The sequence below is a fragment of the Kitasatospora sp. Ki12 genome (assembly GCF_054601375.1).
The window spans coordinates 2719329-2773536 of the sequence record NZ_BAAIHT010000002.1 but is presented as its reverse complement, the minus strand read 5'-3'; the positions used below and the strand labels follow the sequence as shown (position 1 = coordinate 2773536).

The window sequence follows — 54208 nt, the reverse complement described above, 5'->3', positions numbered from 1 at the left end:
AGAGGTGCGTCGCCATCACCGCGAGCGAGCCCGGGGCGAACAGGGCGGCCCCGACCGCCCGGCCGCCGCCCCCGGTGGCCCAGCAAAGTGCCCAGAGCGCGACCGGCCCCAGCGGCACCGCGAGGAAGAACGGACCGCCGGGCCCGAACGGCCCGGCATCCTCCGGGCCGAACAGCGCGGCGGCCAGCAGCAGCGGCCCGGCCAGCAGCGAGATCAGGCCCGTCACGGCCAGCGTCACCGCGTACCAGGCGCGCACGCCGTCCACACAGGCCCGGCCCACCCGCCAGGCGACCCCGCCCACCACTCCCGTCATCGCCTCCGCCCGCTCCTCCATCTGTGCTCCCACCCGCGCTTCCGCCTGTACGTCCGCACCCATGAGGCGCCCCCTCGCCGTCCCGGAGCCCCCGCAGGGAGGCCCGAAGCCCGTGGCCCCGAGGCCCTCGCGGGCCCCGGTTCCGATCTTTCGCGGGCTCAGTCTGCCCGGCAGCGACGGCCGATGCTCTAGGCCTGGACGCCCAGTTCGGGGTGTATCTGGATACACCCCGCAGACGCCGTCCAGACGGCTGTCCGCACCCCCGCGCCGGTTCGTAGCGTCGTGTCCCGTCAGCCGGCCCGGGTCCCTCCGGGCCGGATCCCGAACCGTGGAGGGCCCGTGAACGCGCCGATCATCCGGATCCGCGGCGTCAGCAAGACGTACGACCGATCCGCCGCCGCCCGCCCCGCGCTGGCCGGGCTCGACCTGGAGGTACGGGCCGGCGAGGCGCTGGCCGTGCTCGGCCGCTCGGGCAGCGGCAAGTCCACCCTGTTGAACCTGATCGCCGGCCTCGACCGCCCGAGCGAGGGAGCGGTGGAGGTGGACGGCGTGGCCGTCCACGAGCTGGGCGAGGCCGCGCTGGCCGAGTACCGGCGGCGCCGGATCGGCATGGTGTTCCAGTTCTTCAACCTGCTGGACGACCTGGACGTCGAGGACAACGTGCTGCTCCCGGCCCAGCTCGCCGGGATGCGGCGGGAGCCGGCCCGCGCCCGGGCCGGGGAGCTGCTGGAGCGACTGGGCGTGGCCCGGCACGCCAAGGCCTTCCCCGGCCGGCTCTCCGGCGGCGAGCGCCAACGGGTGGCGGTGGCGCGGGCCTTGATGAACCGCCCGCCGGTGCTGCTGGCCGACGAGCCCACCGGGGCGCTGGACACCGCCTCGGCCGCCGACGTCCGCGATCTGCTGCGCGGGCTCAACGAGGAGGGTCAGACGGTGGTGCTGGTCACCCACGACACCGCGCTCGCCGAGGCCTGCGCCCGCCGGACGATCGAGCTGCTCGACGGCCGGCTGGTCCGGGACACCGCGGCCGCGGCGGCCCCCGGGGGTGCGCGGTGAGCGGGCGGGGCGGGTGGTCCGGAGCAGGGCGGGTGCGGGCGGTCCGCGCCCGGCGGAACGGGGTGCGCGGATGAGCGCCCTCGGCAAGGTGGTCCGGGCCGGGGTGGGCCGCAAGCGGGTGCAGACCCTGGTCATGGTGCTCACCACGATGGCGTCCGTGACGGCATGCGTCCTCGCGGTCGGGCTGCTGGTCGCCGCCCGGGGGCCGTACCAGCGGTCCTTCGCCGACCAGCACGGCGCGCACCTCAACGTGCTGTACGACCCGGCCGCGGCGAGCCCCGCCCAGCTGGCCGCAGCCGCCCACGCGCCCGGCGTGACGGCCTCGGCGGGCCCGTACGCAGCCGTCACCGTCCAGCCGCGCGCGGGGGAGGACAGCAGCATCCCGCCGCCCGGCAGCCCGCTCCCGGCGATGACACTGGTCGGCCGGGCCCAGGACGGACCGCTGGACGGCCTGCGGATCACCATGGGCCGGTGGGTCGCGGGCCCCGGCGAGGTGGTGTTCCCGGACGGCCGCTCCCCGCTGGCCGTCGGAGAGAGCCTCCGGTTCCCGGACCTGCCCGGGCAGCCGACGCTCAAGGTGGTCGGCCTCGCCTCCTCCGTCTCCTGGAGCGCGGACGGCTGGGTCGCCCCCGAGCAGCTCGCCGGGCTCACCGCGCCCGGCACGACGCCCGCCGCCCAGTACCTCTACCGCTTCGCCCACGCCGGCACCGACGCCGAGCTGGAGGCCGACCACGCCGCGCTCGCCGCCGCGGTGCCGGCCGGCGCGCTCACCAGGGCGACCTCCTACCGGCCCGCCCAGCAGGAGGCCGACCGGACGGCCTCGACCTTCGTCCCGTTCGTCACGGCCTTCGGGGTGCTCGGCCTCGCCATGTCTGTGCTGATCATCGGCGTCGTGGTCAGCGGTGCCGTCACCGCCGCCACCCGGCGGATCGGCATCCTCAAGTCGCTGGGCTTCACCCCGGCCCAGGTGGCGCGCGCCTACGTCGGCCAGGCCCTGATCCCCGCCGGGATCGGCACGGCGCTCGGCGTGCTCGGCGGGAACCTGCTCGCCGTGCCGGTCCTCGGCATCGCCCGGAAGGCGCTGCGCGGCGGCCTGCTCGGCATTCCGCTCTGGGTGGACCTCGCCGTCCCGGCGGCGGCGCTGGCCGCCGTGGCGGGCACCGCGCTGGTGCCCGCGCTACGGGCCGGGCGGCTGCGCACGGTGGAGGCGCTCGCGGTCGGCCGGACGGCGCCGGGCGGCAAGCAGGCCGCGGCCCGGCGCGCCCCCGGCAGGGCCCCGGGCCGGGCCGGAGCGGCGGGCCTCCTGGCGGGAGTGCGGAACGCGATCGGCCGGCTGCCGGTGCCGCGCTCGCTGAGCCTCGGGCTGGCGAGCCCGCTCAACCGGCCGGGCCGCTCGGCGACCACCGGGGCCGCGGTGGTGCTCGGCACGGCCGGGGTCACGCTCTGCGTCGGGCTGACGCTCTCGCTCGGCCTGCTCCAGGACGGCCTGGAGGCCGGGCGCGCGGGCGAGGTCGTGGTCCAGGCCCCGATCGAGGGCACCACCAAGCCCCCCGAGCGGGTGGACGAGGCGGCCGTGGCCAGGGCGATCGCCGCCCGACCGGGCACCCGCGCCTGGTACAGCAGCGTCCCCACCCCGGTGGCCGTGGCCGGGAACACCGGCCGCTCGGAGGTGGTCGCGTTCAGCGGCGACGTCTCGTGGAGCGGCTACCAGCTGGTCTCCGGCCGCTGGTTCCGGGGCGCCGGCGAGGTCGTGGTCGGAGCGGCCTACCTCCGTGCCAACCAGGCGAAGGTCGGCGACACCGTGACTCTCACCGACCACGGCCGCACCACCCCCGCGACGATCACCGGCGAGGTCCTGACCACGGGCGACTTCGTCTACGTGGACCGGGCCACCCTCGCCCCGCTCGGCGGCACCGTCGCCGCCGAGGCGATCTCCTTCCGCATCGACCTGGAGCCCGGCACCGACGCGAAGGCGTACGTCGACGCGCTCGACGGCGCGGTCCGCCCGTTGGGGCTGGGTGCCGAGCCGGGGGAGCGGCACATCAACATCGTGGTGCTGGCGATGAACACCTTGGCCGGGACGCTCACGCTGCTGCTCTCCGTGGTCGCGGGGCTCGGGGTGCTCAACACAGTGCTGCTGGACACCCGGGAGCGGGTGCACGACCTCGGGGTGCTCAAGGCGCTCGGGATGTCGCCCCGGCAGACCGTCGGCATGGTGCTCACCTCGGTCTGCAGCAGCGGGCTGGTGGCCGGGCTGATCGGGGTACCGATCGGGATCGCCGTGCACCACGAGGTGATGCCCGCGATGGCCCGCGCCGCCGGGGTCGGGGTGCCCGACGGGGACCTCGGCGTGTTCGAGCCGGCGGTGGTGGGGCCGCTGATACTCGGCGGCCTGGTCCTGGCCCTGCTCGGCGCCGTCCTCCCGGCCACCTGGGCGGCCCGCACCAGGACGGTCACGGCCTTGCGGACGGAGTGACGGCAGCGGAGCGACGGTGACCGAGTGACGGCCCTGCGGACAGAGTGAGGTGGTGCGGGTGCGGGTGCGGGTGCGGGTGCGGGTGCGGGTGCGGGTGCGGGTGCGGTGACGGCGAGGGCGAGTCGGCCGTCGGTCGGCCGGTGGCCGAGGGCCGCTCCTCCCCCCGCAGGAGCGGCCCGTTCCGGAGAACCCCGACCAGGGGCCCCGGGCGGCCGTCAGACCGTCAGACCGTCAGGCCATCGGACCGTCAGGCCAGCCGTGCCGCCGCGTACGCCTCCATGGCGGCGCGCTGGTACGCGGCCAGGCCCGGGGCGATGGCCTCGTACGCGGCGCTCCACTGCTCGTGGTCGGTGCAGGAGCGGGCGATCGCGAGGTACTCCTCCGTCGGGACGGATCGGACCGCACCGAGCAGCCGGTACTCCTCGTCGATCATGGTCTGCACGGGCTCGGCGTCGGCCGGGTGGCCGGCCGCCATCTGCTCGGCCAGGCGGATCATGCGCGCGGTCCGCTCGCGCTGCCCGGCCTCGACCTCCTCCGGGCTCATCGCGGCGGTCGCGCGCCGGGCCGCCTCGGCGTGCTCGGGGAAGTCGCGCAGGCTCGCGTCGACGTCGGCGGGCTGGATGCCCTCGAACAGGTTCTCGGGTCGGTTGATGGTCATGGGTGTGCCGTCCTTCCGGGAGCGTTCCAGGTCGGCGATCGTGCGGGAAACGGTGGCGGCCAGGGCCTCCAGCCGGTCGCGCTCGGCGACCAGCTGCCGGTGGTGGCCCCGCAGGGCGTCCAGCTCGTCCACCTGCTCGCCCAGGATCCGGGCGATCTCGGTCAGCCCCACGCCCAGCGCCCGCAGCACGAGGATCTGCTGCAGCTGCAGCAACTGCCGTTCCTCGTAGTAGCGGTGGCCGTTGGAGCCGATCCGGGCCGGTGGCAGCAGTCCGATCTCGTCGTAGTGCCGCAGCGTCCGGGCGGTCACCCCGGACATCCGGGCGACCTCCGCAATCGGCCAGGCCATGGCTGCCTCCCTCGTTCCGGGTCCCCACGTTCGTCGTGACCGGGGCCGGTTCCTCCGGCCCTGGTCACGACCGTAGAAGCTGCCGCTGCGGCAGCTTCAAGCCCGGACTCCAACGGCCCCGCAGCCGGACGCGAGCCGCCGGTCCGGCTGCGCCCGTCCGGCTACGCCTCGTCGAACCAGTCCAGGGACTGCCCGTGCGGCCCGGTGAAGGCCACCGGCCGCTCGTCCAGGGCGAGCGCGAACAGCCCGGATCCGGTCGGGGCCGGGCGGGGCAGCCGACGGGCCACGGCCGGCAGGACGGAGACCGCCTCGTTGGAGATCCAGTGCCCGGGCAGCTGGCGCACGGTCGCCGCGAACTCCTCGCGGGCCGCCGGTGACAGGTAGGCGAGGACGGCGCTGTGGAACACCACCGGAGTCGCTCCGGCCGGCACCCGCGCCACCAACTCCCGTACCGTGGCGTTGAGATCGCCGCGCACAAGCAGCGGCGGTTCGGCCCGGGCGACCCGGACGGCGCCGCGCAGCCGGTCCAGACGGTGGGTCTGCTCCGGCCAGACCAGCGACTCCAGCCAGCGGATGTCGTCCTCGGACCGGACGTCCAGCGGGTTGAGGTCGATCCCCGCCCGCCAGACCACCTCCGGCAGCCGCTCCCGCAGGGCCGGGGTGATCGGCGCCGGGCCGCTCACCGTGCAGTCCAGCGTCACCGGGCTCTCCGCCGCGCCGAACTCTGCCACCGTGGTGTCGCCACCGCCGTTGCCGTCGCCACCGCCGTCCGCGCGCAGATACCGGTAGCGGTACCGGTCCGGGTACAGGCAGAGCCCGGCCGATGCCCCCACCTCGATCAGCGCGAGCGGCTGCGGCAGCGTGGCCAGCAACGGCAGCAGGGTGGCGCAGCGGCCCGACTCATTGGTCTGCGTCAGGCGTTCCAGCATGGTCGCCGAGGTCCCGTCCCAGTGGGCGGTCACCCAGTCCCGGAAGGCCGGCCAGCCCTCCGTGACCGGTCCGCCCAGGTGGCGGACGGCGCCGAACAGCAGGTTCGGCTGCCGCTTCGGGGCCGGCAGCCCGTCCAGCAGCGCGCACAACCGCGCGTCCCCGGCGACGTGCTCGGCGAGGTCCTGGTAGATCGCCGAGTTGCCGCGGGCCTCCCGCTCCGCGAATGCGCGGTAGGCGTTCCCCGTGTCACTGTGCATCCCGCTGGGGTCCTTTCGGATGATCGAAACCGACCCAGCCTACGCCTGGCCCGCTCCGCTCCCGACTGCCCCTCAGCTGCCGTCCAGACAGGCCCCGACAGGCCCCCGACAAATCCTCGGCAGGCCCTCGACGGCTCCCCGACGGGTTCCCCCGACGGCCGCGGCGTCACCCCAGCATGCCGCCCATGTGCCCGTCCTCGGCGAGCAGCCGCCAGGAGCAGCCGGGCGAGCCGAAGGCCTCCGGGTCGACGGCCTCCACCAGCCGGTCCACCACGGTGCTCAGCAGCGACTGCGGGTCGAACACCGCCCAGGTGTCGTGGCTCCGGCCGTAGTCCCAGCGTTCCCACTCGGCGCGCAGCCGCTCGTACGTCCACAGGGCGTAGAGCAGGGCGGACAGGTCGCGGTTCAGGTAGGCCTCGGGCTGGCCGTCGTCGTACCAGTCCGGCAGCTCCAGCCGGCCGGTGGCGCCGTCCAGGGCGATGGTGAGGTCCGTCGGCCAGTCGCCGAGGGCGATGAAGTCCCGCTGGTACGGGCGTTCCTCCTCGCCGTCGAAGTACTCCGGGTACGCCTCGCCCATGGTGACCAGCGGCTCCTCGCACACCCCGAACATCGCCCCGCCCAGCGGCAGCCCGACCTCGGTCAGCAGCCGCCTGGTCGGCTCGTGCACCAGGGCGGCGGGCAGGTGCTCGCGCCGGAAGCGGTGCACCTGGCCGGGGCCGTCGGCCTCGTCGGTCAGCGCGGCGAGTTCCGCCACCAGCTCGGGGCCGACCTCGTACGCGGGCCCGTCCGGACCGCCCGGCAGCGCGCCCCAGCCCAGCGCGTGGACCAGCAGCGCGGTGTCCCAGTGCGCGGGTGGCGTGGCGTCGCCCGCGAACAGGGCCGGGTCGACCTCCCGCATCCGCCGCTCGGCCCGGGCCATGACCTCGGCCACCACCGCCGGGCCGCGCCTCCCGTCCAGGGCCTCCGGCCGTCGGGCGGCCTCGGCGACCGCCTCGACCTCCCGCACCAGCCCGGCCAGCGCGGTCAGGTCGGAGGCCAGCGGATCCCGCCGCGGGCCGCCGTTGTCCAGGAACACCTCGCCGGTCACGCCGTCCAGCAGTACCAGGTTGCCGACGGCCGCGAACGGCGTGCAGTAGTCCGTCTCCCCGAGGACGAACAGCCGCTCCGCGTCCGCCGGGAACGGCCGTACCGCCCCGAACTCCAGGAACGCCCCCGCGGCCGGCAGACCTCCGCCCGCCAGGAACTCCCGGCTCCCCGCGTGCACCACCCCGCCCGGCGAACCCGCCACCTGCTCACACCCCACGTATCCCCACCCTTCCCCCCACCTTTCCCCGGCCCTGACCCCCAGACCCTAGCGGCCCGGCCGGACATCGCCGTGCGGGTTTCCGGTCCGGGGCAGCGTCGGCCTTGGGGGCGGCGGGGCGGTTTCGCCACGGAGGGGTTCGCCGGGCCGCCCCGTACCGGCACCGCCGCGCCTCCGCCGTCGGGCCGCCGCACCTCAGCCGCGGGGCGCCTACACCTCCGCCGTCGGGTCGACGTTCCAGCGTGCGGGCACGTCGGCGTCGCAGGACGCGCAGACGTAGTGCTCCTCGCGGACCAGGTTGGTCGTGCCGCACCCGGGGCAGCGGCGGAAGACCGCCGCGTAGGTGAAGGCACCGGGGTGCGGCAGGCCGAGGCGGGTGAGGGCGGCGGTCACGGCGGGCCAGGAGGTGGGCTCGGGGCAGTAGCCGGTGGAGTGGTTGCTGACCGTCTCGACCTCCCAGCCGCCGCCCGACCGCCGGAACCCGACCTCCCCGGCGCTCAGCACCGGCTCCCCGCCCGCGCACGCCACGTGCTCGCTGCGGCGCGGGGCGAGCCGCAGCGCGCCGCCGAGGTCGATCACGAAGGTGAACGGTTCGGTCAGCTCCTCCGCGGTCCGGGCGTCCGCCCAGGCGGCGAACTCGTCAGCCGTCCGCACGGGTAGGCCGGCCGGTCCGCCGGCTTCCCGCAGCTCCGGCGGCCCCACGTACCGGTACGCCCGGCCGAAGCCGACCGTCACCTCCGCCGTGACGCCCCGTTCGGCCAGCCGCGCCCGCCAGTACGCCATCTCGACGGCCGTCCCGCTCAGCCCGAAGCCGGTCAGCTCGGCGAGGAGTTCACGGGCCCGCGACAGCGAGGCCTCCGAACCCTCCCGGATCGCCCGCAGCGCCGCAACGGGGGAGGCGGGCGGACCGGTGAGCCGGAGCCGAGCCGGCCCATGGGCGGTCAGCAGCGCCTCGCGGACGTCCTGCGGCACCGGGCCCGGCCCGAACTGCTCGCACAGGTGGACGCCACACTGCGGGCAGCAGCGTTCGGCGTCCCACCACAACTCCCGCCCGTCCACCAGGAACTGCCCGGCGCTCCGAACGGTGCTGCCCCCGCAGTCCCAGCACCGGACGGCCATCCGCACGCCCTGCTCCGTACCGGTCATGCCCGACACCCTACGGCGGCAGCCCGGCAGCCCGGCAGCCCAGGGGGAGGGGGCGAGGCGTTACCTGCTGATCGGGACCCCGGGACCGGAGTCCGGGACCGAGGCTGGGGCCGGGAACACCGCGATCCTGCGGTGGCCGGAGCACGAGGGCTACCCGGTGGCCGAGGAGGCCGCCAGGACGTCATCGCCCTGCGGCAGGCCATGGGCGAACCGGAGCCCCGGCGGGACCCGTCGTTTCGTGGAGGCCGCGGTCGACGTCCGGGGGCGCGGCCCGCCTCCCCTCCTCACGCCTCCCGCCGGCCGGGGTCCTCGTCCGCCGCCTCCAGCCGGACGAGGACGAGCATGGTCTCCTCGTCCGGTTCCACGTGGGCGGCGCGGACGCGGTGGCGGCCGGCGGGCAGGTCGAGGCGGAGCCGGTGTTCGGCGGCGGACTCCTCGCCCGTCCACCCGGCGTCGAACAGGTACACCGGCCCGTCCGGTACCTCCCAGGCCGACTCCGGCTCCCAGGAGGCGAGTCGAAGCGCCTGCGGTACGGCGGCGAGGACCGCCTCCTCCGATTCCGCCGCCATCCACCGCAGCAGCAGGCCCTGTTCGGGCAGGTAGGCGGTCGACATCGGCTCCTCGCCCAGGACCAGGGCCTGGGCCCCGCCGACGTCCAGCGGCCCGGTGAAGCCGTCGACCCGGCAGGCCCGGTCGTAGTCCGCGCCCGCGCAGCCGGTCCAGGCGGCCAGCGCCGTCCCGGGGACGAGCACCAGCGGCCCGCCCTCGGAATCGATCCACTCCAGCAGGTCCATCCACTCCATCCGGTCCATTCGGTCCATCCGGGCAAGGTATCCGGCCGGAGGGACAACCCCGGGGGGCCGGGCGAGCCCGAGGGGCCCGGGCGGACCCGAGAGGGGTCAGGCGAGCCCGCCGGCCTTCCGGGCCGCCTGTTCCACGCGGTCGTGGTGGGCCTTCCACCAGTCCGCGTCGCCCTCGGCGGTGTTGACGCCGTCGGGGCGCTGGCCGGTGGCGCCGTCCACGAGCTCGCGGACCAGGTCGGCGTGGCCGGCGTGCCGGTGGCTCTCGGCGATCATGTGGACGAGTACCCGGTGCAGGGTCTGCTCGGGGCGGTCGCCGAACGGGAGCCGGCCGGTCGCGTCCAGCGGCAGGGCCTCGACGGTGGCGTCCGAGTGGGCCCAGACGCGCCGGTAGCGTCCGACGATCTCCTCGGTGCTCTCGTCGGCCCGCGCCCACAGGTCGCCGTTCGGCTCGGTGTCGCCGAGGAACCACAGGGGGGTCGGCTCGGGGAAGGGCCGTCCGAAGGTGTCGCCGAAGTACAGCGCCTCGGCCCCGGTGAGGTGCTTGACCAGTCCGAGCAGGTTGGTCCCGGTGGGGGTGAGCGGGCGGCGCAGGTCGTATTCGGAGAGGCCTTCGAGCTTCCACAGCAGGACGTCGCGGGCGTCCTGGAGGTAGACCCGAAGATCGGTCTTGTCATCCGTCGCAGTCATGGGATCAGTCTGTTGATCACGGCAGGCCTGTCCATCGATTTCCGGCGCCGGCCGGTCGCCAACCCGTGCCATGATCAAGGAGGTTGACCTGGTCACCGCAGCGGAGGGGCTGACATGGCCGACGGCTGGACCTGGGACGAGACGCTGTTCGCCGGAACGGCCGCCCACTACACGCGCGGCAGGCTCCCGTACGCCCCCGGGCTGGCGGAGGCGCTGGCCGACGCACTCTCGCCGGACGGGCACGGCCGGCTGCTCGACGTGGGGTGCGGGCCGGGGACGCTGGCACTGGGACTGGCCCACCTGTTCGGCGAGGTCGTGGGGCTGGACCCGGACGCCGGGATGATCGCCGAGGCACGGCGGGCGGGCGCCGGGGAGGCCAGGGCCACCTGGGTGCGGGCCCGGGCCGAGGAACTGCCGCTGGGCCTCGGCACCTTCACGGTGGTGACCTTCGGCCAGTCCTTCCACTGGATGGACCGCGACCTGGTGGCGGCGACCGTACGGCGGATGCTGCGCCCCGGCGGCGCGCTGGTGCACGTCTCGGACCTGAAGCCGGACCCAGCCTCGGATTCGGACCGGAAGCCGGCGCCGGACCTGAAACCGGATCCGGACCCGAAGCCGGCGCCGGACCTGAAGCCGGCGTCGGACCTGAAGCCGGACCGGAATCCGGGCCCCGGCGCGGTTCTGCCGCACCCGTCCGTGCCGTTCGCCGAGATCGGCGAGCTGGTCCGGCGCTACCTCGGCCCGGTCCGCCGGGCCGGCCAGAGCCTGCTGCCGTACGGCACGCCGGGCGGTGAGGCCGCCGTCCTCGCCCGGGCGGGATTCACCGGCCCGCAGCGGATCGTCGTACCGGGCGGGCAGCCGTTGGAGCGTACGGCCGACGACGCGGTCGCGGGCGTGTTCTCGCTCTCCTTCTCGGCCCCGCACCTCTTCGCCGGCCGCCGTCCGGCCTTCGAGGCGGACCTGCGCGGTCTGCTCGCGCGGGCCTCCCCGTCGGGCCTGTTCTCGGAGCGGCAGCCGGGGCACCGAGGTGCACATCTGGCGTCTCCCGCAGGAGGGCTGACGATCGGTCAAGTAGTCTGCGGGACAGGCGCATTCAGCGGAGGACGTCGAGGACCTGCTTCTGCAGGCCGTTGCTGTAGACCTCGTGCTCGACCAGCTTCAGCTTCTGGGCGTCCTTGTCCGTGGTGCTGAAGAGTCGCTTGCCGGCGCCGAGGAGCAGGGGGAAGACGAGCAGGTGGTAGCGGTCGACCAGGCCGGCGTCGGAGAGGGCCTGGTTGAGGGCGGCGCTGCCGTGGACGATGATCGGGCCGCCTTCGGTCTCCTTCAGTGCGGCGACCTCGTCGAGCGAGCGCAGGATGGTGGTCTCGCCCCAGTTCGACACCAGGTCGTCGTCGGTGAGGGTGGTGGAGACGACGTACTTGGGCAGGGTCTTGTAGCGGGCGAAGTCCGCCATGTCCGGCCACACCTGGCTGAAGGCCTGGTAGCTGGTGCGGCCCAGCAGCATCGCGCCGGCCTCCTCCTGCTCGCGGCCCTTGATCTCGAACGCCTCGGGGACGAACTCGATGTCCTTGAAGGTCCAGCCGGAGTTCCGGTAGCCGGGCTCACCGCCGGGGGAGTCGACGACGCCGTCGAGGGAGATGAAAGCGGAGCTGATCAGGGTGCGCATCTGCGGGTCCTCTGTCCTTGTTCTCGTACGTGTTCGGAAGTTCGGAGGTTCGGGGCTCAGGAGGCTCGGGGGCTCAGCCGAGCAGCCCGGTCAGCCACCGCTGCCAGGCGGCCTCGGCTCCGGCTCCGGCCCCAGCCTCGGCCCCGGCCCCGTCCCCGGTCGGCATCGGGCCGAAGAGGTGGTGGAACATCAGGACCACGCCGGAGCCGTGGTGGAAGGTGTAGAGCCCGTCGGCGGTGCGGACCTCGAAGCGTTCGTCGTCGGCCCAGACCACCTCGCCGTCCAGCGGCGGCAGCCCGGCCGGTTCGCCGTACGCCCGTGCGCCCGGGGTGACCGGCAGGGGCAGTGACAGGGCGTCGGCGAGGGCCGTCCGGATCTCCGGCTGGGTCCGCCCGGGGGCCGGGGCCACGGCGAAGACGGGGACGGCGGTGCGCCCGGGGAAGTGGGCGAGGTACTCGCGGAGCGTGTGGAGGTGGAAGGGCCAGCCGCGGCGCAGCGCGTCGTACTCGTCCTGCCAGTCGTCGCCGAGCAGGCCGCTGTGGACGACGCGGAGCACGGTGGAGCCGCCGTCCCGACCCTCGATCAGGTACTCGAAGGCCATGAACCGGCCGTCCTCGGCGGTGGCCGTACGGGTGGCCAGGCGCTTGCCGGGCTCGTAGGCGGTGATCACCGCCTCCTCGCGGTGGCCGCCGGTCTCCATGACGGCGGTGCCGCCCTCGCGCGGGTCCAGCTCGTTGCGGCCCATGAACCAGGAGTCGATCCCGGGGCCGGTGGCGATCGCCTCCCAGACCTCCTCCGGGCTCGCGGGCAGGGAGGTCTCCAGCTCGATCTCGAACGGGTGGGTCATCGTGGGTTCTCCTGGTTCGCTCCGGCCTCGGCCTGTTCCGCCCCGGCTCCGGCCTGTTCCGCCCCGGCGCCGGGTTCTTCCGCCCCGGCCTCGGCCTGTTCCGCCCCGGCTGCGGGCTGGGCCGCGCCGGGGGTCTGGGGGATCTGGTGGAGTCCGACGACCACCCGGTGGCTGCGGCCCCCGGGGGCGGACTCGTCGTGGTAGCGGCTGACGAGGGTGGCCACGGCCTGGGCCAGTTCCTCGGCGAAGGCCGTCCGGTCGGCCGCGGAGGCGAACCGCACCTGGGCGTCGATGCCGAAGGTGGCGACCCGTCGGCGGGCCTTCGCGGCGCCGGTGAGCAGGCTCCCGACCTCCTGCACCAGCCGGGAGCCCAGGGCGAGCAGCCAGCGGGCGGAGAGCTGGTCGGGCGAGCGGGCCGGGTCGGGGCTGACGGCGGCCAGGACGCTGGGGGAGATCACGTAGGAGGCTGCGGTGGCGCGGTAGACCCGTTCGGTGACGTTGCCCTTGCGCCGCTCCTCGGCGAGTTCGACGAGTCCGTGCCGTTCCAGTTCCTTCAGGTGGTAGTTGACCTTCTGTCGGGGCAGGTCCAGGCGGCCGGCCAGCATGGCGGCCGAGCCGGGCTCGGCCAGGGCGGCGAGGATGCGGGCCCGGATCGGATCCAGGGACGCCTCGGCCGCCGCGGGGTCTTCGATCACAGCGACGTCCAGCACTCCTCCAGGATCCAGCCGACAAGAAAATTTGTCAAGGAAAAAAGACTTGTCGGTAGTCCGTTCGGCCGAGCGCGGCCACCCACTCGGTCGACCGCCGTCACCCGTCCGGTCGGGCACTCCGTGCCCGTGCGTCGGCCGCACCTGCCGTGACCTGGCACGGAGAGTGACGGGTGGGGCTACAGGGTCGGACTTGAATCTTTGCGAACAGATGTTCGATCCTGGGGCTGTGCCCGTTTTCGAATCTGTTTTCGAATCCACCGTCGAGCAGCCCCCGCGCCCCCTGCTCCGACCGGTGGCGCTCCCGGCTGCCGTGCCGGAGGAGCCGGGCGACGGACGGACGGAGCCCCGGGGCCTGCTGCCGGTGCCGAACGCGCTGCGGGAGGTCCTGCCGGACGGCGGGCTGCGGCGCGGGAGCGCGGTGTCGGTGGCGGGCGGGGACACCGGACTGCTGCTGGCGCTCGCCGCCGGGGTGCGGGAGACCGAGGGCGGCTGGGCGGCGGCGGTCGGGCTGCCGGACCTGGGGCTGGCCGCCGCCGAGGGGTACGGACTGGACCTGCGCCGGCTGCTGGTCGCCGACGACCCGGGGCCGCACTGGGCCGAGGTGGTGTCGGTGCTGGCCGGCGCGGTCGAACTGGTCATGCTGCGCCCGGACGGCCCGGTGCCGCCGAAGCTGGCCGCCCGACTGGCGGCGGTGCTGCGGCGCAGCGGCTGCGTCCTGCTGGTGGCCGGGCCCTGGCCGGGCGCGGCGCTGCGGCTGGGGGTGCGGTCCGGGCGCTGGTTCGGGCTGGGCGACGGCCACGGGCAGCTCACCGGCCGGCAGGTGGAGGTGGTGGCCGAAGGGCGCGGCTCGGCGGTGCGCGGCCGGACGGCCCGCCTCTGGCTGCCGGACGAGCGCGGCGAGGTGCGCCCGCTCCAGGAACGCCCGCTCCAGGAACGCCCGGACCGGGCGGGCCCGCCCCAGGAGCAGCCGCGACCCGCGACGGAACCGGTGGCACCACGCATCGCGGCGGTGGTCTGAGATGGCCGGCAGCGGCACGCCCCGGAACGGCACATCCGAGCCCGGCACGCCCCGGAACGGCACATCCGAGCCCGGCACGCCCGGCACCGCCGAGGACCGCACCCCCCGGGTGCTGGTGGTCTGGTGCCCGGACTGGCCGGTGGTGGCCGTCACCGGCGACGACCCGGTGGCGGTGACCGAGGGCGGGCGGATCCTCGCCTGTTCGGTGGGTGCCCGGGCGGCCGGGGTGCGGCAGGGGCAGCGGCTCAAGCTGGCCCAGCGGCTCTGTCCGGAGCTGGAACTGCGCGACCGCGACCCGGAGGCGGAGACCCGCCGCTTCGAGCCGGTGGTCGCCGCGGTGGAGGCGTTCACACCCCGGGTGGAGGTGATCCGACCCGGCCTGTGCGCGATCCCGGTGAAGGGCCCAGGCCGTTACTTCGGCGGCGAGGAGGCGCTGGCCGCCAAGGTCCGTACGGCGGTGGCGGAGGCCCTCGGGCGACCGCCCGTCCCGGACGCCGTCCCAGGCGCGGTGAACCCCGAAACTCCCGCCACGCCCGAAAACCCCGAAAGCCCCGAGGCCCCCAGAGCGCCCGCCACCCCCGACACCCCCAACACCCCCGCCACCCCCCACGCCCAGGTCGGCGTCGCCGACGGCCTGTTCGCCGCCGTGCTGGCCGCCCGCGCCGGGGTGCTGGTCCCGGCCGGGCGGACGGGGGAGTTCCTCGCCCCCTACCCGGTGAGCGCGCTGGGCGACGAGGGGCTGGCCGAGCTGCTCGGGCGGCTCGGCCTGCCGACCGTCGGGGCGTTCGCCGCGCTGCCGGCGGAGGCGGTCGCGGACCGCTTCGGCCCGTCCGGGACGGTCGCGCACCGGCTGGCCCGGGGGCTGCAGCCGCGTCCGCTGGTGCCGCGTGACCAGGAGCCGGACCTCGCCGTCGAGCAGCGTTTCGATCCGCCGGAGCCGCTGGCCGAGCCGCTGGTGTTCGTCGCCCGCACGCTGGCCGAGGCGCTGCACCGGCGGCTGGCCGGGGCCGGGCTGACCTGCCGACGGGTGGCCGTCGAGGTGGCCTGCGCGGACGGCCGGACGGTCTCCCGGCTGTGGCGGCACGAGGGCCGGCTGTCGGCGACGGCGTTGGCCGAGCGGGTGCGCTGGCAGTTGCAGGCCTGGCAGGGCATGGGCGCCTTCACCGATGAGCAGGAAGGTTTCACCCTGCTCCGCCTGGCCCCCGACGGCCTCTCCCCGGACCAGGGCCGCCAGCTGGCGCTGTGGGGCCAGGCCGTCGCCGACGACCGGGTGGAGCGGGCGGTCGCCCGGGTGCAGGCGGTGCTCGGGCACGCGGGGCTGCGCCGGATCGAGCCGGCCGGCGGGCGCGGTCCGGGGGAGCAGGCGGTCAGGGTGCCGTGGGGCGAGCCGTACGAGGCGGCGGTGCCCGCCGACGCGCCCTGGCCGGGGCGGCTGCCGGAGGTGTGGCCGGCCGTGGTGCTGCGGGAGCCCGCGCCGGTGCGGGTGCTGGACGAGGCCGGGCGGCCGGTGACGGTGGACGGCCGGGCGGGGGTGTCGGCCCGGCCGGCCCTGGTCGTGGTCCGGGGGCGGGAGGAGCCGGTGGACGGCTGGACGGGGCCCTGGCCGGCGGTCGAGTACTGGTGGGACCAGTCGCTCGCCCGCCGCCGGGCCCGGTTCCAGGTCGTGGTGGGCGGCGGCCGGGCGCTGCTGCTCACCGTGGAGGGGGGTGCGTGGTACCTGGAGGCCGGTTACGACTAGCGGTCCCGGTGCCCGGAGCAGGGAGGCGGGACGCGCACAAGACAGGGGGCAGGACGAGCACCAGAACGACGAAGGCAACCCCCGATGGGCTTCACCAGCCACCCCACCCTCCCCTGGAGCGAACTGCACCGACGGCTGACCGGCGCGGCGCCGGACCGTACGGTCGTCCCGCTGCGCCGTCCCGCCGAGGAGCCCCCGGGGCCCGCCCCCGCGCCCGACCCCGCCGACCCCGCCGACCCCGCGGCCCCCACCCCCACGCCCGACCCCGCCCCCGTGCCCTGGGCCGAACTGCACGTCCACTCCGCCTTCAGCTTCCTGGACGGCGCCAGCGACCCGGAGGACCTGGTCGCCGAGGCGGCCCGGCTGGGCGTGGAGACCCTGGCGGTCACCGACCACGACGGTCTGTACGGCGCGGTCCGGCTGGCCGAGGCGGCCCGGGGTACCGGTGTGGCCACCGTGTTCGGCGCCGAACTGACGTTCCGTCATGACTGGGGCGCCGAGCACCTGTTGGTCCTCGCCCGCGATCCGGCCGGCTACCGCCGCCTCTCCGCCGCGATCGCCGCCGCCCAGCTGGCGGGCGGCGCGAAGGGGCGTCCGCGGTACGACTTCGCGGCGTTGGCGGGGGCGCACGGCGGCCACTGGGCGGTGCTCACCGGGTGCCGCCTCGGCCGGGTCCCGGCGGGCCTCGCGGACGGGACGGCCGAGGACCGGCTGCGCACCCTCACCGAGGCGTTCGGGCGCGAGAACGTGTACGTCGAGCTGATCGACCAGTGGCTGCCCGGCGACGACCGGCGCAACGACGCCCTCGCCGCCCTCGCCGCCGGGGCGGCCCTGCCCGTCGTCGCCTCCACCAACGCCCACCACGCCGGCCCCGCCCAGGGGCGCCTCGCGCAGAGCCTCGCCGCGCTGCACGACCGCCGCACCCTGCAGGAGGCGGCGGGCTGGACCCGGGCGGCCGGCACCGCGCACCTGCGCTCGGGCCGCGAGATGGCCGCCCGGCTGGCCCGCTTCCCGGGTGTGCGGCGGGCCACCGCCGAGCTCGGCCGCGCCTGCGCCTTCGACTTCGCCAAGCTGGACCCGGAGCTGCCGGGCTTCCCCGTGCCCGAGGGCGAGACCGAGATCAGCCATCTGCGCGCGCTGGTCGCGGCCGGCGGCCCGGCCCGGTTCGGCTCCGGCAACGCCGCCGCCCGCCGTCAGCTCGCCAAGGAGCTGGACGTGATCGAGGACCTCGACCTGGCCGGCTACTTCCTGATCGTGCACGACATCGTGGACTTCTGCCGGAGTCAGGACATCTGGTGCCAGGGCCGCGGTTCGGCCGCCAACTCCGCGGTCTGCTACGCCCTGGGCATCACCGCCGTCGACCCGGTCCACTACAGGCTGCTGTTCGAACGCTTCCTCTCCACCGCCCGGGACGGGCCGCCCGACATCGACCTGGACATCGAGAACCGCCGCCGCGAGGAGGTCATCCAGTACGTCTACGGCCGCTACGGGCGCGAGCACGCCGCCCAGGTCGCCAATGTGATCACCTACCGGCCCCGGCTGGCGATCCGCGACGCCGCCCGGGTGCTCGGCTACCCGCAGGGACAGGTGGACGCGTTCAGCCGGCAGACCGACTTCCGCTCCGCCCCCGGCGCGGACGCCGTCATCCCGGCCGACGTGCTCTCGCTCGCCTCCCAACTCCATGGCTTGCCCAGGCACTTGGGTATCCACTCGGGCGGCATGGTGCTCACCAGGGAACCGATCGGCGAGATCTGCCCGACCGAGTGGGCCCGGATGCCCGGGCGGTCCGTCCTGCAGTGGGACAAGGAGTCCACGGCGGGCGCCGGGCTGGTGAAGATCGACCTGCTCGGCCTCGGCATGCTCGCCGCGCTGCACGACGCCTGCGCGCTGGTCGCCGAACACCACGGCCTGCGCTACGACCTGGCCACCATCCCGGACGACGACAAGGGCGTTTACGCGATGCTGCGCCGGGCCGACACCGTCGGGGTGTTCCAGGTCGAGTCCCGGGCGCAGATGGCGACGCTGCCCCGGCTCAAGCCGGACCACTTCTACGACCTGGTGGTCGAGGTCGCGCTGATCCGCCCCGGGCCGATCCAGGGCGGTTCCGTCCACCCGTACCTGCGCCGGCGCGCCGGGGTCGAACCTGCGGGCTGCCCGCATCCGCTGATGGAGAACGCCCTCGGCAAGACCCTCGGGGTGCCGCTGTTCCAGGAACAGATGATGCAACTCGCCATCGACTGCGCGGGGTTCAGCCCGGCCGAGGCGGACCGGCTGCGGCAGGCGATGGGCGCCAAGCGCTCGCACGAGCGGGTCGCCCGGCTGCGCGACCGGCTGCTCACCGGCATGGCCGAGCGCGGCATCCCGCCGGAGGTCGCCGAGGACGTCTACGGCAAGATCGAGGCCTTCTCCAACTACGGCTTCCCGGAGAGCCACGCGATCAGCTTCGCCTACCTGGTGTACGCCAGCGCCTGGCTCAAGTACCACTTCCCGGCGGCCTTCACCTGCGCCCTGCTGGCCAACCAGCCGATGGGCTTCTACTCGCCGCTCAGCCTGGTCGCGGACGTCCGGCGGCACGGGGTACGGGTGCGCGGGGTGGACGTCAACGCCAGCGGCGCGCGCCCCACCCTGGAGCCGTACCGGGGGCCGACCCCGAAGCCGCCGCTGACCGCGGGGCGCCCGCAGCCGGCGATCCGGCTCGGCCTGGAGACCGTCCGCGGCATCGGCACCCCGCAGGCCGAGGCGGTCGTGGCCGGACAGCCGTACGCCGACCTGGAGGACTTCGCCCGGCGCACCGGTCTGCCCGGGCCCGTCCTGGAGGCGCTGGCGACCGCGGGGGCCTTCGACTGCTTCGGATTGACGAGACGTCAGGCGCTGTGGGCGGCAGGGGCGTTCGCGGGGATCTCGGCCGACCTGATCCCCGGCACCACGCCCGGTACCGAGGCGCCGGAGCTGCCCGGGATGAGCCCGGTCGAGGAGACCATCGCCGACCTGTGGGCCACCGGTACCTCCGCCACCAGCCACCCGCTCCAGCACCTGCGGGACCGGCTGGAACGCGGTGGCGCGCTCTCCGCGGACCGACTCCCGGATGTGCCACCGGGGACGGCGGTGGTGGTCGGCGGCCTGGTCACCCACCGGCAGCGGCCGCCGACGGCCGGCGGAGTGCTCTTCCTCAGCCTGGAGGACGAGACCGGCCTGATCAACGTGATCTGCAACCGCCCGGTCTGGGAGTCCCAGCGCCGCACCGCCCTGGACCGGGCCGGGCTGCTGGTCCACGGCACCGTCGAACGCGACCGGGGCGCCACCAACCTGATCGCCACCCGGCTCACCCCACTCAGGATCGGCCTCTGAGCGGGGAACGTCGAAACCCCGGGCTGCTCAGTCGGGGTAACGGAAGAGTCCGCTCAGGTCCAGATCGAAGCCGAAGGGGTCGGGGACGCGCATGCTGTCACCGAACTTCCGGTCGTGCCGAGCGTGGTAGCGGTCGCGGTTCGGCTCGGAGAACAGCGTGACCGACCCCTCCCGCGGATCGATGATCAGGTACAGCGGGATGCCCATGACCGCGTAGTCGCGGAGCTTGTCCACCCAGTCGTTCCCGGGGTTGGACGGTGAGACCACCTCGACCGCGATGAGGGCTTCCTCGGCCGGAGAGGTGTCGCCCCCCTGGGCCAGGGACGCGATCGGGACATAGGTCAGATCGGGTGTGCGTTCCTTCGTCACATCAGGGGTGGTCAGCGCACTGTTGCTGCTGAACATGTAGCCGTCCGGAGCGTGGCGCTCGAACTGCCGCTGGACGAGTCCGATGTTCAGCTGGTGAATGCCGGAGGGAGCCGCCTGCATGATCAGCGTGTCGCCGGACCATTCGACGCGGACGCCTTCGGGGGCCGTGCGGAGCACCTCCTCGACGTAGTCGCGGTGCTGCTCGTAGAAGCTCACGGCGCCTCCTTCAGAATGCGCATTCGGCGGAATGGCAGTCTATGCGCGTGCCCGACGGGGAGCGCTCAGGCGCCCGAGCCCGGCTGCCGCCCCTTGCCGGGTGCTCCGGCGAAGGCCTGGGCGATCGGGAGCCAGGCGGTGGCGACCGGGCCGGTGGCGGTGAGGGCGAGGTCGTCCCGGTGGCGGCGCTGGGTGACCAGGAGGCAGAAGTCCAGGGCCGGGCCGGTCACCACGTCCTCCGCGCCGGCCGGGCCGAGGGCCCAGGTCCCGCCGTCGGGGGCGGTCAGTTCGAGCCGGACCGGACGCTCCGGCGCGGGCAGGCCGTGCGCGCCGAAGGCGAAGCCCAGGGTGCGCAGCCCGAGGTGGGCGATGTGCCGCAGCCGGTCGGTGGGCTCGCGGGTCACGCCCAGCGCGTCCGCGACGTCCTGGCCGTGCGCCCAGGTCTCCATCAGCCGGGCGGTCGCCATCGAGGCGGGCTTCATCGGCGGGCCGAACCAGGGCAGCCGCACATCGGCCGGTGCGGCGGCCAGGGCGGTGAGCACGTCCTCCCGCCCGGCCCGCCAGCGGGCGAGCAGCGACACCGGATCGGCGGCCGCGCCCTCCCGCGCGCCCTCCTCGACCGGGTCGGCACCGGCCTTCAGCAGCTCGCCGAAGCGGTCGCCGAGCGCCGCGCCGAAGCCCTCCGCGTCGCGCGCGGCCAGTGCCGTCCAGTGGTCGGTCCAGGAGAGGTGGGCGATCTGGTGCGCGATCGTCCAGCCCTCGGCGGGCGTCGACCGGGTCCAACCCTCCGCCGGCAGGCCGGTCACCAGCCCGTCCAGGACGGCGCTCTCGGCCCGCAGGTCCGCCAGCAGCCCGCCCAGGACGTCCGTCGGGGCGTTCGGGTCGGTCATCGGTTCTCTCCCCCTCCGAGCACGGCAGCCGCTACCCGCAGGTAGCGCTCGGCCGCACCCTACGCCCGGCCCGCCACCGGTGTTCGCCACTCCGCGAAACACGCATGTCAGGACTCTCGCCACGGGCTCCACCGCGTGTGACAATCGCGCGGTGAAAAGCGCGGACACCCCCCAAGCTGCGCGAGCCCGCACCGATGCCGCGCGACCTGACCACGCCCTGCGACCCGGCCACGCCCCGCGACCTGACCGGCCCGCCCCGCGAGTCGGCCGGACCGCCCCGCAGCCCGGCCGGACCGCCCCGGGGCCCGACGAGGCCGAAGTCGCCGCGCGGGCCGCCGAGCTGGTGCGGGACGCCGTGCTCGGCGACCTCGCGCGCCGGGTGGTGGCGGAGTGCGGTGCGGACGTCGGGCTGGTCGGGGTGCCGGAGCCGCTGCCCGGGCACGGCGAGGACGGTGAGGGCATGGTGCTGCGCCACTGGGCCGGTACTCGGTCGGACCTGCTGCACGACGTGGCCGTCCCGGCCGGCCTCGGACTCGGCGGCCGGGCGCTGGCCGAGCGCGCCCCCACCTGGGTGCCCGACTACCGGGCGGCGACGACCATTTCGCACCACTACGACCCGGCCGTGGCCGCCGAGGACCTGTACGCGATGCTGACCGTGCCGCTGATGGACGGCCGCACCGTGCACGGCGTGGTGTACGCCTCGGTGCGGGACGTCGTGCCGTTCGGGGACGTCCGGATCTCCGCGGTCGACGCGCTGACCCGGGCCGCCGCCCGGGCGCTCGCCGGGGCCGCCGCCTGGAGCCGACCGGCACCCCACCCTGAGCAGGGCCGACCGGAGCAGGGCTGGCCAGCCGCCCCCGTACGGCCGTCGACCCGGCCGTTGACCCCGCGCGAGCACGAGGTGCTGCGCTGGGCGGCGACCGGCCGGACCAACCCGGAGATCGCCGCCCGACTGGGCCTGACCTGCAACACCGTGACCGGCTACCTCAAGTCCGCGATGCACAAGCTCGGTGTCCGCAACCGGACCGAACTCGCCCTCGCGGCACGGGAGTCTGGCCTGGTCGACTGAGCCGCGAGGGCGGGTCCGATCCCCGGCGGATCAGTTGACCTGGCGGTCCCGCCCGGCCCAGTACGGCTCGCGCAGCCGGAACTTCTGCAGCTTCCCGGTGGCGGTGCGCGGCAGCGCGTCCCGGAACTCCACCGTGGTGGGCGACTTGTAGCCGGCCAGCCGCTGCTTGCAGTGCGCGATCAACTCGGCCTCGGTGACCGACCCGTGGCCGTCCCGGAGGACCACCAGCGCCTTCACCGTCTCGCCCCACTTCTCGTGCGGCACGCCGATCACGGCCGCCTCGGCGACCGCCGGGTGGCTGTACAGGCAGTCCTCCACCTCGATCGAGGAGACGTTCTCCCCGCCGCTGATGATGACGTCCTTCTTGCGGTCCGAGATGGCCAGTTGGCCGTCCACCAGGGTGCCGCCGTCACCGGTGTGGAACCACTCGTCGCGCAGCGCCTCGGCGGTCGCCTCCGGCTGCTGCCAGTAGCCCTCCAGCACGGTGTTGGAGCGCACCAGCACCTCGCCGGAGGCGTCCACCCGCAGCTGGGTGCCGAGCGCGGGTGCGCCGGCCTGCACCAGCTTCTCGGCCCGCTCGGCAGCCGGCAGCGCGTCCCACTCGGCCCGCGAGCGGTTCACCGTGACGACCGGGGAGGTCTCGGTCAGGCCGTAGAGCTGCATGAACTCCCAGCCCAGCTGCTCCTCGACCTGCTGCACCACCGAGGTCGGCGGCGGTGCGCCGGCCACGATCATCCGCACCCGGTCCCGGCCGGGCACCGGGCCGTCCCAGTCGGCGGCCGCGTCCAGCACCATCTGGACCACGGCCGGCGCACCCGACAGGAAGGTCACCCCGTGCCGCTCGACCCGGCGCAGGATCTCCGCGCCGTCCACCTTGCGCAGCACGATGTGCCGGGCGCCGAGGCCGGTGAGGGAGAACGGCAGGCCCCAGCCGTTGGCGTGGAACATCGGCAGGGTGTGCAGGTAGACGTCCCGGTCGTTCGCGCCGTAGTGCAGGCCCATCAGGGTCGCGTTCAGCCAGATGTTGCGGTGGGTGAGCTGGACTCCCTTGGGGCGGGCGGTGGTTCCGCTGGTGTAGTTGATGGTGGCGGTGTCGTTCTCGGACATCGCGTACCGGCGTGGGGAGTTGTCGGAGTCGTAGAGCAGGGCGTCGCTGTCCGCGCCGATCACGAACTTGTGCTTGGCGACCACCCCGTCCAGCGCGTCGGCGAGTTCGGGGTCGACCAGCAGGACGGAGGCACCGCTCTGCTCGACGATGTACGACACCTCCTCGGCCCGCAGTCGGAAGTTCACCGGCACCAGCACCCGGCCGTACCCGCTGACCCCGAAGAAGGAGGTGAGCAGCCGTGCCGAGTTGTGCGAGACGATCGCGACCCGTTCGCCGGGCCCGACGCCCAGCCGGTCCAGCCCGGCGGCCTGGGCCCGGGCGAGTCCGGCGATCCGGCGGTAGCTCAGCTCGCCCCAGGATTCGGCGGGTTGGACCGGTTCGTCGACGATGCCGACCCGGTCGCCGTAGACCAGCTCGGCCCGGTCGAGGAAGTCCATCACGGAGAGTGGAATCTGCATGCGCCCACTGTCCTCCCCCGCCCGCCCCCTGCACACCCCCGATCGGGGGTGTCACCCTTCCGTAGCACTCCCGGCCGCCGCGTGCCCTACCATCGCACCCCCGGCCGCCGCGCGCCCGGCATCCCCGGCCGCCGCCAGTGCCGCCGCCAGCCGGTCCCTGGCCTCCGTCTGGGCGGCGATCCGGCGCTCCAGCACCGCCAGCCGCTCCCGGGCGATCGCCAGCACCCGTTCGGACGGCCGGCCCGCCAGGACGTCCCCGTCCAGGCAGCCCAGCAGCGGCCGGATGTCGTCCAGGGTGAGCCCGGCGCCCACCAGCGCACGGATGTTGCGGACCCGGACGACCGCCGGCCCGCCGTAGTCGCGGTAGCCGTTGGGCTCGCGCTCGGAGCCGATCAGCCCGGCCTGCTCGTAGTGCCGCAGCGCCCGGACCGTCGCCCCGGTGGCCCGCGCCAGCTCGCCGATCCGCACCCGTACGGTCCCCTCCGCCTCGCCCGTGGGGCGGCCGCCTCAGCCCACCAGCGCGCCCCCGTCGACCGACAACACTACGCCGGTCACGAACGAGGCCTGCGGGGAGGCGAGTTGCGTGATCGCCCAGGCCACCTCCCCGGGGCGGCCGATCCGGCCCAGCGGGGTGTGCTCGATCTGCCACTTCCGGACGGCCGCCCGCAGCTCGGGGCCGTACCCGGAGTGGTCGGCGATCGGGGTGTCGATCGCCCCGGGTGCCACCGCCGCCACCCGGATCCCGCGCGGTGCCAGCTCCACCGCCCAGCTGCGGGTGACCGTCTCCAGCGCGGCCTTGCTCGCCGCGTACACCGCGTTGGACGGCCAGCCGCGCTGCCCGACGGCGGTGCTGACGTTGACGATCACGCCCCGGCTGTCGCTCAGCGCGGGCAGCGCGGCCTGGCCGAGCAGGACCGGGGCGATCAGGTTGGTGCCCAGCAGCCGCTCGATGCCCGCCCGGTCGTAGCCGCCGAGGCCCTGGCCGCTCTGGACGATCCCGGCGTTGTTGACCAGGACGTCCAGCCGTCCGAACCGCTCCAGCGCCGCCCCGACGATCGCCTCCGGCGCGTCCGGCGAGGTGAGGTCGGCGGCCAGCGGCTCGATCAGCGACGGGTACCCGGCCGCCGTCCCGGCCAGCGGCTCCGGCCGCCGCCCGACCGCCAGCACCCGCGCCCCCTCGGCCGCGAAGGCCAGCGCGGTCGCCCGCCCGATCCCCGTCCCGGCTCCGGTGACGACCACGACCCGGTCCTCTGCTGCGTTCACAGTGTTCATGAGGCCCACCCTCCGACCCTGCCGTCAGCGTCAGGGTCAAGCCGACGGGCCGGGACGGGGCCGACGGGGGTCGGGGAGGTCCGGGACGGCCGGGATGAGGAGCGCCGCTCTCCGCTTGCTGTGCCCGGCGCGAACAGCGGGCCCTCGGCCCCGGCACCGGGCCGCGCGCCTGCTAGGAAAGGTCGCAACGCACGGCCACGAACCCACGGGGAGCACAGCCATGAGCGACCAACGGCCCGACAGCCTCTACGAAGCGGTCGGCGGCATCGAGGCGCTGCGCCGTCTCAGCAACACCTTCTACCAGGGGGTCCTCGCCGACCCGCTGCTCGCGCCCGTCTTCGCCGACTTCACCCCCACCCACATCGAGCACGTCGCCGTCTGGCTGGCCGAGGTGTTCAACGGCCCGACCGCCTTCACCGACGAACTCGGCGGCCACCAGGCCCTGCTGCGCGCCCACCTCGGCCTGGCGATCACCGAGGAGCAGCGGTTGCGCTGGATGGAGCTGATGGCCGGGGCCGTCCGCCGGGAGTTGCCGGAGGACGAGCTGCTGCGCCGGCGGGTGCTGGAGTACTTCGACTGGGGCACGAAGATCGCCGAGGACGTCTCCGCCTCCCCGGCCGGGACCGACCTCGGCGACCCCGGCCCGACCCCGCGCTGGAGCTGGGAGGGGCTGGAGAAGTGACCGGCACCGCAGTGACCGGGACGGCGGTGACCGGTGCGGCGGAACCGGCCGTCATCGCGCACCCGGTGGCCGACGGCCTGGTACTGCGCCCCTTCGAGGCCGCCGACGGGCCGGCCCTGATCGAGGCCTACCGGGACGAGACGCTGCGCCGCTTCACCCGCAACCCGGTCGACGACCCCGAGCAGGCCGCCCACTGGCTCGCGCTGCAGTACGAGGGGTGGGCGGCCGGCACCCGGTACGCCTTCGCCGTCCTGGACGCCGGTGAACTGGTCGGCAACGTCGTGCTGAAGCGCGGCACCCCGGGCGGTGGGACGGCCGAGGTGGGGTACTGGACGGCGGGCCCGGCCCGTGGCCGGGGGGTGGCCCCGCGCGCGGTGCAGGCCCTCACCGCCTGGGCCTTCGACACCTTCGCCGCCGGCGGCCTGCGCCGGATCGACCTGCTGCACGAGGGCGACAACCACGCCTCCTGCCGGGTGGCGGAGAAGAGCGGCTACGCCTTCACGGAGATCGTCCCGGCGTTTCCGCCCTACCCGCGGGACGGCCACCGGCACACCCGGAAATGGCTGGACGGAACCGAACGACGCGGCTCAGAGTAGGCCCATGGCTTCTCTGGTACGACATGTGACGATCGATTGCGCCGACCCGTACGCCCTCGCGAGCTTCTGGGTCGAGGCGCTGGAGGGCGCCCTGGGGGAGGGCGACGAGCCGGGTGACGACGAGGTCCTGGTGGAGTCGGCCGGCGCCGGGCTGCTGTTCATCCGGGTGCCCGAGGGCAAGTCGGTGAAGAACCGGGTGCACCTCGACCTGCAGCCGCAGGACCGGACCCGGGACGAGGAGGCGGAGCGCCTGGTGGCCCTGGGTGCCACCGTGGCGGGGGACCACCGCCGCCCGGACGGCACCGGCTGGATCACCCTGGCCGACCCGGAGGGCAACGAGTTCTGCGTCGAGCGCAGCAAGGCCGAGCGCGTCGCCACCGGCGCCGAGTAACGGGTCCCGGTCCGGCCACTCGCCCGCGGCCGCCCGCACAGGTCCACGAGACCTGCGCGGGCGGCCGTTCCGGTTCGCGCCCACCCTCGCGGCCCCGGCGATCCGCGCAGGTCGGGCGGGGGGAGTCGAGGGCGGGTCTGCGGGGGAGGGAGTGGAGGGCGGGTCGTGGGCAAGCCGTCACACGGGAGGACCAACCCCCGGGTCCCCGCCGGGAGCCCGTCCGATAATCGACCTGTCCGGTGCCCTTACGGCCCAGAACCAGCCCCACCGAGCCACCAGGCAGGTACCCATGGCCAGGATCGCCGTGATCGGCGCCAACGGCAGCATCGGCGGCGCGGTCGTCGCGGAGGCGGTGGCGCGCGGGCACGAGGTCACCGCGGTGGTCCGCGACCCGGCCCGCTACCGGGGCCGGGCCGCCGCCGTGGAGCCCGGCGACGTGCTGGACCCCGCGGACGTGGCCCGGGTCGCGGCCGGCCGGGACGTCCTGGTGAGCGCCGTCGGCGGCGGTGACGGCCCGGGCCACCTGGCGCTGATCGAGCCCGCCGCCCGCTCCCTGGTCGAGGGCCTGCGCAGGCTCGACGGCGCGGCGCCCCGGCTGATCGCGGTGGGCGGGGCGGGCAGCCTGGAGACGGCGCCGGGCGTCCGGGTCTGGGACGCCCCGGGGCTGCCGGAGACGGTGCTGCAGATCATGCACGCGCACGGCGCGGCGCTGGACTACTACCGGACGGTCGCCGATCTGCGCTGGACGGTGCTCAGCCCGGCCGCCGAGATCGGCCCGGGGGCGCGGACCGGCCGCTACCGCACCGGCCTGGAGCAGCTGCTCACCGACGCCGAGGGGCGCAGCCGGATCTCGCTGCCGGACTACGCGGTCGTCCTGGTGGACGAGATCGAGCAGCCCGAGCACATCGGCGAGCGCTTCACCTGCTCTTCGCTGTGAGGGCGTGAGGGCGTGAGGGTGTGAGGCGGTGCGGGCGGTGCGGCCGGTGACGGGCTTGAGGGGCCGGACGGGCTCAGCCCAGCTGGATCGAGCGCTTGGCCAGTCCCATCCAGAACCCGTCGATGACGCTGCGCTGGCTGTCCAGGTCGGCCTCGCCGGCGCCGAGGGTGACGAACAGCGGGGCGAAGTGCTCGGTGCGCGGGTGGGCGAGGCGTCCGGCGGGGGCCTTGTGCTCGAAGTCGAGCAGCGCGTCCAGGTCGTGGGCCTCCAGGGCGCGCCGGCCCCAGTCGTCGAACTCGGCCATCACCGAGGTGATCCGGCCGTCGGTGCTGAGCGCCCGCAGGTTGTGGGTGAAGAAGCCGCTGCCGACGATCAGCACGCCCTCGTCGCGCAGTGGGGCGAGCTTGCGGCCGATCTCCAGCAGCCGCTGCGGGTCGAGGGTGGGCAGCGAGACCTGCAGCACCGGGACGTCGGCCTCGGGGTACATCTCCACCAGCGGGACGTAGGCGCCGTGGTCGAGGCCTCGGTCGGGGATGTCCTGGACGGGCGTGCCGGGGGCGCGCAGCAGCTTGCGCACGCGCTCGGCGAGCTCCGGAGCGCCGGGGGCGGCGTACTGGACCCGGTAGTAGTGCTCGGGGAAGCCCCAGAAGTCGTAGACCAGCGGGAGCGTGGTGACGGCGCCGAGGGCGAGCGGGGCCTCCTCCCAGTGGGCGGAGACCATCAGCACGGCCTTGGGCCGGGGCAGGTCGGCGGACCAGGCGGCCAGCTCGCCCGGCCAGACCGGGTCGTCGGCCAGCGGCGGAGCGCCGTGCGACAGGTACAGGGTGGGCATGCGCTCGGGGGCCGCGGCGCTCATGGCGTCCTCCTCATGGTAGTTCAAATTTGAACGTCTACTCCGGTCGACGGTACACCTTCGTTCGAATTTGAACAACAGGAGTAGGATTCACCCATGTCCTCACTGAACGAACCCCGTTGGCTGGACCAGGACGAGATGGCCGCCTGGCGGGGCTTCGTCGTCGCGAGCAACCTGCTGAACCGCCGGCTGGAACGCCAGCTCAAGGAGGACTCCGGCCTCTCGCACCAGCAGTACGAGATCCTGGTGCACCTCTCCGCCGCCCCCGGCGACTCGCTGCGGATGACCGAACTCGCCGACAAGCTCGTCACCTCCAAGAGCGGCCTGACCTACCAGGTCACCCAGCTGGAGCGGATGGGCCTGGTCGCCCGCCGCTCCTGTCCCAGTGACGTGCGCGGCGTCTTCGCCGAACTCACCGACCAGGGACGGGAGATGCTGCGCCAGGCCGCGCCCGGGCACGTCGCCCTGGTCCGCGAGCTGCTGATCGACGTGCTCACCCGCGAACAGCTGGCCGTCCTCGCCGAGAGCCTCGGCACGGTGAGCGCCCGACTGCGGCTGGACGAGACGCCTTAGTCGTCTGCCTGGCCCTCCGTCCAGCCCTCCGCGAGGCCCGCCGCCCGCTCCCGCAGCAGCTCCCGCTCCCGCTCGTTGCGGGTCAGCTCCGCCGCCCGCTCGAACTCCGCCCTGGCCTCCTCCGCCCGCCCCAGCCGGGCCAGCAGGTCGCCCCGCACGCTCGGCAGCAGGTGGTAGCCGCGCAGGGCCGGTTCCGCCGCCAGCGCGTCCACCAGTTCCAGCGCCGCGGCCGGTCCCCGGGCCATCGACACGGCCACCGCCCGGTTCAACGCCACCACCGGGGACGGCGACAGCACCAGCAGCCGCTCGTACAACGCGGCGATCGTCGCCCAGTCGGTATCCGGGTAGCGCCGCGCCTTCGCGTGGCAGGCGGCGATCGCGGCCTGCACCGAGTACGGCCCGGTGCCCGCCCGTTGCAGGGCGTCGAAGCCGCGCCGGATCAGCAGCCCGTCCCAGCGGGCCCGGTTCTGGTCCGCCAGCAGCACCGGCCGGCCGTCCGGCCCCGTCCGGGCGGCCGTGCGCGAGGCCTGGAACTCCAGCAGCGCCGCCAGCCCGTGCGCCTCCGGCTCGGCCGGCATCAGCGCGGCGAGCACCCGGGCCAGCCGCAGCGCGTCCTCGCACAGCCCGGGGCGGAGCAGATCGTCCCCCGCGGTCGCCGAGTAGCCCTCGTTGAAGATCAGGTAGATGACCTCCAGCACCGACGACAGCCGCTGCGCCCGGTCCTCCCCGTACGGCACCTCGAACGGCACCGCCGCCCCGGCCAGCGCCCGCTTCGCCCGGACGATCCGCTGCGCCACCGTCGGCTCGGGGACCAGGAAGGCGCGGGCGATCTCCGGGGTGGTCAGCCCGCCGAGCAGCCGGAGGGTGAGCGCGATCCGCGCCTCCGCCGACAGCACCGGGTGGCAGGCGGTGAAGATCAGCCGCAGCAGGTCGTCGTCGATGTCGTCCGGCTCGGCCGGCGCCGGCGCCGGCACGTCCTCCAACGAGCGCCCCACCTCGGCGAGTTTGCGCGCGTACACCTCCCGGCGGCGGACCAGGTCGATCGCCCGGTGCTTGGCGGTGGCCGTCAGCCAGGCGCCCGGGTTGTCCGGGACGCCCTCCCGCGGCCACCGCTCCAGCGCGGCCACCAGCGCGTCCTGCGCCAGCTCTTCGGCTATCCCCACGTCCCGGACGATCCGGGTCACCCCGGCGATGATCCGGGCGGACTCGATCCGGAACACGGCCTCGACGGCCTCGGTCGCCGAGCCGTCCACCGCCGTGCCGGCTGTCGTGTCCGCCGCCGAGCCGGTCACCGTCGTGCCGGCTGTCGTGTCCGCCGCCGAGCCGGTCACCGTCGTGCCGGCTGTCGTGTCCGCCGCCGAGCCGGTCACCGTCGTGCCGGCTGTCGTGTCCGCCGCCACGCCGGTCACCGTCGTGCCGTCCGCCGCCAGGTCGTTCGTCGCGGTGTCGTGCGCCGCTGCCCTCTCCGTCACGGCCACCCATCAGAGCAGCCGGCGGAGAGGGAGGCAAACACCGCCGCGACCACTGCTACTTCGGGAGCTGCGGCTGCTCGTCGATCTGCCGGACCTCAGCCCCGACGCTCCAGCCCGCCGGGTGGGTCTGCAGGAAGCGACGGGTCCACTCCAGGGCCTCGGCCCGGTCCTTGCACTGCAGGATGGCGTAGCCGCCGATGACCTCCTTGGTCTCGGTGAACGGCCCGTCGGTGTGGCCGAGCTTGCCCTCGTTCCAGGTCAGCCGGGTGCCCTGGGCGGTCGGGGTCAGCCCGGCGGTCTCCAGCATCACCCCGGCCTTGGTGATCTCCTCGAACAGGGCTCCCATCCGCTGTTCGAAACCGGGGTCCGGCTCCCAGCCGGCACTGGCCTGCTCGTCGATCCGGATCAGCGTCATGTAGCGCGGCATGGTGACTCCTCGGTAGGTCGGGCGGGGTCTCTCCCCGCCTCTCACCCCTGCGTCGAACGGGCCGGCGCCGTTTCGACACCCGCCGCGAAGAAATCTTCCGCCGATTCCGGCGGGCCGCGCCGAGGAGTCCGCAGATCCCGGTCGATCCCGGTCTTCCTCATCGCAGCTGCGGATGAATAGGGCCCTTCGGGCTGGTATCTGCGAATGTCCGGGCGCTCCCCCGGGTAGTCCTCCTCCCGGGTCGCGGCGCAGCGGCCCGGGAGGAGGGAGCGCCATGACCCCCGCGAGACCCACCGTCCGGCTGCACGGCCACCTCGACCGGCCCGCCGAGCTGACCGTCGACCAGCTGCGCGCCCTCCCGGCCCACCGGGTCGACGTCAGCTTCGACTGCCGGACGGAGGGCGAGCAGCGCCACGGCTACGAGGGCCCGGCGCTGCTCGACGTGCTGCGCGCGGCCCGCCCCCGGATCGACTTCTCCGGGCGCAAGCAGCGGCTGCGTTTCCTGCTCTCCGTGGTCGGCGCCGACGGCCACCGGGCGGTGGTCTCCTGGGCCGAGATCGACCCGGAGTTCGGCGCCCGGCGGATCCTGCTGGCCACCAGCATGGACGGTGCCCCGCTGGACGCGGTCGGTCCGCAGCTCGTCGTACCCGACGACCACTGCGGCGCCCGCTACGTCAGCGCCGTCACCGCGGTCTGGCTCGGCCCCCTCGGCGATCCGGCACCCGTCGGCGATCCGGCGCCCCTTGGCGGGTAGCGCCGCGGTCCCCCGACCCGCCGCTGCGACCGCTGCGCCCTACCGCGACTGCTGCGCCGCCTTGGGCCGCAGCTCCGGCGGCAGTGGCCGCGCGCCCGACAGCCGTACGGCGGCGCCGCGGGCGAGCTCGAAGGCGGCCACCGGGTCGTCGTGGCCGGTCCACGGGTAACAGCCGCACCACGGTCCGATCGCCCGGAACTGCTCCAGCGCGATGCGGTGCAGCTCGGCCTTGGCCGCGAAGTGGGCGAGCAGGTGCCGCAGGACCGGCAGCCGCTCGTGGTCGGGGCGGACCTGGGCGAGGGCGGCCGCGACCTTCCGGACCGGCTGCCTGCCCAACTCGCCGCCCAGGGTCGTGCCGAGGGTCCCGCGCTGCTCCAGCTCGTGCAGTGCGTGCAGGTAGAGGCCGGGCAGCGGGCTGCCGGCCGGGGCCCGCTTGAGCGCCCGCTTGGCGAAGGCCAGCATCTTCTGGTCCGAGCCGAACCACTTGGCGCACCAGTACTGCATGCCCTGCCAGTGGCCCTCGTAGTGGAACGGCGCCCGCTCGACCAGGCCGCGCCACAGCTCCTCGAACTGCTTGTGCGAGCACCGCGCGCCGCGGGCGGCGGTCACCATGACCACCCAGGGGGCCGGGTTGGCCGGGTCCAGCAGGGAGGCCCGTTTCGCGGCCTCGATGGCCGCGGGCAGCATGGCGCGGAAGGTCCGCATGGCTTCCTCGGGCACCTCGTGCGCGTACCCGGTGCCGCGGACCGCCCAGGCCTCGTGCACCATCAGGGCGGCCTCCAGGGCGGCCGCGTCGCAGTTGCCCGGGTCGGCGGCGCGCCAGGCCCTGAGCCAGCCCGCGTCCTGCTCGGCGAGGGAGGTCAGCAGTTCGAACCGCGACCAGTGCTCGTCCCAGTCCTGCCCGGCGGCGGCCTCGACGTACGCGGCGGCGGGCTTCCAGTTCCCGGCCCGGGCCGCCTCGGCTGTCGCCAGGGACTCCTGGCGGCGGTGCGGGGGCGGCGGCGGCCCGGCGCGGCCCGGGTCGAGCCGGTCGCGGGGGGCCAGACCGTACGCGGGCGGGTCGAACTCGGTGCGCGCCCAGTTCCGGGCCCGGTTCGTTCGCACCCTGAGGACGGCGACGTAGGCGAGAATGCCCAGCAGGCCGAAGATGAGGTATGTCACGGCCGAGCATCATCCCTGGCCGCGACGGGTGCGGGCAACGCGGTCACGGGCGGGGCGGATGCGGTGAAAAGGCTCGCCGGAGCCGGGTTTCCGTGCCAACATGCCCCATATGGGGACGATTCTGCACGGGGCCCTGGTGACGCTCCGACCGGCCACCACCGACGACATCCCGGCCCTGGCGGCCATCCGCGGGACGCCCGAGGTGTTCGCCCGCTGGCGGGGCGGCGACGACCTGCCCGCGGAGGTCGCCAACGACCTGGAATCGCCCGACACCGAGACCTTCGCGATCGACCTGGGCGGCCAGGTCGTCGGCGCCATCCAGTGGTACGCGAACAACGACGACGAGTACCGGCACGCCGGGATGGACCTCTACCTCGAACCGTCGGTGCACGGCCTGGGCCTGGGCACCGACGCGGTGCGCACCATGGCCCGGTACCTGGTGCACGAGCACCACTACCACCGGCTGGTGATCGACCCGGCCGCGGACAACCTCGCCGCGATCCGCTGCTACACCAAGGTCGGCTTCCGCACGGTCGGCACCATGCGCCAGTACGAGCGCGGGTCGGACGGCACCTGGCACGACAACCTGCTGATGGACCTGCTCGCGGAGGAACTGATCGACGGCTGACGGCTGACGGCGGAACCGGCAGCGCCAGCCGTCAACCGGCAGCCCCCGGAACCGTCAGCCCCGGCCCGGCCGTTCCGGGGCCGGGCAGCCGCAGGAGCGCCGCACCACCAGCCGGGCCGGGAAGGTCCGGGCGCCGGCGGCGCGGAACTCCGCCCCGCCGAGGACGAGCTCCAGCGCCGCGCGGGCCATCTCGTCCTGCGCGGTGGTGACGGTGGTCAGCGCGGGCCCGGCGATCACCGCCTCGGCGATGTCGTCGAAGCCCGCCACCGCGAGGTCCTCCGGCACCCGGATCCCCAGGTCGTCGGCGGCCCGCAGCAGGCCGATCGCCTGGTCGTCGGTCGCGCAGAACACGGCGGACGGCCGGTCGGGGCGGGCCAGCAGGGCGTGCGCCTCGGCGTGCGCCCGGACGCGGTCGAACGGGGCCGGGGTGAGCCGCCCCTCGGTGTCCAGCCCGGCCTCCTCCAGCGCGGCCGCCCAGCCGGCCGTCCGCGCGGTGACCGGGTCGTGCGGGCTGAGCGCCAGGGTGCCGCCGAAGCAGTGCACCTCGGGGTGCCCGTGCCCGAGCAGGTGGTGGACCACCTCGCGGGCGCCGCCCTCGTCGTCCGCGACCACGGCCACGCCGTCGGGGCTCTCCGTACGGTGGTGCAGCAGGACGACGGGGGTGCCGTCGGCCACGTCGAAGCCGGTCAGCCCGGGGGTGGCCGGGTCCTGGGTGACCAGGATCAGGCCGTCCACCTGCATGCCGAGGAAGGCGCGGATGTAGTGGGCCTCGCGCTCGTCGGCGTAGTCGGAGTTGCCGATCAGCAGCAGCCTGCCGTGTTCGGTGGCGGCCTGCTCGACGGCGTGCGCCAGCCCGGCGAAGAACGGCTGCCGGGCGTCCGGGACGACCATCCCGAGCAGGTCGGTCCGGCGCCGTGCCATGGCCTGGGCGACCCGGTTGGGCCGGTAGCCGAGCTCCTCGACCGCCGCGAGCACCCGCGCCCGGGTCGCCGCCGCCACCGGCCGCGGCCCGTCGTTGATCACATAACTCACGACCGCCGTGGACGTCCCCGCCGCCCGCGCCACATCGTCCCGCGTCACCCTTGCCATGACCGTTGAGCCTACACACCGCCTCCGACCAGCGGCTTTCCCGAGCCGCCGGGCCGGCCCCGATCGGGCGCCCCGGCTTGCGGGGCGGGTGGCACCCTGCCGACGCTTGCGGGACGGGCGGCGTTCGGGGCCGCCGCCGACCGTGGGAGCGGGTCGATGAGCACGCCGCCACAGCGCCGGGAGCCGCACCGCCGGGAGCCGCACCGCCGAGAGTCGTACGGTCGGGAGCCGGACCGCCGGGCCGTCCGGTCACCGCGCCGCGCCACCCGGCCGCGGGTCCGCATCCCCGCCCGGGCCCGTACCGCGGGCGCGGCCAGGCCGAAGGTCCGGCCCTGGCGCGCGTACGGCGTGCTGGTGGCGATCGTGCTGTCCGTCGTCGCCGGGCTGCTGCTCTACCTCGACGAACGCTCCAGCCGCAGCCACCCCCAGGTCATCGGCACCGTGCCCGGACCGGACTTCCTGGAGGTGGACGTGACGCTCCAGCGGGTGGACGCGGCCGCGCAGACGCTCACCGCGAAGGTCCTGGTCCTGCCGCACGGCGCGCTGGAGGCGGCCGACGACACGCTGGTGCCGGCCCGGGACATCGTGCTGGAGACCACCTCGCTGGAGCAGACCTCGCTGAAGTACCCGGCCGGGCAGCAGATCGCCTCCAGCACGGTGACGTTCAACCTGCTCGACGGGCGGGTCACGGACTACCCGTTCGACCGCTACCACGCGCTGATCGGCTTCCAGGCCGGCGTCGGCGGGCAGCCCGTGCCGGTGGTGATCGGGCTCCAGGAGGCCGACCCGTTCTTCGCCTTCAAGCAGAGCGCCAAGGTGAGCGAGGGCGGTGCCGTCGCGGTCACCGAGCGGATCAGCCGCTCGCGCAGCACCTTCATCCTGGCCTGGTTCATGATGGCGGCGATGTGGGCGCTGGCGCTGTCCGTCCTGGTGGCGGCCTGGCTGATCGTCCGGCAGCGGCGCGGGATCGTCTGGCCGGCCCTCGGCTGGATGGCGGCCACCCTGTTCGCCCTGGTCGGCATGCGCAACGCCGCGCCCGGCAGCCCGCCGATCGGTTCGCTGCTGGACTACGCGGCGTTCTTCTGGGCGGAGCTGCTGGTCGCGGTCGGCCTGACCATGGTGGTGGTGAACGGCGCCCGGATCGAGGGGGGCCACCCGCCCGGCCCGTAGCGCCCCGGCCCGCAGCGCCCAGCCCGTAGCCCCCCGGCCCGCAGCGCCCCCGGCTCAGACGGCGTCGGGTACGAGCACCGTCAGCGAGGTCTCCTGCGGCAGGAAGCCCAGCGACTCGTACAGGCGGCGGGCCGGGTTGCCCTCGCTGACCACCAGGTGCACGTGGGCGAGCCCGCGTACGGCGGCGTCCGCGACCGTTCCGCGCAGCAGGTCGGCGCCGAGGCCGCGGTAGCCGCGCCGGGGGTGGCGGAAGACGTCGGCGATCCAGGGCCGGCCGTCGCGGTCGGTCAGGACCACCCCGGCGACCACCCGGTCCTCGGCGTCCACGGCGAGCAGGCTGGACGGCAGGACCGGGCCGATGATCTTCCCGGCGAGCAGCGGGCCGAGCCGCTCGGAGAGCGCCCCCGCGTCGTCGCCCGGGAAGTGGTCGACGTGCCCGGGCCCGAAGGCGGCCCGCCAGGCCTCGAACAGCTCCTCGGGCGCCCGGTCGCAGGGCACCGCCCGCAGGCCCTCGCGCAGCGGCGCCCCGGCCCAGTCGGCGGGCGGCGGGTCGGCCCGCAGGTCCCGCCGGAAGGTGTGGGCGTGCCGCAGCACCGTCGCGCCGCCGGCCACCAGCCGCTGCCCGAGTTCGGGGCTGCCGGAGACCGCCCACCCGGGCAGCTCGGCCCGGATGTACGCGGCCGCGTCCACCGAGTCGTCCAGCACCTCCAGCAGGTCGGCCCAGGGGCGGCCGTCCCGCTCGCCCGGCAGGTAGCGCAGCACCGCGGTGCCGTCGCCGTCGTACCTGACCACCCGGTCGGCCTCGGCCATGGCCCCACCCCTCTTCACGTGTTCGCACGGGATTCGTTCGTCGGCGGCCCATGCTCACCAGAACCCGGCCCCCGGGCAACCGGTTTTCCGGCCGAGGGGGCGCTCGTGCGGGCCCCCGGGCGGCTCAGGGCACCACCGCCGCGCGGACGCACAGCACGTCCGGCAGGTGGGACTTCAGCAGTGACCAGCTCTCGCCCTCGTCCCGGCTGCCGTAGACGTCGCCGGTGCGGTTGCCGAAGTAGATCCCGGCCGGGTCGGCGTCGTCGGTGCGCAGGGCGTCGCGCAGCACGATGCCGTAGTGGTCCTCGCCGGGCAGGCCGTCGGCGAGCTGCTGCCAGCTGGTCCCGCCGTCGGCGGTGCGGAAGACCCGGCAGCGGCGGCCGGGCGGGATGCGGTCGTCGGAGCCGCCGAGCGGGAAGAGGTAGGCGGTGTCGCCCCGGCGGGGGTGGGCGGCGACGGCGAAGCCGAACTCGGCGGGCAGCCCGTCGACGATCGAGCGCCAGCTGCCGCCCCAGTCGTCGCTGCGGTAGACGCCGCCGTGGTTCTGCAGGTAGAGCCGGTCGGGGTGGACCGGGTCCGGGGCGATCTTGTGCACGCACTGGCCGAACTCGGGGTACTGGCTCTCCTCCGGGAGGAACTCGGCGCGCAGCCCGGTGTTGGAGGGCTCCCAGCTGTCGCCGCCGTCCTTGCTGCGGTAGACGCCGCCGCTGGAGACGGCGACCAGCAGCCGCTGCGGGTCGCGCGGGTCGGTGAGGATGGTGTGCAGGCCCTGGCCGCCGTAGCCGGCGCCCCACTGCGGCCGCTGCGGGTGCTCCCAGAGCGGTTCGACCAGGGCGAAGGTCTCGCCGCCGTCGGTGGAGCGGAACAGCGCGGCCGGTTCGGTGCCCGCGTAGACGACGCCGGGGGCCTCCGCCCCGGCGGGCTGCAGCTGCCAGACCCGGGTGAGCGAGGCGCCGGTGGACTCGGGGAAGCGGATGGCCGGCTGCGGCGGCTCGTACCAGGTGGTGCCGAGGTCGTCGGAGCGCCAGACCGAGGGCCCCCAGTGGCTGCTGTCGGCGCCGACCAGCACCCTGGTGCGGCCGTCGCGGCGGTCCACGGAGACGGAGTAGATCGCGTTCATCGGGAAGTGCGGCCCGCTGAAATCCCACGTCAGCCGGTCGCGGCTGCGGCCGAGAAAGAGGCCCTTCTCGGTTCCGACGGCCAACAGCACCTCGGTCATGCCTCACACCACCCTGGTCACGAGCACGGCCCCCCGGGGACGGCCCCCGACTGCCAGTGTCCCGCCGTCCACCGGTGGTCACATCTCGCCGCGCCGTTCACCCGGGAGGCCGTGCGCGCGGGCCGGGGGTGCCGCCCCCGGCCCACCGGCCCGCAGCGCCCCCGGCCCACCGCGCTACCCCCGGCAGCCCTCCAGCAGCCGCAGCCAGACCTCGCTCATCGTCGGGTACGCGGGCACCGCGTGCCAGAGCCGGTCGATCGGCACCTCGCCGACCACCGCGACGGTCGCCGAGTGCAGCAGTTCGGCGACCCCGGGGCCGACCAGACAGGCGCCGACCAGCACCTCGCGGTCCAGGTCGAAGACCACCCGGGCCCGGCCGCGGTAGTCGTCGCCGTACAGCGAGGCCCCGGCGACGGCGCCGAGGTCGTGGTCGACGGCCTTGACCCGCAGCCCGGCCTCCTCGGCGGCGGCCAGGGTCAGGCCGACGGCGGCGACTTCCGGTTGCGTGAACACGACCTGCGGCGCGCCCGCCAGGTCCGCGGACGCGGCGTGCGCGCCCCAGCGCGCGGTGTCCAGCGGGCGCCCCTGGGCGCGGGCGGCGATCGCGGCGCCCGTGATCCGGGCCTGGTACTTGCCCTGGTGGGTGAGCAGGGCCCGGTGGTTGACGTCCCCGGCGGCGTACAGCCACCCGCCGTCCACGCCGAGCACCGTGCAGCTGTCGTCCACCTCCAGCCAGTCGCCAGGCTTCAGCCCGACCTGCTCCAGCCCGATGTCGGCGGTGCGCGGGGCCCGGCCGGTCGCGTACAGCACCTCGTCGACGGTCAGCACCGAGCCGTCCCCCAGGGTGAGCGTCACCGGCCCGGAACCGTCCGCCCGCTCCAGCGAGCCGACCTCGGTGCCGAAGCGGACGTCCACCCCGGCCTCCCGCAGCCCCTCGGCGACCAGCTCGCCCGCGAACGGCTCCATCCGCGGCAGCAGCGCCCCGCCGCGCACCAGCAGCACCACCTCGGAGCCGAGCGCCCGCCACGCGGTGGCCATCTCCACCCCGACCACGCCGCCGCCGACCACCGCCAGCCGTCCGGGGACGGCCGGCGAGCCGGTCGCCTCCCGGTTGGTCCACGGGTGGGCGTCGGCCAGCCCGGGGACGTGCCCGGGCAGCACCGGGCGGCTGCCGGTGCACACCGCGACGGCGTGCCGGGCGGTGAGCACCCGCTCGGTGCCGTCCTCGGCCTCCACCGTCACCGTCCGCTCGCCGGCCAGCCGGCCGTGACCGCGGACCAGCTCGATCCCGGTGTCCCGCAGCCAGCGCACCTGGCCGTCGTCGCTCCAGTGCGAGGCGAAGGAGTCCCGTCGGGCCAGCACCGCGGCCGGGTCCAGCCGGCCGTCGCCGACCGCCTCCCGGGAGCCGGCCACCGCGCGGGCGTCGGCCAGCGCGGCCACCGGGCGCAGCAGCGCCTTGCTCGGCATGCAGGCCCAGTAGGAGCACTCGCCGCCGACCAGTTCGGCCTCCACGATCACCGTGCGCAGGCCCGCGGCGACCGTCCGGTCCGCCACGTTCTCGCCGGTCGGGCCGGCCCCCAGGACGATGACGTCGTACTCCTCGGCGGTGCTGGTCATGCCCGGTCCTCCGTCGTCTCGATGGCCACCCCGGCCCGCAGCGCGAGGGTGACGGGTGTGCGCTCGCAGATGGCGAGCAGTCGGGTGCGCTGGTCCCCGTCCAGGTCGCCGGTCAGGCCGACCCGGCGGGAGATCCGGCCGCGGCTGCCGTCCGTCTCGTACCCGAGCCTGACCCGGACGGCCTCCAGCGGCCACTTCTTGCGTTCGGCGTACATCCGCAGGGTGATCGCGGTGCAGGAGCCGAGCGAGGCGAGCAGGAGCGCGAACGGCTCCGGCCCGCTGTCCGAACCGCCGCGCCGCTCCGGCTCGTCCGAGGTCAGCGGGTGGGTGCCGGCCTTGACGTCCACGTGGTACGGCGCGTCGGCGGCGCTCCCGGTGACCAGCGCGCTGGTGACCCGCCGGAACTCGGGCCCGGCGGCGGGCGGTTCGGTACGGCTGGACTGCTCGGTCACGGGATCCCGCTCTCCGCTCGGCTACGGCGTGGGGCCCATCCTGCCGGGCCGGGCGGGCCCGCGCGACGGACGGACACGCGCAGGACGCGCAGAGGCCACACCGGTGCGCGCAGGGGACAGCCGGGGCCGGTGCGCGGGCGGTACCCCGACGGGCTCAGAGCGCGGCGAGCTCGCCGAGCACCGCGGCGGTGTCGGCCGGGCGGGAGAACATCGGCCAGTGCCCGGTGGGCAGTTCGCGCAGCTCCCAGTTGGCCCCGGCCATCCCCGCGAAGTACGGGTGGCCGGCCGCGATCAGCTCGCGGACCTGGGAGAGCGGGAAGGAACAGGACACCAGGGCGTGCGGCAGCGCCGCGCCCGCGCCGGTCAGCCGCAGTTCGTCCCGGTACACCCCGGCCGGGTGCGGGGTGGCGAGGGAACGGACCCGCGCCAGGGTGGCCTCGTCCAGCCCCTCCACACTGGCGCCCTGGCCGTTCAGGTACTCCCAGGACGGCATCGGGAGCCAGCCGTCGACCACCGAGGCCTCGGCCGTCCGCTGGTAGTCGGGCGACCAGAGGTCGAAGAGCCTGGCGCCGTCGACCAGCGGGCCGCTGTCCAGGTAGACCACCCGGCGGATCCGCTCCGGCATCCGGTCCGCGAGCCCGCCCACCGGGGCGCAGGCGCCGCTGTGGGCGACCAGGACGACCTCCCACAGGTCCTCGCGGACCAACAGGTCGGCCAGGTCGTCGATGTGCTCCGCCAGGCCGAACTCGCCGCTCTCGCCCGCCCGTTCGGCCACCCCGGGCAGAGTGACCGGATGGACGGCGTGCCCGGCGGCGCGCAGCGGCGCGGCCACCTCGTCCCAGGCCCAGGCGCCGAGCCAGAACCCCGGGACCAGTACGAACGTGCTCATGGCGGATCGCTCCTTCGTCGGTGGGACCGCTGTCACCACGACTCTAGGAGTGGAACAGGCACGCGTCGCCGGATATACGCGCCCGCGGCACGAGCGTCGTGCCGCGGGCGCGTGGGGCTCAGGCCTGGCCGTCGGCCGCCTGCTCCTCGGCGACCTTGCGCTTCACCTCGGCCATGTCCAGGCCGCGGGCCTGGCCGATCAGGTCCTCGAAGACCGCCTCCGGCAGCGCGCCGGCCTGCGAGAAGACGAGCACGCCCTCACGGATGATCGCCAGCGTCGGGATCGACTGGATGCCGAACGCGGAGGCCAGCTCCTGCTGCGCCTCGGTGTCGACCTTGGCGAAGACCAGGTCGGAGTGGCGCTCGGCCGCCTTCTCGTACACCGGGGCGAACTGGCGGCAGGGACCGCACCAGCCGGCCCAGAAGTCGATGAAGACGAAGTCCTTGCCCTCCGGGCCGGGGACGATGTCGTCGAAGTTCTCCTTGGTCAGCTCGACCGTGCTGCTCATCTCGCGATTCCTTCCCTTCCGGAGGCTCCGGTACAGATCGTGTGCCCGCGACAACGGTGCTGCTCGGCAGCGTATTCCGGGGCGTCCGGCGTTGAGCGGCAGGCCGCCGCCGCCCGTACTGGAGGGTGTCCGGTCCGCTCCGACCACGGGAGGAACCCCATGCGCACCGAACCCCGCACCCGCCGGGCCGCCGTGCTGGCCGCCTCGGGCATCGCGGTGGCCGCCCTGATCGCCGGCTGCGGCTCGTCCGGGGGCGGCACCTCCGCTTCGCCGAGCACCCCGAGTACTCCGAGTACTCCGAGTACTCCGAGTACTCCGAGTGCCCCGAGCAGCCCGAGTACCCCGAGCAGCCCGAGCGCCCCGGCGGGCGCGACCCTGCGGACGGCCACCGACCCCAAGCTGGGCACGATCGTCACCGACAGTGCCGGGTTCACGCTCTACCGCTTCGACCAGGACCGGAGCAACCCGCCGGAGTCCTCCTGCAACGGCAGCTGCGCCGTCATCTGGCCGCCCGAGCACGTCAACGGCGACGTCACGGTGAAGGGCATCGACAGCAAGCTGGTCGGAACCGTCACCCGCTCCGACGGCACCAAGCAGGTCACCCTCAACGGCTGGCCGGTCTACCGCTACTCGCCGGACACCAAGCCCGGCGACACCAAGGGCCAGGGCGTGGGTGGCACCTGGTTCGCGGTGACCCCGAGCGGCGGCAAGGCGGGTACCGGCCCGGGCACCACCCCGAGCCCGGCCACGCCGAGCCCCGCGACCCCCGCTCCCGCCACCCCCCGTCCCACCACCCCCACGCCGATGCCCGGCATCCCGGGGTACTGACCGGTGTCGACCGCCCTCGACCAGGAGGCCCGGGTGCGCAACGATGAAGTGGTGATCGAGGAGCACCCCGTCGGCGCCACGGCCGGCCAGGGAGCGGGGGCGTCGGACGAGGAGTTGATGCGCGCCCTGTACCACGAGCACGCCGCTCCGCTGTTCGGCTTCGTGCTCCACCTCGTCGCCGGCGACCGGCAGCGGGCCGAGGACGTCGTCCAGGAGACGCTGGTCCGCGCCTGGCGCAACATCGGCCGGCTCGACCCGGCGGCGGGCTCGCTGCGGCCCTGGCTGGTCACCGTCGCCCGGCGGATCGTGATCGACGGGCACCGCAGCGCCCTGGCCCGGCCGCGCGAGGTGGACGCGTCCGCCCTGGAGGTGCTGCCCGCCGAGGACGAACTCGACCGGGCACTGCGGATGATGACCGTCGCGGACGCGCTCGGCGACCTCTCGCCGGCGCACCGGGAGGTCATCGTCGAGACCTATCTGAAGGGCCGCACGGCCAACGAGGCGGCCGTCGAACTCGGCATCCCGGCCGGGACGGTACGGTCGCGGGTGTTCTACGCACTGCGCTCGCTCAGGCTCGCGCTGGAGGAACGGGGAGTGACATCGTGACCGAACACCCCGACCCCGTGCCCGGAGGAGCCCCCGTGCCCGGCGGCCCGGACCCGGCGCCCGGCGGCCCGCCGCACGTCGACGCCGGCGCCTACGTGCTCGGCCTGCTGGAGCCGGCCGAGCACGCCGCCTTCGAACAGCACCTCGCCGGCTGCCCGTGGTGCGCCGAGCAGGTGGCCGAACTCGGCTTCGTGGAACCGCTGCTGGCCGAGTACGCGGCCGCCGCGACGACCGCCGGACTCGACCCGGCCGGCCCCGCTCCACGCCCGGACCCGCGGCTCCTGGACCGGCTGGTCGCCGAGGTCGGCACCCGCCGGCGGCGGGGCCGGGTGCGGCGGCTGGCCGTGGCCCTGGCCGCGACCGCGGCGGTGGTGGCGGGCCCCGCCGTCACCGCGGCGGTGCTCAGCGCCGACGGCCCCCCGGCCGTGGTCGCCGTGGCCGAACAGTTCAGCGCCACCGACCCGACCACCGGCGCGCACGCCACCGTCGGCGTCGACGGCACCACCTGGGGCAGCCGGATCAGCCTGCAACTCGGCGGCGTCCAGGGCCCGTTGACCTGCAGCCTGATCGCCGTACCGCGCAGCGGGGCGCAGCAGACGGTGACCACCTGGTCCGTCCCGGCGAACGGCTACGGGGACCACGAGGGAGTGCTGCGCACCACCGGCGGCGCGGCCCTCCAACCCGGCGACATCGACCACTTCGAGGTGCGCGTCCAGGACACCGGCGCCCTCCTGGTCACCGTCCCCGCGCACCGGGCCTGACTCAGTACGGCCCGTGCGGGTAGAGGTACGCGGTCAGCCGCTCGATCCTGGCCGTGCCCCGCAGGCCCGGCCAGTGCGGGTCCGGCCCGCCGGTGCCCGACATGTGCTCCCGCCGCCACGTGCGGCTCCAGCCGACCCGGATCGTCGGCTCGAAGACGTGCCACCGCCCGCACGGGCACGGCGTCAGCACCCGCGCGCAGGAGCGGCAGAGCTCGGCCCGGTCGTCGCAGGCCGGGAGCGACACCGGCGGGCCCTCCTCACCGCAGGCCGGGCAGCCGGGCAGCTCGGCGCCGTCCAGCAGCGCGTTCTGCCGCCGGACGTAGTCGGGCAGGCTCAACGGCGGGTGCAGGAAGGGGTCGCGGTGCCAGGCCGCGTCCAGCGACCCCCACCGGTACCGGTCCCACCACGGCGTCACCGACGGCCGCCGCCGTCCGGCCCGCTTCTGTGCCCGGCGGTCCGCCGCATACGCCTCTGACCGGGCCCGCCACAGCTCCCGCGCCTCGTGCAGCTCGTCCACCGCGCGGACCAGCGCCTCCGGGTCCGTCTCCAGGTGCCGGGGCATCCGGGCGCTGACGGTGAGGTGGTGGTAGGTCGCCCGCAGGCCGTACGGGGCGAAGAGGGTCAGGCAGGTCCGCAGCGCGCTGTGCCGCCGGTGGGCCGGGAGCGAAGGGTCGTGCACCCGGGCCCGGTGGGTGTGGAAGCTGGTCATGCCGGGGGTTCCAGATCGAGGGCGCGGGCGAGTGCGGCGGTGAGGGCGGCGGCGTGGCCGGGCAGCTGCCGCTCGGCCCAGGCCGCGGCGAGGGCCAGGAAACCGCGCAGGTCGCGCTCGGCTCCGGCGAGCAGGCGGCGCAGTTCCTCCGGCGGCAGCTCGATCACCGGGCTGTCGGCGTCGTCGGCGTCCTGGGTCAGCTTGACGGTCCGGCCGACCCATTCGACCCGGGCGTCCGGGTCGTGGCCGAACCAGGCCGCGCCGCCGCCGTCGGTCACGCCCAGCCAGCCGCGCCACTCCTCCAGGCCGGTGCAGCAGCCCGGGACGAAGACGGTGCCGGTGGCGGAGTCGGTCACCCGCAGGCCGCCGGGCGCGTACGGGTCGGGGTCGGTGAGCAGCCCGTGCAGGAAGCCGCCCAGCGGGTCCTCCGGGCGGGGGCCGCGCTCGGCGTCCGCCTCGGGGTCGAGCTCGACGTCGTTGACGTCGGCCAGCCGCCACACCGCGGTGCCGACCTCGGCCGGCGTCAGCGACCCGTTCAGCACGAGGTGGTCGAACGGCTTGTGGTCGCCCGTCGGCCAGAACGTGAAGCCCTCGGGGGCGAAGATCTCCAGGACGGGCTGCATCGACATCATCGGGGGATCATGCCGGACGTCCCGCCCGCCCCGCCAAGCGATTACGCCGCGTCCGCCGCGATCCGGGCCAGCACCCGCCCGCAGTGCCGGGCGAAGGCGCGCTGGGCGAGCGGGAGCAGCGGGCCGGCCAGCCGGGCCCACCAGACGACCGGGCGGCTGAAGGCGGTGACGGTGAACCGGACGCCGCCGTCCGGGCCCAGCTCGACCAGGAAGGTCTCCTCGCCGCGCGCCAGGTGGCCGTGCCGGGTGCCGTAGGTGAAGCCGTAGCGGTCCGGGCCCTCGACGGTGTGGAGCACCCGGTTGGGGGCGCCGGCCCGCAGCGGGCCGACCCCGATCGCGCAGCGGACGGCGACGCCCGGGGCGGCCCGCTCCGCCCCGGCGTCGATCCGGACGCCCGCCAGACGGTGCATCCGCCAGCCGAGCAGGGCGGCGCCGGCGACCTCCAGGGCGGGCCGGCCGCGGCCGATCAGCGCCTGGTGACGCAGGTGGTGGTAGCCGGGCGGCAGGTCGCCGGTGCGGCTGGCGCCCGTCTCGGGGTAGCTGAAGTCGTTCATCGCCGGGCCTCCGGGGCGGGGGTAGGACGGTCGGGGGTGGGGCGGCCGGGGGTTCGACGGCCGGGAACATGACGGTCGGGGGCGGGGCGGTCGGCGGTGAGCCGGCGCCAGGCGAGCAGGGCGCAGAGGGCGAAGCCGAGCGCGTTGCCGACGCCGTGGGTGGCGGCCATCCAGCCCAGGGTGGGGTGGGGGAGCCTGGCGGCCCGGCCGAGCGCCCACCAGAGGGCGAGCACCATGGTGAGCGCGAGGACGGCCGAGGAGAGGGCGAGCAGCCGGGCGGTGACGGCGTCGCCGCGGGGGCGCAGCTCGCGCCAGGTGACCAGGCCCACCAGCCACATCCCGGTGGTCAGCACCAGGGCGCCGGCGAACTGCCACCAGTTGCCGAGGAAGTACCCGGCGAGCACCAGCAGGGTGCCGGCCGGGACGCTGAGCGCCGCGCAGCGGGCCGCGGTCGCGGCCGGGCCGGGTGCGGCGGCGCGGCAGACCAGTCCGGCGACCAGGGCCGCGGTGAAACCCGCGAAGTGGAAGTGCGGGACGGTCAGTGCCAGGATGTGTGGTTCGAAGCCGAACAACGGGTAGCCGGAGCGTTCGGCGACCAGTGCGACCCCGGCCACCGAGGGCGCGGCGAGCGCGGTGAGCACCGCGATCTCGGCGGGTGCCACCGAGCGGGTGCGGGCCAGGCGCAGCGGTGCGTGCAGGGCGATGACCAGGGTGCCCAGCGCGTAGACGACGGCGGGGCCGGTGGCGAGGCCGCCGCGCGGCAGCCAGAGCGAGAGCGCTCCGGGTACGGCGGCGAGCGGCCAGAGCCGGCGGATCCGGGCCAGCCCGGGTTCGTCGACCAGGGCGAGGCCGAGCGGGACGACGGCGCCCATGCCGAGCAGGACCAGCAGGTCCACCAGTTCGGTGGTGCCCTTTCCCATGGTGGACAGACCCTCCTTGAACGCGTTCAAATGAGCTTCGCCGCCGACTCTACGCCGCGGACTTGAACGCGTTCAACTTGGCTCGGGGTCGGCCGCCGGCCAGGCCCGGGGCCGCCGCTGACCCGGCCCTGACCTGGCCCCGTTCCGGCTGGCCTGGTGTTCACGCTGGGTGCGGCGCACTCTGGAGGAGTAACCGATGGAGGTGATCCGCCATGCAGACTCTGGTCGGTTGGCACATCGAGATGGAGTTCCGTGAGGACGGTCCGCGCACCAGCGCCGCCGCCCTGCTCCGGCTCGGCGACGGGACGGAACTGCGTGCCCACGGGTACAGCAGCCGCCACCCCTCCGACCCGGACCAGCTGCGGGTCGGCGAAGAGGTCGCGGGCGCCCGCGCGCTCAACGACCTCGCCTCCCAGCTGCTCACCAAGGCCCACGGTGAGATCCAGGAGGTCAGCCCGGTCCCGACCCACCCGCTGTCGTGACCGCCCCGCGCGCGGGCGGCGGCACCGGATCGGAGCCGGCCCGCCCGCGGATCCCGCTGATCTGCCCGCGCTGCGGCCACGAGCAGCAGGTGGTGCCCGGTGGCCCGGGGCGGGTGGTCAAGGTCGTCCACGTCGGGACCGGCCGGGAGGCCTGCGAGCCCGGGGACCTGGCGCAGGCGCCGGACGACGAGGACTGAGACGAGGGAGCCGGGCCGGGAACGTCGAGCGCCGGGAGCGCCGAGCGCCGCACGCCTGAGACGCCGCGCACCGGGAGGCGCCGAGCGCCGAGCCCGCACGCTCGCCGGGCCCCCGTCCCCCGGGCCCGGCGAACGTACGGGCTCGGCCGCCCCGCCGCCGCCGTCAGTTGACGCAGTAGCTGCCTGGCAGCTGCCATTCCGGCCCGACCAGCCGCCGCTCCAGCTCGTTCGGGGTGATCCGGATCCCGACCGTCCCGGCCAGTCCGACCCGGAACCGGCTGCGGGCGAGCGCGACCAGCGCCGTCAGGCCGTACTTGTTGATCAGCGAGGTGCGGTAGCGCGCGGTGGCGTCTGCGTCGCAGAGCCGGGCGCGGGCCGGGACGGGGCGCCCGGTCGGGCGACCGTGGGCGTCGCAGGGGCCGATCAGCACCCGGGGGCGGCGGCGGATCCGTTCGGCCTCGCCCGAGTGGGCGGGGGCCCAGACGCCGAGCGCCGTGCCGTCCTGCACCACCCAGAGCTGGGACTCGATCCGGGTGCCGTCCTCGTCGAAGGTGGTGAGCAGGAGGTATCTGCTGTCGGCGAGCTGGGGGGCGGTTCGGTGGTGCACGATGTCCTCCCTCTGGCGTCGGGGCAGGGGCGTCGGCGGCGGGCGTGTCGGGGCGTCGGCGTCGGGTCAGTGCCCGGGGCCGTCGGTGATCTCGCGGTACTCCTCGGCCGTCGGCTTGGGGATCCGGCTGCCCTCGCCGTGGAGCCCGCGGGACAGCCGCGCCCGGGTGCGGGTGAGCGCCCCCGCCGGACGGGCCACTCCATTCTCGTCCACCGGGGCGGGCAGTTCGAGGGGGTGGGGCTGCTCGTGTGCGGTGAGCCGGTGGAGCTCGGCGGGCGTGAGCCCGGCGTGCACCTCGGTGAACTCGCCGTGCGGCAGGCGCTTGACGACGCCGGTCTCGCGGCCGTGCAGCACCTTGTCGCGGTCCCGGCGCTGCAGGCCGAGGCACCACCGCTTGGTGATCACGAAGACGGCCACCGGCACGGCGAAGAACCCGGCCCGGACGGCGTAGGTGATGGTGTTCAGCGACAGGTGGAAGTGGGTGGCGATCAGGTCGTTGCCGCCGCCCACGAGCATCACCAGGTAGAGGCTGATCCAGGCGGCGCCGAACGCGGTGCGGACGGGCGCGTTGCGTGGCCGGTCGAGCAGGTGGTGCTCGCGCCGGTCGTCGGTCGCCCAGCTCTCGACGAACGGGTAGGCGGCGATGGCGAAGAGGATCACCGGGAACAGCAGGAACGGGATCAGCACCCCGAGGTTGAGGGTGTGGCCGCCCCGGACGCCGACCTCCCAGCCGGGCATCACCCGGATCAGGCCCTCGGCGAAGCCCATGTACCAGTCGGGCTGGGCGTCGGTGGAGACCTGGTCCGGACGGTACGGGCCGTACGCCCAGATCGGGTTGATCGTGGCGACCGCCGACATCAGCGCGATGACGCCGAAGACCAGGAAGAAGAACCCGCCGGCCTTGGCCAGGTAGACCGGCATCAGCGGCATGCCGACCACGTTCTTCTCGGTCCTGCCCGGGCCCGCCCACTGGGTGTGCTTGTGGTGGAAGACCAGGATCAGGTGCGCCACCAGGAGTCCGAGCATGATGCCCGGGACCAGTAGCACGTGGACGGTGAAGAACCGCGGCACGATGTCGTGGCCCGGGAACTCCCCGCCGAACAGGAACATCTGGATGTACGTGCCGACCAGCGGCACCGCCAGCACCACGCCCTCGATGAACCGGATTCCGGTGCCCGACAGCAGGTCGTCCGGCAGTGAGTAGCCGAAGAAGCCGTCCAGCATGCCGAGGAAGAGCAGCAGGAAGCCGAAGAGCCAGTTGATCTCGCGCGGCTTGCGGAAGGCGCCGGTGAAGAACACCCGCATCATGTGCACGAACATGGCCGCGACGAAGACGACCGCCGCCCAGTGGTGGATCTGCCGGATCAGCAGACCGCCGCGGACCTCGAAGCTGATGTCCACGGTGGAGGCGTAGGCCTCCGACATCCCGATGCCCTTGAGCGGCACGTAGGAGCCGTCGTAGACGACCTCGCCCATGCTGGGCTTGAAGAACAGGGTCAGGTAGACGCCGGTCAGGATGATGATCAGGAAGGTGTAGAGGCAGATCTCGCCCAGCATGAAGGACCAGTGGTCCGGGAAGACCTTGCGCAGGTTGGTCCTGGCCAGGGTGTAGATCCCCAGCCGGCCGTCCGCCCAGTCGGCGGCCTTCTGCCCCCGCCCTGGGCTCTGATTCCGGGTCATGTGCACGCACCTCGGTCCAACGGAACCGGGGAGATGTCCCCGCTTCGCACTGGGCCCCACCATAATCGGGGAGTGATCCCCACTTCCAGTCGGGGGTGCGTTCGAGGCCTCGAGGTCCCAAAGGCACGGGCCGCCCGGAAACGGCGAGCGGCCCGCCCGGTGTCGTGGAACACCGGACGGGCCGCGTACGCACCCGAGTCACCCCTTGGGCGTCAGTGCACCAGCACCGGCACCGCGTCGTTCTGCGCGTCGTCCGCACCGGCGCCCGCACCCGGACCCGCGTCGGGCCGGCCGGCGTTGATGAAGGTGAAGGCGACGGCGCCGGCGGCCACCAGGATCCCGAAGGACACCCAGATCGCGGTCGAGAACCCGTGCACCATGCCCTGGAACTGCAGGGCCTTGGCGGCCTCCGGGGAGGCGGCGGCCGCGGCGGTGGCGTGCGAGGCCAGCCAGGTGGTGGTCGCGCTGGCCGCGATCGTGTTCAGCAGCGCGGTGCCGATGGCGCCGCCGACCTGCTGCGAGGTGTTGACCATGGCGGAGGCCACGCCCGCGTCGCGCGGCTGGACGCCGTGCGTGGCGAGGCTCATGGCCGGCATGAACGCGGTGCCCATGCCGAGGCCCATCAGGACCAGGCCCGGCAGGATCAGCGCCGGGTAGGAGGTGTCCAGGCCGATGTGGGTCAGCAGGAACATGCCGACCGAGGCGACCAGGAAGCCGGGCGCCATCAGGTAGCGCGCCGGGACCCGGGTCATCAGCCGGGCGCCGATCTGGGTCGAGCCGGTGATCATGCCCGCCACCATCGGCAGGAAGGCCACGCCGGTCAGCACCGGGCTGTAGCCGAGCACGATCTGCAGGTAGTAGGTCAGGAAGAGGAACAGACCGAACATGCCGATCACGGCCATGCCCAGCGACAGGTACACCCCGCCGCGGTTGCGGTCCAGCACCACGCGCAGCGGCAGCAGCGGGGCCTTGACCTTGAGCTCCACCACCACGAAGGCGGCCAGCAGCACGGCGGCCGCGGCGAACAGGCCCAGGGTGCTGCCGGACGTCCAGCCGGCGGACTCGGCCCGGGTGAAGCCGTACACCAGCGAGACCAGACCGGTGGTCACCAGCAGCACGCCGGGGACGTCCAGCTTGTTGCGGTTGCGGCCCTCGGCGGGCTCGCGGATCACCAGCACGGCGCCGGCGGCGGCCACGATGGCGAACGGGATGTTGACGAAGAAGGTCCAGCGCCAGTTCATGTACTCGGTGAGCAGGCCGCCGAGGATCAGGCCGATGGCGCCACCGCCACCGGCGATCGCACCGTAGATGCCGAACGCCTTGGCGCGCTCCTTGGCCTCGGTGAAGGTCACCGCGAGCAGCGAGAGCGCGGCCGGGGCGAGCAGCGCGCCGAAGACGCCCTGCAGGGCGCGGGCGCCGAGCAGCATCGAGGTGTTCACCGCGGCGCCGCCCAGGGCGGAGGCGAGGGCGAAGCCGATCAGGCCGACGGTGAAGGTCCGCTTGCGGCCCCAGAGGTCCGCGATCCGGCCGCCGAACAGCAGCAGGCCGCCGAAGGCCAGCGCGTAGGCGGTGATCACCCACTGGCGGTTGCCGTCGGTGATGCCGAGGTCCCGCTGGGCGGAGGGCAGGGCGATGTTCACGATGGTCGCGTCGAGGACGACCATCAGCTGGGCGAGGCCGATGAATATCAGCGCCTTCCAGCGCCGGGGATCGGGCAGCGTCGCCGGTCGGGCGTCGGTTTGAGACATGGGGGTACTCACTTCACGGTGCGTGGTGTGCGGGCGCGGTCGACTCCCGTACGGGAACGGAGGGTTGCCGCACAGGGAGAGGTGCTTCGGGTGCTTCGGGGCGTGCCGGTCCGGGCCGGGGCGAGCCGTGGCTCAGGAGCGCGGGCCGCCCGGTGCCGCCGGTCGGATCAGGTGTCGGATCAGGGTTCGGATCAGGTCTGGTGCGTCGGTCAGTTCTTGGGCTGGAGGTCCTCGAAGGTCGCCGCCCGGCCGGGCAGGACCGAACGGACCGGCGTGCGCAGGCCGTCCAGGAAGATCTGCAGGTGCCGGTGGACGAAGTCGTCGAGCATCAGGCAGGAGGTGTTCGGCAGCGGTCGGGCCAGTTGGCTCAGCGCGATGAAGAGGTCACCGTGCGCGACGTCCGGCCGCAGCTCGCCCGCGGCCCGGGCGCGCTCCATCAGCCCGCCCACGGCGGACTGCAGGCGCTCCCGGACCTCGGTCAACTGCGGGTCGTGCGGGTCGACATGGTTGCTGAACAGGGTGCAGAGACCGCCGACCTTCTCCGCGACGGTCGCGTGCGCGAACCGCTGCAGAGCGTCGAACGGGCCGTCGCCGTCGACGGCGTCCGCCTCCACCGTCGCCGTCTCGGCGAGGGCCAGGATGCGGTTCTTGACGAGCACCGCCACCTCTTGGATCAGCGCCATCCGGTCCGGGAAGTTCCGGTAGAGAGTGGCGTTGCCGACCCCAGCCCGCTTCGCGATCTCGTCCAGCGGCGCATCGGCACCGTGCTCGACGAACGCGTCCCGGGCCGCCAGCACGATCCGCTCCCGGTTCCGGCTCGCGTCCGCACGCAGCTTCGGCGTACGGGCGCTCCCGGCGGGACGGACCGACTCGGCGGTGGTGGTCACGACGACTGCTCCTTCAGAGTACCGGGGAAATTTTCCCCGCTTCGGCCAACGTACTCAGAAACGGGGAATCTGTCCCCGCAATTTCCTTCCGGACTGTGACCTGCATCACACCTCGGGGGCGTCCGTCCCGGCCGTCGGGCCCAGGTTGCGCTCCAGGCGTTCCAGCAGGCGCGCCAGCGTGGCGCGGTCCTCCTCGTCGAGACCGGCCAGGGTGATCGCCTCCAGCTCCCGCCAGGACCGCGCGACCTGATCGCGCAGCGCGCAGGCCGCCGCCGTCGCCTCGACCACCACGGCCCGCCGGTCGGTCTCGCTGCGCCGGCGCCGCAGGAACCCCGCCTGCTCCAGTCGCTGCACCATCCGCGTCACGGTGGAGGCGTCCACCCCGAGCTCCTCGATCAGAGCCGCCTGCGGCTGCGGTCCGCGTTCCCAGAGCAGCATCATCAGCAGCTCCTGGCCGGCGTGCAGGCCGTGCGGGCGCAGCAGGCGCTCGGCGTTCGCCCGGTGCAGCCGGGAGACCCGGGCGATGGCCTGGCTGGTGCCGCCCGCCTCGGCGAGGGGCTGGTTCCTTGAGTCACGCACGCGGCCGATTGTACGGGCAAGCAGTTTTCGTTCGGTATGCCTCGGGGCCTTGCGCCGACTGGGGCCGAGGCGTTTACTTGGCCGCGCAAGCACATTGCTTGGCCGAACAAGTAACTGGGGGAGCCAGTCATGCGAGTCATCAGCCGGACCGTGCGCGTCAACGACCCCGCCGACCCGGACGAGGTGTTCCTCACCCGGGACGACGTCTGGGCCGCCCTGGAGCGCAAGGCCGAGAACGCGGTGCCCGTCGTCGCCGCGATGGACGAGTGCACCGTCCTGGAGCGCACCGAGAACGGCCTGGTCCGCGAGGTGGTCTTCCACGGCGAGCGGGTCCGCGAGGAGATCGTCTTCCACCCCAAGACCCGGGTCAGCTTCTTCCGCGACGACGAGGCCGCCCGCTGGGTGATCCACAACGACATCGACGAGGACGAGCAGGGCCTCACCCTCACCTTCACCGGCGAACTCGACCTCGGCGGAGGCGAGGCGGAGGACGCCGCCGCCGACCGCATGCAGGCCGGCTACCTCCTGGCCATCCGGACCACCCTCAAGCTCGCCCGCGAGGCGGTGGGCAACGCCTGACGGCGGCCCGGCTCCGGCCGTGACCACCTCAATCGCCCGGTCGTTCGCACGGAGGAGCGTCCAGTCGAAGGAGCAGCGCCATGAACACGACCTCCGGCCGCCCACAGCTGCTGCCCGAAGAGTTCGAGGAACTCTCCGGCCTCACCTTTCGGGAGGTCGAGGGCCTTGAACTGGAGCTCCTCGGCGGGCGGCTGGGCGTCAGGCCTCGGCCGACCGGGACTCCGCCGAGGTCACCGTGTTCAGCCGCCCCAACGGCGTGCGGTACGAGCTCGCCCATGCCCTCCCGTCCGGCAAGACCGTCCACCTTCCCGAGCCGGTCGGCATCTCGCTGGACACCGAGCCGCTGAAGGACTGGGTGCGCTGATCCCGGGCATGGCTTCCCGGGGGTTGTCCGGCGGTCGGCCTAGGCTGTGGGCGTCCCGGGCGGCCGGTGGGCCGTGGGAGTCGGGAGGGGCCCGGCGGCCGGGTGGGCGAGGAGGTTCGCGATGGGCAGCGGTGAGACCGCCAGGGTGCGCTGTGTGGCGGCCGTTCCGTGCTGGGTGAGCCTGATCGCCCGGGACCTGGAGGGGGCGAAGGGTTTCTACGGGCCGTTGCTCGGCTGGGAGTTCGAGGCCGGGCCGGACCGTTTCGGGCCGTACGTGCACGCGGTGGTCGACGGGGAGGCGGTGGCCGGGCTCGGCCTCGCCGGCGGCGGGGCGATCCCGCTCGCCTGGACCAGCTACTTCGGCACCGAGAGCGCCGACGCCGCCGCCGACGCGGTGCGTGAGCGCGGCGCGACCCTGGCGGTCGGCCCGCTGGCCTTCGACGCCGGGCGGGTGGCCTTCGCGGCGGACCCGGCGGGCGCGGTGTTCGGCATCTGGGAGGGGCCGCTGGGCCGGGCCCGGAAGCTGGAGCTGCCCGGCGCGCCGGTCTGGATCGAGCTGCGCACCCCGGATCCGTTCGCGGCGGCGATGTTCTACGGCGAGGTGTTCCGCTGGGACGGCCGCGACCCGCAGCGCTTCGACGTCCGCTGGGAGCACGACCGGGTGGTGCTGCGCGCGGAGGGGAACAGCGTCGCGGCGCTGGCCAAGGAGCAGGCGGGCGGCCCGGCGGGGATGCCGCCGCACTGGGAGGTGTCCTTCGCCGTCCCGGACGCGGACCTGGCGCTGGACCGGGCGGTCGAGCTGGGCGGTGTGGCGCTGGGCCCGGTCTTCGACTCCCCGTACGGGCGGGTGGCCCGGCTGCGGGACCGCGAGGGCGCCCGGTTCGCGGTGATCAGCCCGAAGAACTGACCGGCCCGAAGAGCTGAGCCGCAGGAGGGCCGGAGGAGCCGGTCAGTCGGGTGTGCCGAGCGCCTGGCGCTCCGCCCGCAGCCGGTCGCCGAGCGCGGTGCGGGCGGCGGCCGGCAGGGCTTTGCGGGCGGCGGGGAAGAGCTGCTTCTCCTCGCCGCGCAGGTGGCGCCGGAGGGTGTCGGCGAGGCCGCGCAGCAGGGTGTCGAAGGCGGGGTCGTCGGCTCGGACCGCCTGCAGGTCGGAGAGGTACTGGCCGA

58 protein-coding genes and 1 pseudogene (2 of these 59 only partly in view) are annotated in these 54208 nt (G+C 74.7%); 23 read left to right on the top strand and 36 right to left on the bottom strand.

Translation table 11 applies throughout. The features are described 5' to 3' along the window. On the bottom strand, positions 1–346 hold the beginning of the coding sequence (locus ACYP53_RS29930; protein WP_459649673.1) for a sensor histidine kinase. The gene continues 1136 nt to the left of window position 1, outside the view; the window shows 346 of its 1482 coding nt (coding positions 1–346); the start codon lies at positions 344–346; its stop codon lies beyond the left edge, outside the window. Between the two features lie 306 nt (positions 347–652). On the opposite strand from ACYP53_RS29930, the gene ACYP53_RS29925 reads away from it, so the two are divergent. Together ACYP53_RS29925 and ACYP53_RS29920 are read left to right on the top strand one after the other, a co-directional pair. Then, positions 653–1366 (top strand): ABC transporter ATP-binding protein, encoded by a 714-nt coding sequence (locus ACYP53_RS29925; RefSeq protein ID WP_459649672.1) that lies wholly within the window; start codon positions 653–655, stop codon positions 1364–1366. 70 nt (positions 1367–1436) lie between these two features. Continuing rightward, positions 1437–3842, top strand: a complete 2406-nt coding sequence (locus ACYP53_RS29920; protein ID WP_459649671.1) for an ABC transporter permease — start codon at positions 1437–1439, stop codon at positions 3840–3842. A gap of 247 nt (positions 3843–4089) precedes the next feature. Here the strand turns inward: ACYP53_RS29920 and ACYP53_RS29915 are convergent, their stop codons facing one another. From ACYP53_RS29915 to ACYP53_RS29890, 6 genes are all read right to left on the bottom strand, one after another. Next, positions 4090–4848, bottom strand: coding sequence for a MerR family transcriptional regulator (locus tag ACYP53_RS29915; RefSeq protein WP_459649670.1), 759 nt, complete (start codon positions 4846–4848; stop codon positions 4090–4092). A gap of 161 nt (positions 4849–5009) precedes the next feature. After that, positions 5010–6035 (bottom strand): DUF2332 domain-containing protein, encoded by a 1026-nt coding sequence (locus tag ACYP53_RS29910; RefSeq protein WP_189914647.1) that lies wholly within the window; start codon positions 6033–6035, stop codon positions 5010–5012. Positions 6036–6201: 166 nt separating this feature from the next. Continuing rightward, a complete protein-coding gene (locus ACYP53_RS29905; protein WP_189914645.1) occupies positions 6202–7323 on the bottom strand; it encodes an SUKH-4 family immunity protein in 1122 nt (373 codons plus the stop codon). A gap of 225 nt (positions 7324–7548) precedes the next feature. Next, the gene (locus ACYP53_RS29900; protein WP_459649669.1) at positions 7549–8484 is read right to left on the bottom strand and encodes a hypothetical protein; all 936 of its coding nucleotides are present in this window, start codon (positions 8482–8484) and stop codon (positions 7549–7551) included. Between the two features lie 284 nt (positions 8485–8768). After that, positions 8769–9305 (bottom strand): Imm21 family immunity protein, encoded by a 537-nt coding sequence (locus tag ACYP53_RS29895; protein WP_459649668.1) that lies wholly within the window; start codon positions 9303–9305, stop codon positions 8769–8771. A 78-nt stretch (positions 9306–9383) separates the two neighbouring features. Beyond that, entirely contained in the window at positions 9384–9974 is a 591-nt protein-coding gene (locus tag ACYP53_RS29890) for a DinB family protein (protein WP_459649667.1), read from the bottom strand. A gap of 114 nt (positions 9975–10088) precedes the next feature. Here ACYP53_RS29890 and ACYP53_RS29885 point away from each other — a divergent pair. Next, positions 10089–11034, top strand: a pseudogene (locus ACYP53_RS29885) (class I SAM-dependent methyltransferase). Positions 11035–11067: 33 nt separating this feature from the next. Here the strand turns inward: ACYP53_RS29885 and ACYP53_RS29880 are convergent. The 3 genes from ACYP53_RS29880 to ACYP53_RS29870 form a co-directional block, all read right to left on the bottom strand. Further along, positions 11068–11640, bottom strand: coding sequence for a dihydrofolate reductase family protein (locus tag ACYP53_RS29880; RefSeq protein WP_459649666.1), 573 nt, complete (start codon positions 11638–11640; stop codon positions 11068–11070). A 73-nt stretch (positions 11641–11713) separates the two neighbouring features. After that, positions 11714–12487: an SRPBCC family protein gene (locus ACYP53_RS29875; RefSeq protein ID WP_459649665.1), complete on the bottom strand. Its 774-nt coding sequence runs from the start codon at positions 12485–12487 to the stop codon at positions 11714–11716. After that, positions 12484–13197 (bottom strand): helix-turn-helix domain-containing protein, encoded by a 714-nt coding sequence (locus tag ACYP53_RS29870; RefSeq protein ID WP_189925676.1) that lies wholly within the window; start codon positions 13195–13197, stop codon positions 12484–12486. The genes ACYP53_RS29875 and ACYP53_RS29870 overlap by 4 nt, the downstream gene beginning before the upstream one ends. Positions 13198–13489: 292 nt before the next feature. Between ACYP53_RS29870 and ACYP53_RS29865 the strand changes: the two genes are divergently transcribed. The 3 genes from ACYP53_RS29865 to ACYP53_RS29855 all read left to right on the top strand — a co-directional run bounded on the left by ACYP53_RS29865 (position 13490) and on the right by ACYP53_RS29855 (position 19301). Further along, positions 13490–14215 carry a hypothetical protein gene (locus ACYP53_RS29865; protein ID WP_459649664.1) on the top strand — a complete coding sequence of 242 codons (726 nt, stop codon included), beginning with the start codon at positions 13490–13492 and terminating at the stop codon, positions 14213–14215. 1 nt (position 14216) lies between these two features. Then, on the top strand, positions 14217–15953 hold the full coding sequence (locus ACYP53_RS29860; RefSeq protein ID WP_459649663.1) for a DNA polymerase Y family protein: 1737 nt from the start codon (positions 14217–14219) through the stop codon (positions 15951–15953). 84 nt (positions 15954–16037) lie between these two features. Next, on the top strand, positions 16038–19301 hold the full coding sequence (locus ACYP53_RS29855; RefSeq protein ID WP_459649662.1) for an error-prone DNA polymerase: 3264 nt from the start codon (positions 16038–16040) through the stop codon (positions 19299–19301). 27 nt (positions 19302–19328) lie between these two features. Here the strand turns inward: ACYP53_RS29855 and ACYP53_RS29850 are convergent, their stop codons facing one another. Then, complete coding sequence (locus ACYP53_RS29850; protein WP_459649661.1) at positions 19329–19886, bottom strand: Uma2 family endonuclease; 558 nt, start codon at positions 19884–19886, stop codon at positions 19329–19331. Positions 19887–19951: 65 nt separating this feature from the next. Next, the gene (locus ACYP53_RS29845) at positions 19952–20776 is read right to left on the bottom strand and encodes a TIGR03084 family metal-binding protein (protein WP_189925685.1); all 825 of its coding nucleotides are present in this window, start codon (positions 20774–20776) and stop codon (positions 19952–19954) included. 151 nt (positions 20777–20927) lie between these two features. Between ACYP53_RS29845 and ACYP53_RS29840 the strand changes: the two genes are divergently transcribed. Further along, on the top strand, positions 20928–21845 hold the full coding sequence (locus ACYP53_RS29840) for a helix-turn-helix transcriptional regulator (RefSeq protein ID WP_459649660.1): 918 nt from the start codon (positions 20928–20930) through the stop codon (positions 21843–21845). A 30-nt stretch (positions 21846–21875) separates the two neighbouring features. Here ACYP53_RS29840 and ACYP53_RS29835 read toward each other — a convergent pair whose 3' ends face one another. Genes ACYP53_RS29835 through ACYP53_RS29825 form a run of 3 tightly spaced genes read right to left on the bottom strand, consistent with a single transcriptional unit; the run spans position 21876 to position 24683 of the window. Further along, entirely contained in the window at positions 21876–23411 is a 1536-nt protein-coding gene (locus ACYP53_RS29835) for an AMP-binding protein (RefSeq protein ID WP_189925690.1), read from the bottom strand. A gap of 51 nt (positions 23412–23462) precedes the next feature. Further along, the gene (locus tag ACYP53_RS29830; RefSeq protein WP_459649659.1) at positions 23463–23879 is read right to left on the bottom strand and encodes a MerR family transcriptional regulator; all 417 of its coding nucleotides are present in this window, start codon (positions 23877–23879) and stop codon (positions 23463–23465) included. Between the two features lie 39 nt (positions 23880–23918). Then, positions 23919–24683, bottom strand: a complete 765-nt coding sequence (locus ACYP53_RS29825; protein ID WP_189925694.1) for an SDR family NAD(P)-dependent oxidoreductase — start codon at positions 24681–24683, stop codon at positions 23919–23921. 220 nt (positions 24684–24903) lie between these two features. On the opposite strand from ACYP53_RS29825, the gene ACYP53_RS29820 reads away from it, so the two are divergent. The 4 genes from ACYP53_RS29820 to ACYP53_RS29805 all read left to right on the top strand — a co-directional run bounded on the left by ACYP53_RS29820 (position 24904) and on the right by ACYP53_RS29805 (position 27289). Then, positions 24904–25365 carry a group II truncated hemoglobin gene (locus ACYP53_RS29820; protein ID WP_189925696.1) on the top strand — a complete coding sequence of 154 codons (462 nt, stop codon included), beginning with the start codon at positions 24904–24906 and terminating at the stop codon, positions 25363–25365. Between the two features lie 26 nt (positions 25366–25391). Next, a complete protein-coding gene (locus ACYP53_RS29815) occupies positions 25392–25961 on the top strand; it encodes a GNAT family N-acetyltransferase (protein WP_373313947.1) in 570 nt (189 codons plus the stop codon). Between the two features lie 4 nt (positions 25962–25965). Then, complete coding sequence (locus tag ACYP53_RS29810) at positions 25966–26352, top strand: VOC family protein (RefSeq protein WP_189925699.1); 387 nt, start codon at positions 25966–25968, stop codon at positions 26350–26352. A 289-nt stretch (positions 26353–26641) separates the two neighbouring features. After that, positions 26642–27289, top strand: coding sequence for an NAD(P)-dependent oxidoreductase (locus tag ACYP53_RS29805; protein WP_459649658.1), 648 nt, complete (start codon positions 26642–26644; stop codon positions 27287–27289). Between the two features lie 73 nt (positions 27290–27362). On the opposite strand, the gene ACYP53_RS29800 is transcribed toward ACYP53_RS29805, so the two are convergent. Next, a complete protein-coding gene (locus ACYP53_RS29800) occupies positions 27363–28145 on the bottom strand; it encodes a dioxygenase family protein (RefSeq protein WP_189925703.1) in 783 nt (260 codons plus the stop codon). Positions 28146–28247: 102 nt separating this feature from the next. Here ACYP53_RS29800 and ACYP53_RS29795 point away from each other — a divergent pair, with 102 nt between their 5' ends. After that, positions 28248–28715, top strand: a complete 468-nt coding sequence (locus ACYP53_RS29795) for a MarR family winged helix-turn-helix transcriptional regulator (protein WP_459649851.1) — start codon at positions 28248–28250, stop codon at positions 28713–28715. Here ACYP53_RS29795 and ACYP53_RS29790 read toward each other — a convergent pair. Together ACYP53_RS29790 and ACYP53_RS29785 are read right to left on the bottom strand one after the other, a co-directional pair. Continuing rightward, positions 28712–29968, bottom strand: coding sequence for an RNA polymerase sigma factor (locus ACYP53_RS29790; RefSeq protein WP_459649850.1), 1257 nt, complete (start codon positions 29966–29968; stop codon positions 28712–28714). The two genes, ACYP53_RS29795 and ACYP53_RS29790, sit on opposite strands and share 4 nt — an antisense overlap. Positions 29969–30242: 274 nt before the next feature. After that, positions 30243–30614 carry a YciI family protein gene (locus tag ACYP53_RS29785; RefSeq protein WP_459649657.1) on the bottom strand — a complete coding sequence of 124 codons (372 nt, stop codon included), beginning with the start codon at positions 30612–30614 and terminating at the stop codon, positions 30243–30245. Between the two features lie 274 nt (positions 30615–30888). Between ACYP53_RS29785 and ACYP53_RS29780 the strand changes: the two genes are divergently transcribed. Continuing rightward, entirely contained in the window at positions 30889–31368 is a 480-nt protein-coding gene (locus ACYP53_RS29780; protein ID WP_459649656.1) for a molybdopterin-dependent oxidoreductase, read from the top strand. Positions 31369–31407: 39 nt separating this feature from the next. On the opposite strand, the gene ACYP53_RS29775 is transcribed toward ACYP53_RS29780, so the two are convergent. Beyond that, positions 31408–32529, bottom strand: a complete 1122-nt coding sequence (locus ACYP53_RS29775) for a hypothetical protein (protein ID WP_189925709.1) — start codon at positions 32527–32529, stop codon at positions 31408–31410. Positions 32530–32638: 109 nt separating this feature from the next. Between ACYP53_RS29775 and ACYP53_RS29770 the strand changes: the two genes are divergently transcribed. Further along, the gene (locus ACYP53_RS29770; RefSeq protein WP_189925711.1) at positions 32639–33157 is read left to right on the top strand and encodes a GNAT family N-acetyltransferase; all 519 of its coding nucleotides are present in this window, start codon (positions 32639–32641) and stop codon (positions 33155–33157) included. Between the two features lie 54 nt (positions 33158–33211). Here the strand turns inward: ACYP53_RS29770 and ACYP53_RS29765 are convergent, their stop codons facing one another. Further along, positions 33212–34246: a LacI family DNA-binding transcriptional regulator gene (locus tag ACYP53_RS29765; RefSeq protein ID WP_189925713.1), complete on the bottom strand. Its 1035-nt coding sequence runs from the start codon at positions 34244–34246 to the stop codon at positions 33212–33214. Positions 34247–34402: 156 nt separating this feature from the next. Here ACYP53_RS29765 and ACYP53_RS29760 point away from each other — a divergent pair, with 156 nt between their 5' ends. Beyond that, entirely contained in the window at positions 34403–35416 is a 1014-nt protein-coding gene (locus ACYP53_RS29760; protein WP_459649655.1) for a DUF4436 family protein, read from the top strand. A 54-nt stretch (positions 35417–35470) separates the two neighbouring features. On the opposite strand, the gene ACYP53_RS29755 is transcribed toward ACYP53_RS29760, so the two are convergent. The 6 genes from ACYP53_RS29755 to ACYP53_RS29730 form a co-directional block, all read right to left on the bottom strand. Further along, a complete protein-coding gene (locus tag ACYP53_RS29755) occupies positions 35471–36226 on the bottom strand; it encodes a GNAT family N-acetyltransferase (RefSeq protein ID WP_459649654.1) in 756 nt (251 codons plus the stop codon). Positions 36227–36350: 124 nt separating this feature from the next. Then, entirely contained in the window at positions 36351–37445 is a 1095-nt protein-coding gene (locus tag ACYP53_RS29750; RefSeq protein WP_189925719.1) for a WD40/YVTN/BNR-like repeat-containing protein, read from the bottom strand. A 174-nt stretch (positions 37446–37619) separates the two neighbouring features. Further along, the gene (locus ACYP53_RS29745; protein WP_189925722.1) at positions 37620–39062 is read right to left on the bottom strand and encodes a dihydrolipoyl dehydrogenase family protein; all 1443 of its coding nucleotides are present in this window, start codon (positions 39060–39062) and stop codon (positions 37620–37622) included. After that, positions 39059–39514 (bottom strand): OsmC family protein, encoded by a 456-nt coding sequence (locus tag ACYP53_RS29740; protein WP_459649653.1) that lies wholly within the window; start codon positions 39512–39514, stop codon positions 39059–39061. Before ACYP53_RS29740 ends, ACYP53_RS29745 begins: the two co-directional genes overlap by 4 nt. 154 nt (positions 39515–39668) lie before the next feature. Then, positions 39669–40403, bottom strand: coding sequence for an alpha/beta fold hydrolase (locus ACYP53_RS29735; RefSeq protein ID WP_459649652.1), 735 nt, complete (start codon positions 40401–40403; stop codon positions 39669–39671). Between the two features lie 118 nt (positions 40404–40521). Then, positions 40522–40911, bottom strand: a complete 390-nt coding sequence (locus ACYP53_RS29730) for a thioredoxin family protein (protein ID WP_189925726.1) — start codon at positions 40909–40911, stop codon at positions 40522–40524. Positions 40912–41070: 159 nt separating this feature from the next. On the opposite strand from ACYP53_RS29730, the gene ACYP53_RS29725 reads away from it, so the two are divergent. The 3 genes from ACYP53_RS29725 to ACYP53_RS29715 are packed head-to-tail and all read left to right on the top strand — an operon-like array spanning position 41071 to position 43106. Further along, on the top strand, positions 41071–41739 hold the full coding sequence (locus ACYP53_RS29725; RefSeq protein ID WP_459649651.1) for a hypothetical protein: 669 nt from the start codon (positions 41071–41073) through the stop codon (positions 41737–41739). Positions 41740–41787: 48 nt separating this feature from the next. Next, positions 41788–42345: a sigma-70 family RNA polymerase sigma factor gene (locus ACYP53_RS29720; protein ID WP_459649849.1), complete on the top strand. Its 558-nt coding sequence runs from the start codon at positions 41788–41790 to the stop codon at positions 42343–42345. Next, the gene (locus tag ACYP53_RS29715) at positions 42342–43106 is read left to right on the top strand and encodes a zf-HC2 domain-containing protein (RefSeq protein WP_459649650.1); all 765 of its coding nucleotides are present in this window, start codon (positions 42342–42344) and stop codon (positions 43104–43106) included. The genes ACYP53_RS29720 and ACYP53_RS29715 overlap by 4 nt, the downstream gene beginning before the upstream one ends. A gap of 1 nt (position 43107) precedes the next feature. Here the strand turns inward: ACYP53_RS29715 and ACYP53_RS29710 are convergent, their stop codons facing one another. From ACYP53_RS29710 to ACYP53_RS29695, 4 genes are read right to left on the bottom strand one after another with little or no spacing between them, the layout of a single operon-like run. Further along, entirely contained in the window at positions 43108–43815 is a 708-nt protein-coding gene (locus tag ACYP53_RS29710) for a hypothetical protein (protein ID WP_459649649.1), read from the bottom strand. Then, a complete protein-coding gene (locus tag ACYP53_RS29705) occupies positions 43812–44447 on the bottom strand; it encodes a hypothetical protein (RefSeq protein ID WP_459649648.1) in 636 nt (211 codons plus the stop codon). Before ACYP53_RS29705 ends, ACYP53_RS29710 begins: the two co-directional genes overlap by 4 nt. Positions 44448–44488: 41 nt before the next feature. Further along, on the bottom strand, positions 44489–45001 hold the full coding sequence (locus ACYP53_RS29700) for a DUF1990 family protein (RefSeq protein ID WP_189925737.1): 513 nt from the start codon (positions 44999–45001) through the stop codon (positions 44489–44491). Continuing rightward, a complete protein-coding gene (locus tag ACYP53_RS29695) occupies positions 44998–45921 on the bottom strand; it encodes a YndJ family protein (RefSeq protein ID WP_459649647.1) in 924 nt (307 codons plus the stop codon). The genes ACYP53_RS29700 and ACYP53_RS29695 overlap by 4 nt, the downstream gene beginning before the upstream one ends. A gap of 212 nt (positions 45922–46133) precedes the next feature. Here ACYP53_RS29695 and ACYP53_RS29690 point away from each other — a divergent pair, with 212 nt between their 5' ends. Both ACYP53_RS29690 and ACYP53_RS29685 read left to right on the top strand, forming a co-directional pair. Then, on the top strand, positions 46134–46403 hold the full coding sequence (locus tag ACYP53_RS29690; RefSeq protein WP_189925741.1) for a DUF1876 domain-containing protein: 270 nt from the start codon (positions 46134–46136) through the stop codon (positions 46401–46403). Then, a complete protein-coding gene (locus tag ACYP53_RS29685) occupies positions 46400–46600 on the top strand; it encodes a hypothetical protein (RefSeq protein WP_459649646.1) in 201 nt (66 codons plus the stop codon). Before ACYP53_RS29690 ends, ACYP53_RS29685 begins: the two co-directional genes overlap by 4 nt. A 163-nt stretch (positions 46601–46763) precedes the next feature. Here the strand turns inward: ACYP53_RS29685 and ACYP53_RS29680 are convergent, their stop codons facing one another. From ACYP53_RS29680 to ACYP53_RS29660, 5 genes are all read right to left on the bottom strand, one after another. Next, a complete protein-coding gene (locus tag ACYP53_RS29680; RefSeq protein ID WP_189925745.1) occupies positions 46764–47207 on the bottom strand; it encodes a PPOX class F420-dependent oxidoreductase in 444 nt (147 codons plus the stop codon). 66 nt (positions 47208–47273) lie between these two features. Further along, on the bottom strand, positions 47274–48887 hold the full coding sequence (gene qcrB / locus ACYP53_RS29675) for a cytochrome bc1 complex cytochrome b subunit (protein WP_459649645.1): 1614 nt from the start codon (positions 48885–48887) through the stop codon (positions 47274–47276). Between the two features lie 212 nt (positions 48888–49099). Then, entirely contained in the window at positions 49100–50635 is a 1536-nt protein-coding gene (locus ACYP53_RS29670; RefSeq protein WP_189925749.1) for an MFS transporter, read from the bottom strand. A 209-nt stretch (positions 50636–50844) separates the two neighbouring features. Further along, positions 50845–51522 carry a TetR/AcrR family transcriptional regulator gene (locus ACYP53_RS29665; protein ID WP_459649644.1) on the bottom strand — a complete coding sequence of 226 codons (678 nt, stop codon included), beginning with the start codon at positions 51520–51522 and terminating at the stop codon, positions 50845–50847. Between the two features lie 105 nt (positions 51523–51627). Further along, positions 51628–52101, bottom strand: a complete 474-nt coding sequence (locus ACYP53_RS29660; protein WP_229929234.1) for a MarR family winged helix-turn-helix transcriptional regulator — start codon at positions 52099–52101, stop codon at positions 51628–51630. A 129-nt stretch (positions 52102–52230) separates the two neighbouring features. Between ACYP53_RS29660 and ACYP53_RS29655 the strand changes: the two genes are divergently transcribed. From ACYP53_RS29655 to ACYP53_RS29645, 3 genes are all read left to right on the top strand, one after another. Continuing rightward, positions 52231–52680 (top strand): SRPBCC family protein, encoded by a 450-nt coding sequence (locus ACYP53_RS29655; RefSeq protein ID WP_189925753.1) that lies wholly within the window; start codon positions 52231–52233, stop codon positions 52678–52680. Positions 52681–52915: 235 nt separating this feature from the next. Continuing rightward, positions 52916–53044, top strand: coding sequence for a hypothetical protein (locus ACYP53_RS29650; RefSeq protein WP_459649643.1), 129 nt, complete (start codon positions 52916–52918; stop codon positions 53042–53044). A gap of 121 nt (positions 53045–53165) precedes the next feature. Next, complete coding sequence (locus ACYP53_RS29645) at positions 53166–53951, top strand: VOC family protein (RefSeq protein WP_459649642.1); 786 nt, start codon at positions 53166–53168, stop codon at positions 53949–53951. A gap of 42 nt (positions 53952–53993) precedes the next feature. On the opposite strand, the gene ACYP53_RS29640 is transcribed toward ACYP53_RS29645, so the two are convergent. Further along, positions 53994–54208, bottom strand: the 3' end of a protein-coding gene (locus ACYP53_RS29640; RefSeq protein ID WP_189925759.1) for a hemerythrin domain-containing protein. Its footprint extends 244 nt past the window's final position; 215 of the gene's 459 nt are visible here — the last part of the coding sequence; its start codon lies off the right edge, out of view; it ends in the stop codon at positions 53994–53996.

What these genes read in the sequence shown, in the direction of transcription:
- ACYP53_RS29810 (WP_189925699.1), top strand. Translation starts at nt 25,966, where the DNA reads ATGGCTTCTCTGGTACGACATGTGACGATCGATTGCGCCGACCCGTAC.
- ACYP53_RS29670 (WP_189925749.1), bottom strand. Translation starts at nt 50,635, where the DNA reads ATGTCTCAAACCGACGCCCGACCGGCGACGCTGCCCGATCCCCGGCGC.
- ACYP53_RS29890 (WP_459649667.1), bottom strand. Translation starts at nt 9,974, where the DNA reads ATGACTGCGACGGATGACAAGACCGATCTTCGGGTCTACCTCCAGGAC.
- ACYP53_RS29820 (WP_189925696.1), top strand. Translation starts at nt 24,904, where the DNA reads ATGAGCGACCAACGGCCCGACAGCCTCTACGAAGCGGTCGGCGGCATC.
- ACYP53_RS29690 (WP_189925741.1), top strand. Translation starts at nt 46,134, where the DNA reads ATGCAGACTCTGGTCGGTTGGCACATCGAGATGGAGTTCCGTGAGGAC.
- ACYP53_RS29695 (WP_459649647.1), bottom strand. Translation starts at nt 45,921, where the DNA reads ATGGGAAAGGGCACCACCGAACTGGTGGACCTGCTGGTCCTGCTCGGC.
- ACYP53_RS29875 (WP_459649665.1), bottom strand. Translation starts at nt 12,487, where the DNA reads ATGACCCACCCGTTCGAGATCGAGCTGGAGACCTCCCTGCCCGCGAGC.
- ACYP53_RS29745 (WP_189925722.1), bottom strand. Translation starts at nt 39,062, where the DNA reads ATGACCAGCACCGCCGAGGAGTACGACGTCATCGTCCTGGGGGCCGGC.
- ACYP53_RS29725 (WP_459649651.1), top strand. Translation starts at nt 41,071, where the DNA reads ATGCGCACCGAACCCCGCACCCGCCGGGCCGCCGTGCTGGCCGCCTCG.
- ACYP53_RS29785 (WP_459649657.1), bottom strand. Translation starts at nt 30,614, where the DNA reads ATGCCGCGCTACATGACGCTGATCCGGATCGACGAGCAGGCCAGTGCC.
- ACYP53_RS29655 (WP_189925753.1), top strand. Translation starts at nt 52,231, where the DNA reads ATGCGAGTCATCAGCCGGACCGTGCGCGTCAACGACCCCGCCGACCCG.
- ACYP53_RS29800 (WP_189925703.1), bottom strand. Translation starts at nt 28,145, where the DNA reads ATGAGCGCCGCGGCCCCCGAGCGCATGCCCACCCTGTACCTGTCGCAC.
- ACYP53_RS29770 (WP_189925711.1), top strand. Translation starts at nt 32,639, where the DNA reads ATGGGGACGATTCTGCACGGGGCCCTGGTGACGCTCCGACCGGCCACC.
- ACYP53_RS29860 (WP_459649663.1), top strand. Translation starts at nt 14,217, where the DNA reads ATGGCCGGCAGCGGCACGCCCCGGAACGGCACATCCGAGCCCGGCACG.
- ACYP53_RS29705 (WP_459649648.1), bottom strand. Translation starts at nt 44,447, where the DNA reads ATGATGTCGATGCAGCCCGTCCTGGAGATCTTCGCCCCCGAGGGCTTC.
- ACYP53_RS29700 (WP_189925737.1), bottom strand. Translation starts at nt 45,001, where the DNA reads ATGAACGACTTCAGCTACCCCGAGACGGGCGCCAGCCGCACCGGCGAC.
- ACYP53_RS29900 (WP_459649669.1), bottom strand. Translation starts at nt 8,484, where the DNA reads ATGACCGGTACGGAGCAGGGCGTGCGGATGGCCGTCCGGTGCTGGGAC.
- ACYP53_RS29780 (WP_459649656.1), top strand. Translation starts at nt 30,889, where the DNA reads ATGACCCCCGCGAGACCCACCGTCCGGCTGCACGGCCACCTCGACCGG.
- ACYP53_RS29765 (WP_189925713.1), bottom strand. Translation starts at nt 34,246, where the DNA reads ATGGCAAGGGTGACGCGGGACGATGTGGCGCGGGCGGCGGGGACGTCC.
- ACYP53_RS29735 (WP_459649652.1), bottom strand. Translation starts at nt 40,403, where the DNA reads ATGAGCACGTTCGTACTGGTCCCGGGGTTCTGGCTCGGCGCCTGGGCC.
- ACYP53_RS29855 (WP_459649662.1), top strand. Translation starts at nt 16,038, where the DNA reads ATGGGCTTCACCAGCCACCCCACCCTCCCCTGGAGCGAACTGCACCGA.
- ACYP53_RS29920 (WP_459649671.1), top strand. Translation starts at nt 1,437, where the DNA reads ATGAGCGCCCTCGGCAAGGTGGTCCGGGCCGGGGTGGGCCGCAAGCGG.
- ACYP53_RS29760 (WP_459649655.1), top strand. Translation starts at nt 34,403, where the DNA reads ATGAGCACGCCGCCACAGCGCCGGGAGCCGCACCGCCGGGAGCCGCAC.
- ACYP53_RS29825 (WP_189925694.1), bottom strand. Translation starts at nt 24,683, where the DNA reads ATGAACACTGTGAACGCAGCAGAGGACCGGGTCGTGGTCGTCACCGGA.
- ACYP53_RS29915 (WP_459649670.1), bottom strand. Translation starts at nt 4,848, where the DNA reads ATGGCCTGGCCGATTGCGGAGGTCGCCCGGATGTCCGGGGTGACCGCC.
- qcrB (WP_459649645.1), bottom strand. Translation starts at nt 48,887, where the DNA reads ATGACCCGGAATCAGAGCCCAGGGCGGGGGCAGAAGGCCGCCGACTGG.
- ACYP53_RS29910 (WP_189914647.1), bottom strand. Translation starts at nt 6,035, where the DNA reads ATGCACAGTGACACGGGGAACGCCTACCGCGCATTCGCGGAGCGGGAG.
- ACYP53_RS29805 (WP_459649658.1), top strand. Translation starts at nt 26,642, where the DNA reads ATGGCCAGGATCGCCGTGATCGGCGCCAACGGCAGCATCGGCGGCGCG.
- ACYP53_RS29895 (WP_459649668.1), bottom strand. Translation starts at nt 9,305, where the DNA reads ATGGACCGAATGGACCGGATGGAGTGGATGGACCTGCTGGAGTGGATC.
- ACYP53_RS29880 (WP_459649666.1), bottom strand. Translation starts at nt 11,640, where the DNA reads ATGCGCACCCTGATCAGCTCCGCTTTCATCTCCCTCGACGGCGTCGTC.
- ACYP53_RS29645 (WP_459649642.1), top strand. Translation starts at nt 53,166, where the DNA reads ATGGGCAGCGGTGAGACCGCCAGGGTGCGCTGTGTGGCGGCCGTTCCG.
- ACYP53_RS29710 (WP_459649649.1), bottom strand. Translation starts at nt 43,815, where the DNA reads ATGACCAGCTTCCACACCCACCGGGCCCGGGTGCACGACCCTTCGCTC.
- ACYP53_RS29845 (WP_189925685.1), bottom strand. Translation starts at nt 20,776, where the DNA reads ATGACCGACCCGAACGCCCCGACGGACGTCCTGGGCGGGCTGCTGGCG.
- ACYP53_RS29750 (WP_189925719.1), bottom strand. Translation starts at nt 37,445, where the DNA reads ATGACCGAGGTGCTGTTGGCCGTCGGAACCGAGAAGGGCCTCTTTCTC.
- ACYP53_RS29835 (WP_189925690.1), bottom strand. Translation starts at nt 23,411, where the DNA reads ATGCAGATTCCACTCTCCGTGATGGACTTCCTCGACCGGGCCGAGCTG.
- ACYP53_RS29755 (WP_459649654.1), bottom strand. Translation starts at nt 36,226, where the DNA reads ATGGCCGAGGCCGACCGGGTGGTCAGGTACGACGGCGACGGCACCGCG.
- ACYP53_RS29730 (WP_189925726.1), bottom strand. Translation starts at nt 40,911, where the DNA reads ATGAGCAGCACGGTCGAGCTGACCAAGGAGAACTTCGACGACATCGTC.